General features: G+C 68.2%; 44 protein-coding genes. 16 read left to right on the top strand and 28 right to left on the bottom strand.

Features of this window, described 5'->3' with window-relative positions:
- Nucleotides 1–33: 33 nt before the first annotated feature.
- From TW83_RS12185 to TW83_RS12170, 4 genes are read right to left on the bottom strand one after another with little or no spacing between them, the layout of a single operon-like run.
- Nucleotides 34–468 carry an NUDIX hydrolase gene (locus tag TW83_RS12185; protein WP_045983050.1) on the bottom strand — a complete coding sequence of 145 codons (435 nt, stop codon included), beginning with the start codon at nt 466–468 and terminating at the stop codon, nt 34–36.
- Nucleotides 465–1,499, bottom strand: coding sequence for a 5-(carboxyamino)imidazole ribonucleotide synthase (locus TW83_RS12180; protein WP_045983049.1), 1,035 nt, complete (start codon nt 1,497–1,499; stop codon nt 465–467). The genes TW83_RS12185 and TW83_RS12180 overlap by 4 nt, the downstream gene beginning before the upstream one ends.
- Nucleotides 1,492–1,977, bottom strand: a complete 486-nt coding sequence (gene purE, locus TW83_RS12175; protein WP_045983048.1) for a 5-(carboxyamino)imidazole ribonucleotide mutase — start codon at nt 1,975–1,977, stop codon at nt 1,492–1,494. Before purE ends, TW83_RS12180 begins: the two co-directional genes overlap by 8 nt.
- A gap of 60 nt (nt 1,978–2,037) precedes the next feature.
- Nucleotides 2,038–2,253: a DUF465 domain-containing protein gene (locus tag TW83_RS12170; RefSeq protein ID WP_045983047.1), complete on the bottom strand. Its 216-nt coding sequence runs from the start codon at nt 2,251–2,253 to the stop codon at nt 2,038–2,040.
- 122 nt (nt 2,254–2,375) lie between these two features.
- Here TW83_RS12170 and TW83_RS12165 point away from each other — a divergent pair, with 122 nt between their 5' ends.
- The 3 genes from TW83_RS12165 (at nt 2,376) to TW83_RS12155 (ending at nt 3,563) form a co-directional block, all read left to right on the top strand.
- Entirely contained in the window at nt 2,376–2,807 is a 432-nt protein-coding gene (locus TW83_RS12165; RefSeq protein WP_045983046.1) for a hypothetical protein, read from the top strand.
- 107 nt (nt 2,808–2,914) lie between these two features.
- On the top strand, nt 2,915–3,343 hold the full coding sequence (locus tag TW83_RS12160; protein ID WP_045983045.1) for an Hsp20 family protein: 429 nt from the start codon (nt 2,915–2,917) through the stop codon (nt 3,341–3,343).
- On the top strand, nt 3,336–3,563 hold the full coding sequence (locus tag TW83_RS12155; RefSeq protein WP_045983044.1) for a DUF1150 family protein: 228 nt from the start codon (nt 3,336–3,338) through the stop codon (nt 3,561–3,563). Before TW83_RS12160 ends, TW83_RS12155 begins: the two co-directional genes overlap by 8 nt.
- Here TW83_RS12155 and TW83_RS12150 read toward each other — a convergent pair.
- The 3 genes from TW83_RS12150 to TW83_RS12140 all read right to left on the bottom strand — a co-directional run bounded on the left by TW83_RS12150 (nt 3,560) and on the right by TW83_RS12140 (nt 7,604).
- Nucleotides 3,560–4,360: a hypothetical protein gene (locus tag TW83_RS12150; RefSeq protein WP_045983043.1), complete on the bottom strand. Its 801-nt coding sequence runs from the start codon at nt 4,358–4,360 to the stop codon at nt 3,560–3,562. The two genes, TW83_RS12155 and TW83_RS12150, sit on opposite strands and share 4 nt — an antisense overlap.
- Nucleotides 4,357–5,784: an MFS transporter gene (locus TW83_RS12145; RefSeq protein WP_045983042.1), complete on the bottom strand. Its 1,428-nt coding sequence runs from the start codon at nt 5,782–5,784 to the stop codon at nt 4,357–4,359. Before TW83_RS12145 ends, TW83_RS12150 begins: the two co-directional genes overlap by 4 nt.
- Nucleotides 5,785–5,894: 110 nt before the next feature.
- Entirely contained in the window at nt 5,895–7,604 is a 1,710-nt protein-coding gene (locus tag TW83_RS12140; protein ID WP_045983041.1) for a bifunctional sulfate adenylyltransferase/adenylylsulfate kinase, read from the bottom strand.
- Between the two features lie 194 nt (nt 7,605–7,798).
- Between TW83_RS12140 and TW83_RS12135 the strand changes: the two genes are divergently transcribed.
- Nucleotides 7,799–8,338 carry a hypothetical protein gene (locus TW83_RS12135; protein ID WP_045983040.1) on the top strand — a complete coding sequence of 180 codons (540 nt, stop codon included), beginning with the start codon at nt 7,799–7,801 and terminating at the stop codon, nt 8,336–8,338.
- A gap of 4 nt (nt 8,339–8,342) precedes the next feature.
- Here TW83_RS12135 and trxB read toward each other — a convergent pair whose 3' ends face one another.
- Nucleotides 8,343–9,326, bottom strand: coding sequence for a thioredoxin-disulfide reductase (gene trxB / locus TW83_RS12130; protein ID WP_084693651.1), 984 nt, complete (start codon nt 9,324–9,326; stop codon nt 8,343–8,345).
- Nucleotides 9,327–9,482: 156 nt separating this feature from the next.
- Between trxB and TW83_RS12125 the strand changes: the two genes are divergently transcribed.
- Both TW83_RS12125 and TW83_RS12120 read left to right on the top strand, forming a co-directional pair.
- The gene (locus TW83_RS12125) at nt 9,483–9,983 is read left to right on the top strand and encodes an Lrp/AsnC family transcriptional regulator (protein WP_045983038.1); all 501 of its coding nucleotides are present in this window, start codon (nt 9,483–9,485) and stop codon (nt 9,981–9,983) included.
- A 3-nt stretch (nt 9,984–9,986) separates the two neighbouring features.
- A complete protein-coding gene (locus tag TW83_RS12120; protein WP_045983037.1) occupies nt 9,987–11,012 on the top strand; it encodes a hypothetical protein in 1,026 nt (341 codons plus the stop codon).
- On the opposite strand, the gene pgeF is transcribed toward TW83_RS12120, so the two are convergent.
- The 3 genes from pgeF to lgt are packed head-to-tail and all read right to left on the bottom strand — an operon-like array spanning nt 11,009 to nt 13,684.
- Nucleotides 11,009–11,764: a peptidoglycan editing factor PgeF gene (gene pgeF, locus TW83_RS12115; RefSeq protein ID WP_045983036.1), complete on the bottom strand. Its 756-nt coding sequence runs from the start codon at nt 11,762–11,764 to the stop codon at nt 11,009–11,011. The genes TW83_RS12120 and pgeF overlap by 4 nt on opposite strands.
- Nucleotides 11,748–12,806 (bottom strand): SAM-dependent methyltransferase, encoded by a 1,059-nt coding sequence (locus TW83_RS12110; RefSeq protein WP_045983035.1) that lies wholly within the window; start codon nt 12,804–12,806, stop codon nt 11,748–11,750. The genes pgeF and TW83_RS12110 overlap by 17 nt, the downstream gene beginning before the upstream one ends.
- Entirely contained in the window at nt 12,803–13,684 is an 882-nt protein-coding gene (gene lgt / locus TW83_RS12105) for a prolipoprotein diacylglyceryl transferase (protein WP_045983034.1), read from the bottom strand. The genes TW83_RS12110 and lgt overlap by 4 nt, the downstream gene beginning before the upstream one ends.
- Before the next feature lie 119 nt (nt 13,685–13,803).
- Between lgt and TW83_RS12100 the strand changes: the two genes are divergently transcribed.
- Entirely contained in the window at nt 13,804–14,061 is a 258-nt protein-coding gene (locus tag TW83_RS12100; protein WP_045983033.1) for an accessory factor UbiK family protein, read from the top strand.
- Here TW83_RS12100 and TW83_RS12095 read toward each other — a convergent pair.
- Complete coding sequence (locus tag TW83_RS12095; RefSeq protein ID WP_045983032.1) at nt 14,052–14,363, bottom strand: DUF6476 family protein; 312 nt, start codon at nt 14,361–14,363, stop codon at nt 14,052–14,054. The two genes, TW83_RS12100 and TW83_RS12095, sit on opposite strands and share 10 nt — an antisense overlap.
- On the opposite strand from TW83_RS12095, the gene TW83_RS12090 reads away from it, so the two are divergent.
- From TW83_RS12090 to TW83_RS12080, 3 genes are all read left to right on the top strand, one after another.
- Nucleotides 14,362–15,384 (top strand): RluA family pseudouridine synthase, encoded by a 1,023-nt coding sequence (locus tag TW83_RS12090; protein WP_045983031.1) that lies wholly within the window; start codon nt 14,362–14,364, stop codon nt 15,382–15,384. The genes TW83_RS12095 and TW83_RS12090 overlap by 2 nt on opposite strands.
- Nucleotides 15,385–15,494: 110 nt before the next feature.
- Nucleotides 15,495–16,403, top strand: a complete 909-nt coding sequence (rpoH, locus tag TW83_RS12085; RefSeq protein ID WP_045983030.1) for an RNA polymerase sigma factor RpoH — start codon at nt 15,495–15,497, stop codon at nt 16,401–16,403.
- Nucleotides 16,404–16,483: 80 nt separating this feature from the next.
- Nucleotides 16,484–17,506, top strand: a complete 1,023-nt coding sequence (locus TW83_RS12080; RefSeq protein ID WP_045983051.1) for a hypothetical protein — start codon at nt 16,484–16,486, stop codon at nt 17,504–17,506.
- Between the two features lie 7 nt (nt 17,507–17,513).
- On the opposite strand, the gene TW83_RS12075 is transcribed toward TW83_RS12080, so the two are convergent.
- Nucleotides 17,514–18,338, bottom strand: coding sequence for an NAD kinase (locus TW83_RS12075; protein ID WP_084697431.1), 825 nt, complete (start codon nt 18,336–18,338; stop codon nt 17,514–17,516).
- 116 nt (nt 18,339–18,454) lie between these two features.
- Between TW83_RS12075 and glyA the strand changes: the two genes are divergently transcribed.
- Nucleotides 18,455–19,750, top strand: coding sequence for a serine hydroxymethyltransferase (glyA, locus tag TW83_RS12070; protein WP_045983028.1), 1,296 nt, complete (start codon nt 18,455–18,457; stop codon nt 19,748–19,750).
- A gap of 125 nt (nt 19,751–19,875) precedes the next feature.
- On the top strand, nt 19,876–21,132 hold the full coding sequence (locus TW83_RS12065) for an Nramp family divalent metal transporter (RefSeq protein WP_045983027.1): 1,257 nt from the start codon (nt 19,876–19,878) through the stop codon (nt 21,130–21,132).
- On the opposite strand, the gene TW83_RS12060 is transcribed toward TW83_RS12065, so the two are convergent.
- The 7 genes from TW83_RS12060 to TW83_RS12030 are packed head-to-tail and all read right to left on the bottom strand — an operon-like array spanning nt 21,129 to nt 29,494.
- Nucleotides 21,129–21,911 (bottom strand): crotonase/enoyl-CoA hydratase family protein, encoded by a 783-nt coding sequence (locus TW83_RS12060; RefSeq protein ID WP_045983026.1) that lies wholly within the window; start codon nt 21,909–21,911, stop codon nt 21,129–21,131. The two genes, TW83_RS12065 and TW83_RS12060, sit on opposite strands and share 4 nt — an antisense overlap.
- A complete protein-coding gene (locus TW83_RS12055; protein WP_045983025.1) occupies nt 21,904–22,767 on the bottom strand; it encodes a hydroxymethylglutaryl-CoA lyase in 864 nt (287 codons plus the stop codon). Before TW83_RS12055 ends, TW83_RS12060 begins: the two co-directional genes overlap by 8 nt.
- Nucleotides 22,760–24,685, bottom strand: coding sequence for a biotin carboxylase N-terminal domain-containing protein (locus TW83_RS12050; RefSeq protein WP_045983024.1), 1,926 nt, complete (start codon nt 24,683–24,685; stop codon nt 22,760–22,762). The genes TW83_RS12055 and TW83_RS12050 overlap by 8 nt, the downstream gene beginning before the upstream one ends.
- Nucleotides 24,686–24,695: 10 nt before the next feature.
- Nucleotides 24,696–26,300 carry a carboxyl transferase domain-containing protein gene (locus tag TW83_RS12045; protein WP_045983023.1) on the bottom strand — a complete coding sequence of 535 codons (1,605 nt, stop codon included), beginning with the start codon at nt 26,298–26,300 and terminating at the stop codon, nt 24,696–24,698.
- Nucleotides 26,297–27,844 carry an AMP-binding protein gene (locus TW83_RS12040; protein WP_045983022.1) on the bottom strand — a complete coding sequence of 516 codons (1,548 nt, stop codon included), beginning with the start codon at nt 27,842–27,844 and terminating at the stop codon, nt 26,297–26,299. Before TW83_RS12040 ends, TW83_RS12045 begins: the two co-directional genes overlap by 4 nt.
- A gap of 1 nt (nt 27,845) precedes the next feature.
- A complete protein-coding gene (locus TW83_RS12035; protein WP_045983021.1) occupies nt 27,846–28,334 on the bottom strand; it encodes a lysozyme inhibitor LprI family protein in 489 nt (162 codons plus the stop codon).
- Nucleotides 28,334–29,494, bottom strand: a complete 1,161-nt coding sequence (locus TW83_RS12030) for an isovaleryl-CoA dehydrogenase (RefSeq protein ID WP_045983020.1) — start codon at nt 29,492–29,494, stop codon at nt 28,334–28,336. Before TW83_RS12030 ends, TW83_RS12035 begins: the two co-directional genes overlap by 1 nt.
- A gap of 144 nt (nt 29,495–29,638) precedes the next feature.
- Between TW83_RS12030 and TW83_RS12025 the strand changes: the two genes are divergently transcribed.
- Together TW83_RS12025 and cbiB are read left to right on the top strand one after the other, a co-directional pair.
- Nucleotides 29,639–30,178, top strand: a complete 540-nt coding sequence (locus tag TW83_RS12025; RefSeq protein ID WP_045983019.1) for a histidine phosphatase family protein — start codon at nt 29,639–29,641, stop codon at nt 30,176–30,178.
- A gap of 1 nt (nt 30,179) precedes the next feature.
- Entirely contained in the window at nt 30,180–31,091 is a 912-nt protein-coding gene (cbiB, locus tag TW83_RS12020; RefSeq protein WP_045983018.1) for an adenosylcobinamide-phosphate synthase CbiB, read from the top strand.
- A gap of 4 nt (nt 31,092–31,095) precedes the next feature.
- Here the strand turns inward: cbiB and TW83_RS12015 are convergent, their stop codons facing one another.
- The 5 genes from TW83_RS12015 to TW83_RS11995 form a co-directional block, all read right to left on the bottom strand.
- The gene (locus tag TW83_RS12015) at nt 31,096–31,872 is read right to left on the bottom strand and encodes a transglutaminase family protein (protein ID WP_045983017.1); all 777 of its coding nucleotides are present in this window, start codon (nt 31,870–31,872) and stop codon (nt 31,096–31,098) included.
- Between the two features lie 102 nt (nt 31,873–31,974).
- Nucleotides 31,975–33,048, bottom strand: coding sequence for a PAS domain-containing protein (locus tag TW83_RS12010; protein WP_045983016.1), 1,074 nt, complete (start codon nt 33,046–33,048; stop codon nt 31,975–31,977).
- 106 nt (nt 33,049–33,154) lie between these two features.
- On the bottom strand, nt 33,155–34,378 hold the full coding sequence (locus TW83_RS12005) for an AGE family epimerase/isomerase (RefSeq protein WP_343251967.1): 1,224 nt from the start codon (nt 34,376–34,378) through the stop codon (nt 33,155–33,157).
- A 10-nt stretch (nt 34,379–34,388) separates the two neighbouring features.
- Nucleotides 34,389–36,680 (bottom strand): Tex family protein, encoded by a 2,292-nt coding sequence (locus TW83_RS12000; protein WP_045983014.1) that lies wholly within the window; start codon nt 36,678–36,680, stop codon nt 34,389–34,391.
- A 40-nt stretch (nt 36,681–36,720) separates the two neighbouring features.
- Nucleotides 36,721–39,270 carry a cation:proton antiporter gene (locus tag TW83_RS11995; protein WP_045983013.1) on the bottom strand — a complete coding sequence of 850 codons (2,550 nt, stop codon included), beginning with the start codon at nt 39,268–39,270 and terminating at the stop codon, nt 36,721–36,723.
- A 217-nt stretch (nt 39,271–39,487) separates the two neighbouring features.
- On the opposite strand from TW83_RS11995, the gene TW83_RS11990 reads away from it, so the two are divergent.
- A complete protein-coding gene (locus TW83_RS11990) occupies nt 39,488–40,555 on the top strand; it encodes an alkene reductase (RefSeq protein WP_045983012.1) in 1,068 nt (355 codons plus the stop codon).
- Nucleotides 40,556–40,622: 67 nt separating this feature from the next.
- Here TW83_RS11990 and TW83_RS11985 read toward each other — a convergent pair whose 3' ends face one another.
- The 3 genes from TW83_RS11985 to TW83_RS11975 all read right to left on the bottom strand — a co-directional run bounded on the left by TW83_RS11985 (nt 40,623) and on the right by TW83_RS11975 (nt 42,890).
- On the bottom strand, nt 40,623–40,892 hold the full coding sequence (locus TW83_RS11985; protein ID WP_045983011.1) for a hypothetical protein: 270 nt from the start codon (nt 40,890–40,892) through the stop codon (nt 40,623–40,625).
- A gap of 177 nt (nt 40,893–41,069) precedes the next feature.
- On the bottom strand, nt 41,070–42,476 hold the full coding sequence (glnA, locus tag TW83_RS11980; protein ID WP_045983010.1) for a type I glutamate--ammonia ligase: 1,407 nt from the start codon (nt 42,474–42,476) through the stop codon (nt 41,070–41,072).
- A 75-nt stretch (nt 42,477–42,551) separates the two neighbouring features.
- A complete protein-coding gene (locus tag TW83_RS11975) occupies nt 42,552–42,890 on the bottom strand; it encodes a P-II family nitrogen regulator (RefSeq protein WP_042248864.1) in 339 nt (112 codons plus the stop codon).
- Between the two features lie 155 nt (nt 42,891–43,045).
- On the opposite strand from TW83_RS11975, the gene TW83_RS11970 reads away from it, so the two are divergent.
- Nucleotides 43,046–43,889, top strand: an 844-nt coding sequence (locus TW83_RS11970) for an NAD(P)H-hydrate epimerase (protein WP_045983009.1), incomplete at its 3' end; no start/stop codon positions are given.

The following is a 43,889-nucleotide window of genomic DNA, read 5'->3' as shown; positions in this document are numbered from 1 at the left end:
CCAGCCCCCCGGCCCCCCCGCCGTGGTTCCGCATCAGCCGACGATCCGCTCCAGCGGGTCGTATCGTGCCGTGCCATCTCCCCAGATCGCATCCCCCAGCATATCGGGCTTGTGCCTAAGCGTGGTCAGTTCGGCACGGGTGACCCATCGCGCACGGTTCACGACGCCTTCGGGATCGGTCAGCGTCAACACGTCGGGCCCTGTCAGCGTGGCGCGGAAATGCACCTCGACCTGGTGAAACCGCCGGGAGGGGTCGTGGAATTCGTTCACCAGGAAGGGATCCCCGACGGCGATGCTCAGGCCCGTCTCCTCCAAAACCTCGCGCGCCAGATTGTCGGGCAGCGAGGCTTGCGGTTCGACCCCGCCGCCCGGCAGGCACCACAGGTCGGACTGCTGCCCCGGATAGGCATTCACCACAAGCACGCGATCGCGATGCAGGATCGCGGCACGCACCGCCAGTCGGATCATCCGGCGATCCGGTTCACATGGCCCATCTTGCGGCCCGGCCGCGCCTGCCCCTTGCCATAGAGGTGAACCTGCGTCCGCGGCTGTGCCAGCAGCGCGGGCACACGGTCCATGTCGTCGCCGATCAGGTTCTCCATCACCACGTCCACATGACGCTTGCCGTCGCCCAAGGGCAGTCCTGCCACGGCGCGGATATGCTGTTCGAACTGGTCGACCGCGCAGCCGGTCTGCGTCCAGTGGCCGGAATTGTGCACGCGGGGCGCGATCTCGTTCACGATCAGACCCTCCGGGGTCACGAACAGTTCGACCCCCAGCACGCCGACATAATCCAGCGCGTTGGCGATGCGCGCGGCGATCAGCACCGCGTCGGTGGTCACCCGCCCGGGCAGGCCGCAGGGCACCGTGGTGGTGCGCAAGATGCCGCCCTCATGGACGTTCAGGCCCGGATCGAAGGCCGCCACCTGGCCATCGGTGCCGCGTGCGATGATCACGCTGATCTCGGCAGTGAAGTTCACGAACCCCTCCAGGACCGACGGTGCGCCGGTCCAGTCGGCCGGACCCTCTCCGATGCGCACCTGCCCCTTGCCGTCATAGCCCATGCGGCGGGTCTTGAGGATCGACGGGCGACCGATCCGCGCGATGGCGTCGTCCAGCGCGCCCTGATCCGCCACGTCGGCAAAGGGCGCGACGGTCAGGCCGATGTCGGTCAGGAAGGTCTTTTCGGTCAGCCGGTCCTGCGACACGGCCAGCGCGCGCCGCCCCGGGCGGATGGGGCGCAGGCTTTCCAGCAGATCCAGTGCGCTGGTCGGCACATTCTCGAATTCATAGGTGATTACGTCGACGCTTTCCGCAAAGGAGCGCAGTGCGGCCTCGTCCTCATAGGGGGCGGTCGTCACGCGCCAGGCGACGTCACCCGCAGGAGCGGCGCCTGGTTCGAAGATGTGACAGCGCAGGCCAAGGCGACTTGCGGCCGCCGACAGCATCCGGCCCAGCTGGCCGCCGCCCAGGATCCCGATGGTGCGGACCTCAGTCATCCGCGGGCTCCTCGGGGATCGAGGCCGACAGCGCCATGCGCCAGTCGTCCAGCCGCTGCGCCAGCGCCGGGTCGTTCAGCGCCAGGATGCCTGCGGCCATAAGCCCCGCATTGGCGGCACCCGCCGCCCCGATCGCCATCGTGGCGACCGGATAGCCCTTGGGCATCTGCACAATCGAATACAGCGAATCGACACCGGACAGCGCCTTGGTCTGGATCGGCACCCCGATCACCGGAACGCGGGTCTTGGACGCCATCATGCCGGGCAGATGGGCCGCGCCCCCTGCCCCCGCAATGATCACGCGCAGACCACGCCCGACCGCCGACTTGCCATAGTCCCACAGCCGATCCGGGGTGCGGTGCGCGCTGACGATGCGGGTGTGATAGGGCACGCCCAGTTCGTCCAGGATCTGTGCCGCCTCGCGCATGGTCGGCCAGTCGGACTGGCTGCCCATGATGATTCCCACCGCTTCGGTCATCTGTCGTCCCCGTATTGTGCGCCGCGTGCCTGTCCTAGCGCGGGTCCGCGCGGGTCGCAATCAGGCGATGATGTCGGGGGTCAACTCATCCTCCAGTCGGGCGATGCGATCCTTCAGCGACAGTTTCTGCTTCTTCAGCCGCTGCAGGGCGACGGAGGCGGTCAGCTGGCCCTGAAGGGCGGCGATGGCCTCGTCCAGGTCGCGATGCTCGCAGCGCAGGGCCGCAAGACGGGCGCGGCTGATTTCGTCGTGGTTCATCGAATGCTGCATGTTCATCGGGCGGGCTCTTGGGAAATGCCGTGGTTCCGACTTATAGCGTGTCGCGCGGCATCTGTTAAGCTGGCATGGACAAACCACACGGCTCACGCCATCGTGAGGGTGTGTCCCGGAGGGTTGCCATGTCGCGGCTTGCCACCATCCTTGCGCTGATGATCGCCGGCCCCGCCGCGGGCCAGTCCGATGGCGATGTCACCTGGAACACGGGGCGCCTGCCCGACGGGCCCGGCCACGCTGCCGAGATCGCCTATGAGGGACGCAGGCTCAGCTATGTCTGCCGGCCCGGCGATGCGGGACGTCTGGTGATCGACGGGATGGGACAGACCGACGATCCGATTGTCGTCCTGGTCGACGGACAGCGGATCGCCGTGCCGTCTGACATGACGAACGGCGTCCATTCGATCGCCGCCGATCCCGGATCGCAGCTGTTGTCGGCGCTGACCGGAGGGCGGCAGGTCACCCTGCTGGCCGGGCCCGTGACGCTCAGCCTGCCGTTGGAGGGGTCTCGGCGCGCGATCGGACAGGCGATGGAGGCCTGCGACCTTCGGCCCTGACAGCGCGGATCTTGCAAAACGATGCCGGCCTTTCCATATCTTGCGCAGGACGGGGGCCGCCGCAACGGGGCCCCGGACCTGCAGTCGCTGCAACGCAAAGGGCTGAGATGACGAAGATTTCCTTAGGGGCACATCCCTATCTGCTGGGGTTCGACCAGCTTGAACGCCTGGTGGAACGGGCCTCCAAGGGGGCCGAGGGCTATCCGCCCTATAACATCGAACACCTGCCGCCCGATGCCTTCCGCATCACCCTGGCCGTCGCCGGCTTTGCCGAGGACGACCTGGCCATCACGACCGAGGACCGCCAGCTGGTGATCCGCGGCCGGCAACCCGAACCGGACGACGCCCGCGTTTATCTGCATCGCGGCATTGCCGCCCGCGCCTTCCAACGCAGCTTCGTGCTGGCCGACGGGGTCGAGGTGACGTCAGCCGCAATGGAAAACGGGCTTCTGCACATCGACCTGCGCCGGGTGAATCCGCAGCAGGTCGTCAAGACCATTCCGATCAGCCGCAAGCAAGGGGATCATCATGGATAGCAAATTTGATTTCGGAGGCGGTACGTCCGCCCAGACCGTCTACATTCGGCAGGTCGTCGCCGCGACCCTGCCCCGCGACGTCCAAGACCAACTGCCTGGCGTTCAGACCCTGTACGCCGTCCACGACACCGATGGTGAACGGCTCGCCCTGGTCCAGGACCGCGCCCTGGCCTTCACCTTGGCGCGTGAGAACGAGCTGCGGCCCGTCAGCGTCCATTAGGCATAGCGCATAAACGCGAAAGCCCGCCCATCGGGCGACCAGCAGGGCACGTTCAGCGTGCCCTGCCCACCGAACAGGTCGCACAGCTTGCGCCGTTCCGTCCCGTCCGGCGCCATGATCCACAGGGATACGTCCCGGTCGCGCGGATGTTCCAGCGTTTCGGGCGCATAGGCCAGATAGACGACATGGCGCCCGCAGGGCGACGGATGCGGGAACCAGTTCACCGAATCGTCGCGAAAGACCGGCGCGGCGTCCAATCCATCGACGCGCATCTTCCAGATCTGCGCATGACCGGTCGCGTCGCTGTTGAACCAGATCCAGTTGCCACACGCACTGAAATCGGGACCGTCGTGATGGGCGACGTCCGGGGTCAGCACCCGTTCGCCGCTGCCATCCACGGCGCAGGTGGCGATCCGTACCACGCGGTCGCCCCGCGCGCAGGCATAGACCAGCCGGTCGCCGTGCGCGCCGTGCCACCAGCTTGGGCGCTGCGTGCCCACCGGTTGGGTGGCCGCGCCGTCCCAGACATGCATCCCGGCCCCGGTCCCGTCATGCGCGGAAAAGATCACCCGCCCGTCGGGCAGAAAGCCGTGGTCGTTGTTGCACCGTTCGGCGCAGCCGGTCTGCAGCAGCTGCAGGCCGTCGGCATCGGCGCGCCACAGGCGCCCCTCTCCGTTCACAAGAAACCAGCCGTCAGGGTGCCAGTTCGGCGCCTCGATCAGCATCGGGGTGCGCAGGATCACGCGGGACTGCCCGGTGGCGACATCCCAGACCTCCAGGGACGACCGCCAGCTCATGGCGTCACCGCCCGGCGGTCACCGCGCCATTGGCGCAGCGCCAGTACCGTCAGGATCGCCGCAAAGACGCAGATCTGATAGGACAGCGCGTGGCCGGTGGCCGCGGCATGGTCCTGATCAACGCGCAGGCGGACAAAGAACAGGCTGCTGACGATGGCGATGCCGATGGCCGCGCCGATCTGCTGGAACGCCTGCATCCCCCCCGTCGCGGCCCCCGCGATGCGCCCCGGCACGTCACGCAGCACCAGTTGGAACAGCGGAGAGATCGCCAGACCCATCCCCAGGCCGTTCATCGCCAAAGGCCCGACCAGCGTACCGGGGCCAAGATCGGCAGGCGGGTGGGCCGCCGCGTGGCGCAACCAGATCATCCCGGCCAGCATGACCGCCGCGCCCAGGGCGACCCGCCCCACCAGCGCCCGCGTCCCGAACCGCCCCGTGACATAGCTGCCCAGCATGATGCCCAATGGGAACGGCGCCGTGGCGATGCCCGACTCCAGCGGCGTCAGGCCAAAGCCGGTCTGGAAATAGATGGCCAGGACCAGAAACATTCCCGGAATGGCCGAGAAATGCAGCATCACCACCGTCACCCCGGACAGAAAGCCCCGATCCCGCAGCAGCACCATCGGCAGCAGCTGTTCCCGGCCCTCCGCCTCCAGTGCGTGCTGGCGTCGCAGGAACAGCGCCCCGACGGGGATCGCCGCAACCAGCGTGACCAGCGTCCACCACGGCCAGCCCAGCAGCGGTCCCTCGATCATCGGCAGGACGACCAGTGTGATGGCCAGACCGAACAGGCCCACGCCCCACCAGTCGATCGCCATGTCGCGCGACGATTCCAGCCGCGGGATCAGCCAGAACCCCGCCAATACGACCAACAGCCCCACCGGCAGGTTGACCAGGAAGATGGGCCGCCATTCAAGCCCATAGAGGTTCCCGCTGATCAGCACGCCGCCCAGCAGCGGCCCCGTGACCGCGCCCAGGCTGATGACCACGCCCGCCAGCGCGAATGCCTTGGCCTTCTGTTCGGGGGGAAAGATCACGTGCATGATCGCCATGACCTGCGGCACCATCATCGCCCCGCCGATGCCCTGCAGCGCACGCGCGCCGATCAGGACGTTGATGTCGGGCGCAAGCCCGCACAGGACGGATGCCAGCGTGAACAGCCCCACGCCCGACAGGAACAGCCGCTTGCGCCCCAGCTTGTCCCCGAAGCGCCCGCAGGGCAGCAGACCCACCGCAAAGGCCAGCACATAGGCCGCCGAGATCCATTCGATCTGCGTCTCGCTGGCGCCAAGATCGGTGCGGATCGAGGGCAACGCGACGTTGACGATGCTGACATCGATCAGGTTCATGAAATTGCCCATCAGCAACAGCACGGTTGCGGCCCAGGGGTTGACGCCCTTGGGCGGGCTGGCGGGATGGGGCATCGGACAACTCCGTTGACGGTCAGCGCGGAACCATCCGCAGGCGCGCGAGGTTCCGGACGCCAAACGGCCCCGGTGTCGCACCGGGGCCGTTCGTATCACTGCGGCAGGGATCAGGACAGGCCGATCAGGCCCATGCTCTCCAGCTTCAGCAGCACCTGATGCGCGGCGCTGTCCACGTCGATGTCGGTCGTGTCGACGCGCAGTTCGGGGTTGGCCGGTTCTTCATAGGGATCGGAAATCCCGGTGAACTCCTTGATCTTGCCTTCCCGCGCCAGCTTGTAGAGACCCTTGCGGTCGCGGCGTTCGCACTCCTCCAGGGGCGTGGCGACATGGACCTCGACGAAGGCGCCGCCGGCCTCGACCATCTCGCGCACGGCGCGGCGGGTCGCGGTATAGGGCGCGATCGGCGCGCAGATCGCGATGCCGCCGTTCTTGGTGATCTCGGACGCGACATAGCCGATGCGCTTGATGTTGATGTCGCGATGCTCCTTGCTGAACCCCAGCTCCGACGACAGGTGCTTGCGGACCACGTCACCGTCCAGCAGCGACACGGGACGACCGCCCATCTCCATCAGCTTGACCATCAGCGCGTTGGCGACCGTCGACTTGCCCGACCCCGACAGGCCGGTGAAGAACACGGTGAAGCCCTGGTTGGCGCGCGGGGGCGAGGTGCGGCGCAGCTGCTGGACGACCTCGGGGAAGCTGAACCATTCCGGGATGTCCAGCCCCTCGCGCAGGCGGCGGCGTAGTTCGGTGCCGCTGATGTCCAGGACGGTGCTGCCCTCGGGGATCTCGTTCGCGGGGAAATACTGCGCCTTTTCCTGCACATAGACCATGTGCTTGAAGTCGACCATCTCGACGCCGATTTCCGACTGGTGGGCCTTGAACAGCTCCTGCGCATCATAGGGGCCATAGAAGTCCTGGCCCTGGCTGTTCTTGCCGGGTCCGGCATGGTCACGGCCGACGATGAAGTGGGTCACGCCGTGGTTGGCCCGGATCAGGCCGTGCCATACAGCCTCGCGCGGGCCGGCCATGCGCATCGCCAGGTTCAGCAGCGACAGGCTGGTGGTGGCCGCCGGATACTTGTCCAGCACCGCCTCGTAGCAGCGGACGCGGGTGAAGTGGTCGACATCGCCCGGCTTGGTCATGCCGACGACCGGATGGATCAGCAGGTTCGCCTGAGCCTCGCGGGCGGCGCGGAAGGTCAGCTCCTGGTGCGCGCGGTGCAGCGGGTTGCGGGTCTGGAACGCGACGACGCGGCTCCAGCCGAGCTTCTTGAACATGGTGCGCAGTTCGTTGGGCGTGTTGCGGCGGGCGCGGAAATCGTAATGCGTCGGCGCCTGCAGGCCCTTGACCGGGCCGCCCAGATAGACCGAGCCCGCGACGTTGTGCAGATAGTTCACCGCCGGATGCGCCAGGTCGTCGGCGCCGAACACCTTCTCGGCCTCCAGCGCCTTGTTCGGCACCCATTTGTCGGTCAGCGACATGATCGCCAGGATCACGCCCTCCTGGTCGCGCAGCGCGATGTCGGTGCCCGGCTCCAGCCCTTCGGCGAACGTTTCGGACACGTCCAGCGTGATGGGCATCGGCCACAGCGCGCCCGAGGTCAGGCGCATGTCGCTGACGACGCCGTCATAGTCGGCTTGGGTCAGAAAGCCCTTCAGCGGGTTGAAGCCGCCGTTCATCAGCAGCTCCAGATCACAGATCTGGCGTGGCGTCAGGTCCCAGCTGGGCATCCGCCCGGCATCGTCTTTCAGCGCGGCGGCCGACGCCTCGGAGACATAGAGTTCGGGAATGGGGGCATGCTTGGGTAGGGTCATGGTCACGACTCGTGGGTTGCGCAGAAACGGATCAACACGCGACCCTGCGGGGATCGCGCGACTCGACGCGACGCATAGCCCCCATGAAAGCGATATTCAAGTCTGGGAAAACGCTTTTCGCTTCGGGCGTGCCGCCGGGAACCCGACCACACGCGTCACGTTGGGTTCGCGAACCGCAACGACAGGAGCGCATGATGACCGACCAGACCACCGCAAGCCAGGAAGAGCAGCGCGCCTTGTCCCAGGATGAACTGGAGCTGGCGAACCAGACCCGACAACCGGCCTTGGGCCGTTTGTCCGACAAGGAACTGTCCGATCTGGTGGGGCTGCTGCGTGTTCGTCGCAACCGCGCGCGCGACATTGCGGCCCGCCAAGGGCGCGAGGCGCGGGGAAAGGCCGGGCCCAAGGGCACAAACCCTGCGGCCGGCAACGCGGGCACGCGAAGCAAGGCCGAGTTTCTGACCGCCGCCCTGGACCGGGCGACGGCCGAACGCGAACGGCGCGAAGGCGATGCCGATCCCAGCCAGAAGGATCTGGCCCAGAAAGCTGCCGCACTGAAGGACGACGCCACCAACGCAATGATGGAGACCGGCGGACCGCTGCACCCGAACGACCCCGATGCCGATCCCGGCAAGGCCGGCCTGGCAGAGACGCAGCGTGACGCCGCACCGTCGGGTGCCTTGGATCACGCAGGTGAGCTGCCGGCCCGCGAACGCTCGCGCGAGCGCGGCTGAGCCGTCAGTAGATGACGGCAACCCGCTGCTCAGGCTCCAGCTCGACCTCGCCCTGAGCCTCGAGGAAATGCGCGGCATCCAGCGCGGCCATGCATCCCATGCCCGCGCTGGTCACAGCCTGACGATAGATGTGATCGGTCAGGTCGCCCGCCGCGAACACGCCCGGGATCGAAGTGCGCGTGCTGCCCGCCTCGACCTTGACGTAACCGCCGTTGTGCAGTTCCAGCTGATCCTTGACCAGTTCGCTGGCCGGCGCATGGCCGATTGCCACGAACACGCCGTCAGCCTTGATCGTCTGCGTCGTTCCGTCAACAAGGTTGCGCAGCGTGGCACCGCTGACGCCGACCGGGGTTTCGGTGCCGGTGACCTCTGCCAGTTCGCTGTTCCAGATCACCTCGACCTTGGGATGGGCGAACAGGCGGTTCTGCAGGATCTTCTCGGCCCGCAGGCTGTCGCGGCGGTGCACCAGCGTCACCTTGCTGGCGAACTTGGTCAGGAACAGCGCCTCCTCGACCGCGGTGTTCCCGCCGCCGATCACCACGACCTCGCGATTGCGATAGAAGAACCCGTCACAAGTGGCGCAGGCACTGACGCCGAAACCCTTGAACTTCTCCTCGGACGGCAGGCCAAGCCAGCGCGCCTGCGCCCCCGTGGCAAGGATCACCGCGTCTGCGGTGACCACCCGACCGCTGTCGCACGTCGCCGTGAAGGGACGCTTCTGCAGGTCCAGCGCGGTCACGAGATCGGTAACGATCTCGGCACCCATCGCACGAGCGTGGGTCTCCATCTTGACCATCAGGTCGGGGCCTTGGATCTCGGTGTCGCCGGGCCAGTTCTCGACCTCGGTCGTGATGGTCAGCTGCCCGCCGGGCTGCATCCCCTGGATCAGCATCGGCTCCAGCATGGCGCGGGAGGCGTAGACGGCGGCGGTGTATCCCGCCGGGCCAGATCCCACGATCAAAAGTTTCACATGGCTGCGTTCGGTCATCTTGCGCCCCTTTCGCGGTTTGTGCATGAGGTAGTCCCTCATGCGCCGGACTGCAACGCATCCCCGCCACGGACCGACGTCGATAAGATTGTTGCGCCGGACGGGGCGGCATTGTAGTTTCCGGCAACGCCAAGACCTGACAGAAGAAAGACAACCATGGCCGGCGCCAAACTGGACGACATCGACCGCAAGATCCTGGCCGAACTTCAGGCCGACGGGCGCATGACCAATGTCGAACTGGCCCGCCGGGTGGGCATCTCAGCGCCGCCCTGCCTACGCCGCGTCCGCACGCTGGAGGAGCTGGGATATATCCGCGGATACCATGCTGACATCGACGCCCGCGAACTGGGGTTCGAGGTGCAGGTGTTTGCTATGGTCCGCCTGGCGTCGCAATCCGAACGCGACCTGTCAGCCTTCGAGGCATTGGTTCAGGAATGGCCGCTGGTCCGCGAATGCCACATGCTGAACGGAGAGATCGATTTCATCCTGAAATGCATCTCTCCGGACCTGTCGACCTTCCAGCGCTTCCTGACCAACAGCCTGACCGCCGCGCCGAACGTGGCATCGGTCAAAACGTCGCTGGTGATCCGGGGCGCCAAGAACGAACCCGCCGTCCCCTTCGAGATCGTCGAGGAACGCGTCCGCGAAGCAGGCTGATCCTTGCGCAGGCTGGCCCGCCTGACGCTGCTGATCTGGTCGCTGGCGACGGTCGCGGTGACGGGCTGGATGCTGTCGCAGAACCCCTTTGCCACTCCGCTGGTCGATCGCGGCCTGGATCAGGCCCGTGCGGCCCTGATGCGCGCCGTGGCCGACCGCGCGACCCCGGACTGGCTGATCCCTCGCCTGACCGCCGCGCTGGATGCAGGCGACCGCCAGCAGGTGCAGATACTGATGGATCTGGCCCGCGATCAGGGCACGCCGCTGCCACCCGACCTGCGCGCCCGTGCCGACGCCGCGCTGGCGGTCGGCATGCTGGACACGCTGTCCGATTGCGGCACCTGCATGCGCGACGTGACCGCCTGTCCCAGCCTGTCCCTGGTCGCCGCCTGCACCCTGCCGTTCGAACTGTCGCCCGCAGGTGATGCCGCCGCGCTGATCCGGCAGGGCGGCACCTGGGCTACCGGAGGCGACCCCGACGGCATCGAGGCTGCGCTGGCGACCCTGGGCCTTGCCGCGACTGCCGGCACCTTGGTCACGGCGGGCAGCAGCCTGTCGATCAAGGGCGCGGCCACCACGCTGCGCGTCGCGCGTCGCGCCGATGCGTTGTCACCCGGCATGACACGCGCCCTGTCCGCCGCGGCGCGCAGCCCCGCGCCCGCCCGGGCCCTGTCCGGCATCGCCGGTGATCTGCGCACGATCGGGCGACAGGCCTCGGTTCCCGAACTGCTGCCGATCCTTCGGCTGGCCGAGGATCCGGACGACCTGCGCCGCCTGGCGCGTCTGTCAGAAGCCGCGGGGCCGGACACGACCCGTGTGCTGACAGTGCTGGGCAAATCCGACAGCCTGCGCCTGATGCGGCGCCTGGCCGATGCCGCCATGGCCGCCGCCGCCCTGATCGCGCTGGTCCTGGGACAGATGGCGGCGTTGCTGGGCGCCGGGGTTCAGATGGCCCTGCGCCGCGGCCTGCGCCCGAACCCTGCGCGGCGGATACCGCCGCCACTGCGTTCAGTTGCGTTCGGGGGCTAGAGCGAGATGGCGCTGATCAGCCGACCGTAATCGGCCTGTCCCTCATGCGTGGACCGGCGATAGCTGAAGAAGCGGTCGGGGTCGGAATAGGTGCAGTGCCGCGACCATTCCGCCTGCACGCCAGCTGCGCGCAGGCGTGACAGCCCGAACGCGGGAAGGTCGAACATCGGCCGACCATTCGGACCGCCGGAAAAGAACCGGTCATTGGCCATATCGTCAGCCAGAAACTCATCCATGAATTCGGGACTGACCTCATAGGCGCGCTGGCTGATCGTGGGGCCGATCACCGCGCGGATGTCGGTCGCACCCAGATCGCGCATGGCGGCCACCGTCGCCTCGATCACGCCGGCTATGGCGCCGCGCCACCCGGCGTGACAGGCGCCGACGACGCCAGCCGCGGCATCGGCCAGCAGCACGGGCTGGCAATCGGCGGTCAGCACGCCCAAGGCCACGTCGCGCCGGGCGGTGACCAGCCCGTCAGCCTTGATGTCCTTGACCACATCGACGTCATGATCGTCCGTCAAGGTGATCACATCTGCGGAATGGATCTGCTTGACGGTGGCCAGCGGCAGGCCCATCGCGCCCGCAACGCGGGCACGGTTGACCAGCACCATCTCACTTTGGTCCGAAGAGCGGCGCCCACAGTTCAGACCTGCGAACAGCCCGGAGGATGCCCCACCCTTTCGCGTGAAGAAACCGTGCCTTACGTCGGAAAGCAACGGGTGGGTCAGGATCTCAAGCGTGGTCTGCATGGGCCTCCAGCGCGACAAATCCGGGCACGGGCGGCGCGCCCTTGGGCCAGATCGCGATTACCTTGAACAAGTGACCCATTTCGTCGGGGTGGGTCAAGCGCCGAAGCGCGGCCATCGCGCCCCCGTCACCCGCAGCGGCAAGCCGGGCGGCCCGTGCCTCGGCCCCCAGGGCGCGCAGCCAATCGCCCTGTCGCACGGGACGCGACGCCACCGCCCCGCCCCGGATGGCCGCGGCGGCCAAGGGTGCGAAATCAACATGCGCCGTCAGGTCGGCCTGCCCCGGATGCGCCAGCGGATCTTCGCGAGCATGGTTGCGCAGGGCCTGAAACGTGTCGCCGAACCCGTTCCACCCGCCATAATCGATCAGGATCGCGCAGCCGCCATTGGTCGCGATGTGGCGGGCCGCGGCCTCGACAAAGGCCGCGCCTTCGGCACATTCCTCGACGATGTCGCCCACAGACCCCGTCCGGGCCAGCGGCAGGACGGGGCCAAGCCCCATGCGCAGACCATCATCCGACAGCCCGACCAGACGCTCACTCCAGCCATCGTCGGTTCGCTGGTACTGACGGATCGGGAGGGCGTCGATGAACTCGTTCCCGATCAAGAACAGTGGTTTGGATCCTATATCCTCGATCCGGTCGAGATGCGTGACGGGTCCAAGACGATCGCGCTGAACGCCGCGCAGATGCGGCGAGGCCTCGATCAGGGCGACGTCGGCGGCCGGGTGCAGGCCGGGCACCTGCCGCATCGCGCGCAGCATGTCGGCCATCAGCGTCCCGCGTCCCGGTCCCGGCTCGACCAAGGCGAACGGGGCCGGGGCACCCTGGTCCAGCCAGGTCTGCGCCAGCGCAAGGCCGCACAGTTCGCCGAACATCTGGTGGATCTCCGGCGCGGTCGTGAAATCACCCGCGGTGCCGAAGGGATCGCGCGTCGCGTAATAGCCGTGACGACTGTCCATCAGGCAGACCTGCATGTACTCGGCCAGGCTGATCGGCCCCGTCGCGCGGATGCGCGCCGCGATGATCGCGGCCAGGGGCGTCATGCGGCGACGGGCGGGCGGCGCCGCGCATAAGCCACCAGTGCCAGCCCGATCAGGACCATCGGCAGCGACAGCGTCTGCCCCATCGTCAGGCCGATCACAGGGCCGCCCAGGACGTGGCCAAGCGGGTTGTCCGGCGTGATGAACTGGGCGTCGGCGACGCGGAACAATTCGACGAACATGCGCGCAAGCCCATAGCCGGCAAGGAAAACCCCAAAGGCCAGGCCCGGACGGCGCAGCCCTCCGGCGCGAACCAGGACCAGCAGGATCAGCCCCAACAGCAGGCCCTCAAGTCCCGCCTCGTACAGCTGGCTGGGGTGGCGAGCGCAGGGTCCGACGATGCCGGGACAGGTCTGCGCCGCCTCGCCGGGAAAGACCACGCCCCAAGGCAGGTCGGTGGGGCGGCCCCACAGTTCGGCGTTGATGAAGTTGGCGATGCGCCCGAAGAAGATGCCGATCGGTGCCACGACGGCCATTGCGTCGGCCAGCCGCAGGACGGGTACACCCTGGCTGCGCGACCAGGCCCAGGTCGCCACGATCACGCCGGCAAAGCCGCCGTGAAAGCTCATCCCGCCCTGCCAGACCTGCAGGATCTGCCCGGGGTTCGACAGATAGTAGGCGGGCTCGTAGAACAGCACGAACCCCAGACGCCCGCCCAGGATCACCCCCAGGATGACCCAGGTCAGCAGGTCGTCGACCCGGTCGGGCGCGGTGGGCGGCGTGCCGCCCCACAGCGCGGGACGGCGCATCATCGCGACGATCAGCCGCCAACCCAGGATCAGGCCGGCCAGATAGGCCAGCGCATACCAGCGCAGCGAGAACGAGAACCCGCCCAGGGTGATCGTGAAGATTTCGGGGGCGATGTCGGGAAACGGGATCATGGGGCCTCGGGTCTGCGATTTGCCGCGCACGTTAGTCGCCAAAGCCGCACTGTCAACATTGAACCCTGGACCGCACCGGACCATATAGGACGCAACGCAAGACAGAAGGGCACCGCCAGATGACCACCCAGAACCGTTTCTTCGACGACATGTCCAAGCTGATGACCAACGCGATGGGCGTGGCCCAGGGCGCCCGCAGCGAGGCCGAGACGGCCATGAAGGGCTGGATCGACCGCTGGCTGGCCGACCGCGACTTTGTCACCCGCGAGGAGTTCGAGGCCGTGCGCGAGATGGCGATCAAGGCCCGCACCGAGAATGCCGAACTGAAGGCGCGGCTGGACGCCCTGTCCGCGGGTGCCGACAAGCCTCAGGGCTGAAGCGCCGTCTGCCCCATCAGCGTTCCCGCGCGGTCATAGACCAGCACCCGGTCGTCCGTCGTCAGCACGACGATCCGATCGGTCGCAAAGGTCACCGCGCGGGTTTGCGCATCCTGAGGCAGCGTGATCGCATCGGGCAGTTCGGGCAGCACGGGCTGGTTCAGCCGCACCCACAGCAGCGCCACGACCGCGATCATCCCCACCCCCATGACCAGCGTCAGCCCCGTCACCAGCGTCTTCAGAAAGCGCAGTTCCGGGACGGCTTTCGCCGCCACCTTCCAATCGGTATCATCCTGCGCCATGTCGATCCTTTCCGTGACCATTCCGGCCAACCCGCCCGACCGACTTGATAAGGCGCTTGCCATGGCGGTGCCAGAGGATGCGGCCCTGTCGCGGTCGCGCTTGGCGCGGCTGATCGCTGACGGTGCGGTAAGCGGTCCGGACGGCCCCGCACGCGACGTCAAGGCGCGCGTCTCCGAGGGTCAGGAATACCGCATCGCCCTGGCCCCGCCCGAGCCTGTCGAGACGCGGGCCGAGGCCATTCCGCTGGTCATCGCGCATGAGGATGATGACCTGATCGTGATCGACAAGCCCGCCGGGATGGTCGTCCATCCCGCGCCGGGCAGCCCCACCGGCACGCTGGTCAATGCGCTGCTGGCGCATTGCGGCGATTCGCTGTCGGGCATCGGGGGCGAAAAGCGCCCCGGCATCGTGCACCGCATCGACAAGGACACGTCGGGCCTGCTGGTCGTCGCCAAGTCGGACCGCGCGCATCACGGCCTTGCCGCCCAGTTCGAGGCGCATACAGCCAACCGGCGCTATCTTGCGCTGGCGCACGGGGCGATCGACGCGGCCGATCCGCGTCTGCGTGGCACGCCCGGCGTCTCGTTCGAGGAAGGGCTGGTGCTGCGGATCGCCACGCACCTGTCGCGCCACCCGACCGACCGCCAACGTCAGGCGGTCTTTGCCGACAAGGGCCGTCACGCCGTGACCCGCGCGCGGCTGCTGGAACGGTTCGGCACGCCGCCTTCGGCCATGCTTGTGGAGTGCCGGCTGGAAACGGGGCGCACCCACCAGATCCGGGTGCACATGGCCCATTGCGGCCTGGGGCTGATCGGCGATCCGGTCTATGGCGGGTCACGACGCGCCTCTGCCAAGGCGCTTGGCACCGCGGCGGCAGCGGTCCAGGCGTTTTCCCGACAGGCGTTGCACGCCGCGCATCTGGGGTTCGTCCATCCGGTCACCGGGGTCGAGATGGGGTTCGACAGTCCCCTGCCCGACGACATGCAGGCCCTTCTGGACGCCCTTCGCACCGCCCCTTGACGAAAGCGTGAGCCGACCACACATGACACTGCCCGCGCGGATGCGGCATTCTGTCCCGGAACCGGGCTGTTCGACGCTGCGTTAACCGGTCTCTGCGAAAGGCGAACATCATGGCGACTTATGGAAATCTTCCCGCCCCAAGCCCGGAACAGGGTCTGAACCGATATCTGCAGGAGATCCGCAAGTTTCCGCTGCTGGAACCCGAACAGGAATACATGCTGGCCAAGGCATGGGCCGATCACGAAGACAGCGACGCCGCGCATCAATTGGTGACAAGCCACCTGCGTCTGGCCGCAAAGATCGCGATGGGTTATCGCGGCTATGGCCTGCCACAGGCAGAGGTCATCAGCGAAGCGAATGTCGGCCTGATGCAGGCGGTCAAGCGGTTTGACCCGGAACGTGGCTTCCGCCTTGCCACCTATGCAATGTGGTGGATCCGCGCCTCGATCCAGGAATACATCCTGCGGTCCTGGTCCCTGGTCAAGATGGGCACCACAAGCGCGCAGAAGAAGCTGTTCTTCAACCTCCGCAAGGCGAAATCCAAGATCGGCGCCCTGGAGGAAGGCGATCTTCGTCCCGAGAACGTCGCCCAGATTGCCACCGAATTGAACGTCACCGAGAAAGAGGTCGTCGACATGAACCGCCGGCTTTCCGGTGGTGACGCCTCGCTCAACGCGCAGGTCGGGTCGGGCGATGGCGAATCGTCGGCGCAGTGGCAGGACTGGTTGGAGGACACGAACGCCAATCAAGCCGAGGCTTATGCGGAGTCGGAGGAGTTGGACACGCGTCGCCAGATGCTGATCGACGCGATGGATGCACTCAACGAGCGTGAGAAGGACATCCTGATAGAGCGTCGTCTGCGCGACGATCCGATGACGCTGGAGGATCTGTCCAGCCGCTACAGCGTGTCGCGCGAACGCATCCGCCAGATCGAGGTGCGCGCGTTCGAGAAGCTGCAGGAACGGATGCGCACCCTGGCCCGCGACAAGGGCATGCGGATCGCCGATACGGTCGAGTGACCCGCGCTGCATTGACGCAACGCGGCGCGGCGCTATGGTCTGGGCACCCTGCAGGACGACCCTAGACCATGCCCGCCCCCGTGACTGCCCTGACTGAATTCCAGCGCCTTGAGGCGCAGGGCTCGTGGCGCGAGACGCCCGAATCACGGCTGCGCGAGGTCATCGTCTCGGTGGGCGCCGCGACTCTGACGATGATGGACCCGAAATCGGACCGTCCTCTGTCGCACTGGTCGCTGCCTGCGGTGACGCGGATCAATCCGGGTCAACTGCCCGCGATCTATACCCCAAACGGTCAGGCACCCGACGAGACCGTCGAGATCGATGATCCGCTGATGATCGAGGGGATCGAACGCGTCCAACGAGCCATCGCCGTTCACCGTGCCGTGCCGGGCCGCCTGCGGGGCGTCGTCACGGTGCTGGGCGCTGTCACCATGCTGGCTGCCCTGACGTTCTGGCTGCCCGACGCGCTGATCCGCCATGCGGCCCGGATCGCTCCCCCCGCGCAGGCGCGAACAATCGGCTTGGCCGTGCTGGCCGATCTGGAGCACAGCGCCGGTGCCGTCTGCCGTCGGCGGTCGGGCCAGCAGGTGCTGGACTGGATCGCACCCCAGCTGATCGGCGACCAGGCCTTGGTGCAGGTCGTGCCCGCGCCGCTGAACGGGGCGCGTCGCCTGCCGGGTGATCTTTATGTGCTGGGCAACGACCTGCTGGCCACCACCCCCGGGCCCGAAGCCTCTGCCGGTCACCTGATCGCCGCCCGTCTGGCGGTCGAGGATAAGCAGGCGACGCTGGATGCGCTGCGGCATGCGGGGCTGATGAACGCACTGCGCCTGATGACGCTTGGGACTCTGTCGCGCGACGCGATGCAGGGCTATGGAGAGACGCTGCTGTCGCAATCTTTGCCCCGGCCTGACCTCGCCGCCCTGCCCCCTGCCTTCGCGGAACGCGGGCTGTCGACCGAACCCTATGCGCGCAGCATCGATCCGACCGGCGCCGCCGTCCTGCCACTGATCGAGGCCGACCCCATCCGTCAGGGAACCACGCCTGCCCGCCTGCTGACCGACGAACAGTGGCTTGCGCTGCAGCAGATCTGCGCGGGCTGACGCCCCCTTAGACGAACTGTTCGCGCAGCAGGCGTTCATCCAGCCCGTGGCCCGGATCGAACAGCAGGCGGTGACGGATGTCGTCGGCGCTGCGGATTTCGACCTGCGTCACGTGGCGAACAGAACGGCTGTCGGCATCGGCCATGACGGGGCGGCGGTCAGCATTCAGCACCTCGATCACCACGGATGCGCCCTTGGGCAGCAGCGCCCCCCGCCAACGGCGCGGACGGAAAGGCGCAATGGCGGTCAGGGCCAGCACCTCCGACCCGATCGGCAGGATCGGCCCGTGCGCGGAGTAGTTATAGGCCGTGGATCCCGCCGGAGTGGAGACCAGCGCACCGTCGCAGACCAGTTCCTCCATCCGCAACCGCCCGTCGACATTGATGCGCAGCTTAGCGGCCTGCGGCCCCTCGCGCAGCAGGCTGACCTCATTGATCGCCAAGGCCTCGGTGCAGGTGCCGTCGGCACAGGTGGCGCGCATGCGCAGCGGGTTGATGACGGTCTCCTCGGCCAGGGCAAGGCGGTCGGTCAGGTCCTCCTGGGCATAAGCGTTCATCAGGAACCCCACCGTGCCACGGTTCATGCCATAGACCGGCAGCCCCCGACCCTGCGTCGCGTGCAGGGTCTGCAGCATGAACCCGTCCCCGCCCAGGGCCACCACGACGTCGGCCTCCGCCAGCGGGGCCTGGCCATAGCGCGCCGTCAGCACGGACAGGGCCGCCCGGGCGGTCTCGGCGTGGCTTGCGGTGAAATGCACGTTGCGCGTCATCGGCCGTCCTGTCCCCTGATGGACCTGCACCATCACGCGCGACAGACATGATGACAAGCGCATTCCGCAGCGCGTCGCAACGGGCGGGATGCGGGTCGTTTTGTCACTTTCGGCATGCGCGACGTTGCGTTAAAAGACGCAAACTCAAGCCGCCCCAGCCCAAAAAGGACGAAAGACCGATGAACGCACCGACCCGCGACAACGGCTTCTTCACCGAAACCCTGGCCAGCCGTGACCCCGACATTGCCAAGGCGATCACCCAGGAACTGGGCCGCCAGCGCGACGAGATCGAGCTGATCGCTTCCGAGAACATCGTCAGCCGAGCCGTGATGGAGGCTCAGGGGTCTGTCCTGACCAACAAGTATGCCGAGGGCTATCCGGGCAAGCGCTATTACGGCGGCTGCCAGTATGTCGACATCGCCGAGAACCTGGCGATCGAGCGTGCCAAGCAGCTGTTCGGCTGCGAATACGCCAATGTCCAGCCCAACAGCGGCAGCCAGATGAACCAGGCCGTGTTCCTGGCGCTGCTGCAGCCGGGCGACACGTTCATGGGCCTAGACCTGAATTCGGGCGGTCACCTGACGCACGGATCGCCGGTCAACATGTCGGGCAAGTGGTTCAACGTCGTCAGCTATGGCGTGCGTGCGCAGGACCATCAGCTGGACATGGACGCGATCGCCGAAAGCGCCCGCCAGCACAAACCCAAGCTGATCATCGCGGGCGGCACCGCCTACAGCCGCAGCTGGGACTGGGCCGCCTTCCGCGCCATCGCGGATGAGGTCGGCGCCTATCTGATGGTGGACATGGCCCATATCGCGGGCTTGGTCGCGGGCGGCGCACATGCCTCGCCCGTCCCGCATGCCCATGTCGTCACCTCGACCACGCACAAGTCGCTGCGCGGTCCCCGGGGCGGCCTGATCCTGACCAACGACGCGGACATCGCCAAGAAGATCAACAGCGCCGTGTTCCCCGGCCTGCAGGGCGGCCCGCTGATGCACGTGATCGCCGCCAAGGCGGTGGCCTTTGGCGAAGCGCTGCGCCCCGAGTTCAAGACCTATGCCCAGCAGGTCGTCAAGAACGCCGCCGCCATGGCGGACGAGCTGATGAAGGGCGGCATCGACATCGTGTCGGGCGGCACCGACAACCACCTGTGCCTGGCCGACTTGCGCCCCAAGGGCGTGACCGGCAAGGCGACCGAGGCCGCCTTGGGCCGTGCGCACATCACCTGCAACAAGAACGGCGTGCCGTTCGACCCTGAAAAACCGTTCGTGACCTCGGGCATCCGTCTTGGCGCGCCCGCAGGCACCACCCGCGGCTTCGCCGAGCCCGAGTTCCGCCAGATCGCCCGCTGGATCGTCGAGGTCGTCGACGGCCTGGCCGCCAATGGCGAGGAGGGCAATGCCGCGGTCGAGGAAAAGGTCCGCGCCGAGGTCAGCCAGCTCTGCACCCGCTTCCCGCTGTACCAGGGCATGTGATCGCCCGACATCGGTGACCTGTACGCCCCGCCGCGCCCCCGCGCGGCGGGGTTTTCCGTTTGTGCCATTTGCGCATCCTGCAGTTTCGCGTCATGGTTTGCGCGGACATTTAGGGATGAGGACAGATGACACCACCCAATCGCCCCCAAGCCGAACCGCGCTGGAGCCTGGTCGGCCCAGGCTTGGTCGTGGCCGCAACCGGCGTCGGCGCGGCCGACCTGATCGCCACGACTGTCGCGGGCAGCAAATACGGCTATGCCCTGCTGTGGGCCGTCGTTGCGGGCTGCATCATGAAGATCGTGCTGGTCGAGGGTGCCGGCCGCTACAGCCTGGCCACCGGCAACACCATCTTCGAGGGATGGAGCACGCTTGGCAAATGGACCAGCTGGTATTTCGGCCCCTACATCGTGATCTGGGGCTTTGTCTATGGCGCGGCGGCAATGGCCGGGACGGGACTGGCGCTGACCTCGCTGATGCCGTTCCTAGGCGTTCCGGCCTGGGGCATCCTGTCGGGCCTGCTGGGCCTGGCGCTGGTCTGGTCGGGCCGCTACGACCTGTTCGAACGGGTGCTGACCGCGATGGTCATCCTGATGTTCATCGCCGTGGTCCTGGCGGCCGCAGCCACCCTGCCCAACCTTGGCGAGGTCCTGACCGGCCTTGCCCCGATGATCCCGGATGGCGCGATGATCAACGTCCTGTCCGTCGCGGGCGGCGTCGGTGGCACGATCACGCTGGCGGCCTATGGCTACTGGCTGCGCGAGAAGGGCTGGGACAGCCCGCGCTTCATGTCGGTCATGCGCATCGACAACGCGGTCGCCTATCTGGTGACCGGCCTGTTCGTCGTGGCGACGCTGATCGTTGGGGCGGAACTGCTCTACTCAGCGGGCATCGCCATCGGCGGCGGTGATCAGGGCATGGTCGACCTGTCCCGCGTCCTGGGTGAACGCTATGGCCCTTGGCTCAGCAAGCTGTTCCTGATCGGGTTTTTCGCGGCATCATTCAGCTCGCTGATCGGGGTGTGGAACGGGGTCAGCCTGATGTTTGCGGATTTCATGGGCCATGTGCAGGGCAAGCCGCACGCCCATCCCGACCGCCTGGCGGGCGGGCGCTACTATCGCGCCTACATCGTCTGGCTGACCATCCCGCCCATGGCGATGCTGTTCCTGGGCCAGCCGGTGCTGCTGATCCTGGCCTATGGCGTGCTGGGCGCGCTGTTCATGCCGTTCATGTCGGTCACGCTGCTGTGGATCCTGAACACCGACCGCGTACCCGCCGAATGGCGCAACAAGCCGCTGACCAACATCCTGCTGGTGCTGTGCACGCTGGCCTTTGCCGCACTGGCGGTCGATCAGCTGCGCAGCTCCATCATGCGGCTGTTCTAGGACTGCCAGGCGGGCTTGCGCCTGTCGAAGAAGGCCGAGATCCCCTCGGGGGCTTCGGCGCCTTGCCAGACAGCGACCAGGCGGTCGATGCTGTCCTCGATGACGGCGGCGTCGATGCGCGGACCAAGCGCGCGGCACTGCGCCTTGGCCGCCGCGACCGCCCCCGGTGCCGCCTGCAGGAAGGGGGCCACCTCGGCCTCCACCGCCGCATCCAGATCCGCCGCTGCGACCCGGCGCGACACCAGGTTCAGGTCCACGGCCTCCCCGGCATCGAACAGACGGGCCGAAAAGAACACCCGCCGCGCCGCGGGCTCGCCCATGCGGGCCAGCACATAGGGGCCGATGGTCGCGGGTATCAGGCCCAGCCTGACCTCGGTCAGCCCGAACCGCGCCGTGTCGGCGGCCACGACGATGTCGCTGACCGCCATCATGCCCACGCCCCCGCCAAAGGCATTGCCCTGAACCCGTGCGATCAGCGGCTTGGGCAGCAGGTTCAGCGCAGAGAGCATCCCGGCCAGCGCTTGCGCCCCCTCGCGCCGCGTGGCGTCATCCGCGGCCATCTGCTCGCGCATCCAGCCCAGATCACCGCCCGCGCAGAAACTGCCGCCTTCGGCCGCCAGCACCACCACGCGCACGGACGCATCCGCGCCCAGATCGGCTGCAGCCTGGGTCAGCTCGTCCATCATCGGGCGGGACAGGGCGTTGTGCTTTTCCGCACGCGTCAGCCACAAAGTCGCCACGCCACGGTCGTCGCGGTCGATGCGGATGGTGTCAGGCATCGGGGGCCTCCCTCAGGGCGCAGGCCATGGCGGCGGCGCGGGTGATGATTTCCATGTCCAGTCCATGCGCAAAGCCGCGCGCGTCCAGGTGCCGGGCCAGCGCCTCGGTCGCGACATTGCCCGCTGCACCCGGCGCATAGGGGCAACCGCCCAGGCCGCCGACCGCGGCGTCGAACACCCGCAACCCGCGCTCCAGGCTGACATCCACATTCTGCAGCGCCCGCCCGGCGGTATCGTGGTAATGCCCTGCTAAGCGGTTGGCGGGCAGTTCCTCCAGCACGGCGGCCAGCATGGCGTCGATGGTTTCGGGGCGGCCCTGCCCGATCGTGTCGCCCAGGCTGATCTGCTGACAGCCCATGTCGCGCAGGGCTGCCGCCACGCGGGCCACGGCGGCTGGGGCCACCGGCCCGTCGAACGGGCAGTCGGTCACCACGCTGACATAGCCGCGCAGGGTGACGCCATCGGCACGCGCCTGTGCCGCGACCGGTGCCATGCGTGCCAAGCTGTTGGCGATGCTGGCGTTCAGGTTTGCCCGGCTGAACCCCTCCGAGGCGCTGGCAAAGACCGCAACCGTGTCGGCCCGTGCCGCCCGTGCCGCCTGATAGCCGCGCAGGTTCGGCGTCAGCACCGCATAGCGCGTGCCGGGGCGGCGGGTGATGCCCGCCATCACCTCGGCCCCGTCCGCCATCTGGGGCACCCAGGCCGCGGGGACGAAACTGGTGACCTCGATGTCGTCAAAGCCCGCCTGGCTCAGCAGGTCGACCAGGGCGATCTTTTCGGCGGTGGGGATCAGCCGCTTCTCGTTCTGCAGGCCGTCGCGGGGGCCCATCTCGAAGATCTGGACGCGCTCAGCCATCGACTGGCTCCAGCCGGATGAGGGGGGCGCCGGCCTCGACCTGATCGCCGGCCTGGGCCAGAACCTCGGCCACCACGCCATCGGCGGCGGCGGTCAGGCTGTGCTCCATCTTCATGGCCTCCAGCACGGCCAGCCGGTCGCCCGCCGAAACGGCCTGGCCCGCCGTCACATGGACCGCCTTGACAAGTCCCGGCATCGGCGACCGGGTCACCCCGTCCCCCGTTCCGTCGGCCGCCTTGCGCGCCAGCGGGTCCAGCGGGGTCAGGTGCACCCCGCGGCCGCCAAAGACACCGACGCCCGCCGGGTGGGTCACGACGCGGTGGCGGCAGGGCTGCCCGTCAACCCACCAGCGCCCTGACTGCCAGCGGACCTCATGCGCGCGGTCCAGCGTGACGCGCGCCGCACCCGGCCCGGTCACCTCAAGAACCGCCTGACCGCCCTCCCACGCGATGGTGCGGCGCAGCGGTTGCCACAGGGTCGCGCCGCCGCGAATGTCGGGATTGGCCAGACCGGCCAGCCCGATGACGCCCAGAACCAAGGCGGCGCGGTCCTCGGCCCCGCCATCCAGCAGAGACGGCAGGTCACGGGCGATCAGCCCGGTGTCGACCTCGCCGCGCCTGAAGCCCTCATGCCGGGACAGGGCGATCAGGAAGTCCAGGTTGGTGACCGACCCCGCGACCTCGGTATCGACCAGCGCCTGTTCCAGCGCGCGCAGCGCGATGGCGCGGGTCGCACCCCACGTGACCACCTTTGCGATCATCGGGTCGTACCACGGGCTGATCGTATCGCCCGGACGTACACCCGTCTCGATCCGGGCACCGTCGGGAAAGCGCAGATGGGACAGCCGGCCGGTAGCAGGCAGAAAGCCTGCGGGCACATCTTCGGCATACAGTCGTGCCTCAAAAGCGTGGCCGGCAGTTACGATCAAACGCTGTTCACGGGGAAGCGGCTCTCCGCTGGCCACGCGCAGCTGCCATTCGACCAGGTCGATGCCGGTCACGGCCTCGGTCACGGGGTGTTCGACCTGCAGGCGGGTGTTCATCTCCATGAACCAAAACCCGTCGGGCCGCAGCCCATCCGCGCCGTCCACGATGAACTCGATCGTGCCCGCCCCGGCATAGCCGATGGCCTCGGCCGCGCGCACCGCCGCACCGCCCATCGCGGCCCGCATCTCGGGCGTCATGCCGGGGGCCGGGGCCTCCTCGATGACCTTCTGGTGGCGGCGCTGCAGACTGCAGTCGCGTTCATAAAGATGCACGGCGCGGGTGCCGTCGCCGAAGACCTGTACCTCGATATGGCGCGGCTGCAGGATGTATTTCTCGATCAGCACGGCGGGGTTGCCGAAAGCGCCCTGCGCCTCGGACCGCGCGCTTTCCAGCGCATCGGCAAAGGCCGAGGGGTCGTCCACGCGCCGCATGCCCTTGCCGCCGCCCCCCGCCACCGCCTTGATCAGCACCGGATAGCCGATCCGCGCGGCCTCGGCGGCCAGATGGTCCGGGTCCTGATCCGCGCCGTGATAGCCGGGCACGACCGGCACGCCCGCCTTCTCCATCAGCGCCTTGGCCGCGTCCTTGAGGCCCATCGCCCGGATCGCCGCCGCCGATGGCCCGATGAAGACCAGCCCCGCGGCCACCACCGCATCGACGAAGTCGGGGTTCTCGGACAGGAAGCCATAGCCCGGATGGATGGCCTGCGCACCCGTGGCCTTGGCCGCCGCGATGACCCTGTCGCCCCGCAGATAGCTTTCGGCGGGGGCCGGGCCGCCCAGATGCACGGCCTGATCGGCCATCTGCACATGGCGCGCATCACGGTCGGCGTCGGAATAGACCGCGACCGTCGCCACGCCCAAGCGGCGGCAGGTGTCGATGACGCGGCAGGCGATCTCGCCCCGGTTGGCGATCAGGATCTTGTCGAACATGTCGTGCCCCTCACATGCGGAACAGGCCGAACCGCGTCGGCTGGATGGGTGCGTTCAGGCTGGCGCGCAGCGACAGGGCCAGGATGTCGCGCGATTGGCGCGGATCGATGATCCCGTCGTCCCACAGCCTTGCGGAAGCATAGAGGGGATGGGACTGGCGCTCGAACATCTCGACTGTGGGGCGCTTGAACTCGGCCTCGTCCTCGGGCGACCACTGGCCGCCGGCACGTTCGATGCCGTCGCGGCGGACGGTGGCCAGGACGCCCGCGGCCTGTTCGCCGCCCATCACGCTGATGCGGCTGTTGGGCCAGGTCCACAGGAAGCGCGGGGAATAGGCCCGCCCTGCCATGCCGTAATTGCCCGCGCCAAAGCTGCCCCCGACCAGCATGGTGATCTTGGGCACATTGGTGGTGGCGACCGCTGTAACCATCTTGGCGCCGTGGCGGGCGATGCCCTCGTTCTCGTATTTGCGGCCGACCATGAAGCCGGTGATGTTCTGCAGGAACACCAGCGGAATGTTGCGGGTGCTGCACAGTTCGATGAAATGCGCGCCCTTCTGTGCGGCCTCTGAAAACAGCACGCCGTTGTTGGCGATGATGCCCACCGGGCAGCCGTCGACATGGGCAAAGCCCGTGACCAACGTCTCGCCGAAGCGGGCCTTGAACTCGTCAAAGCGGCTTCCGTCGACGATGCGGGCGATGACCTCGCGGATGTCATAGGGGGTGCGCAGGTCGGCCGGCACCACGCCCAGGATCTCCTCGGGGTCATAGGCGGGCGGTTCCGGCGACTGCCAGACGACGGTGTCGGGACGGCGGCGGTTCAGGTTGGCGATGGCGCGGCGGGCCTGGGCCAGCGCGTGGGCGTCGTCCTCGGCCAGGTAATCGGCCACGCCGGACAGGCGGGTGTGCACGTCACCGCCGCCCAGATCCTCGGACGTGACCACCTCGCCGGTGGCGGCCTTGACCAGCGGCGGACCGGCCAGAAAGATCGTCCCCTGGCCGCGCACGATGATCGTCACGTCGGACATGGCGGGAACATAGGCGCCGCCCGCGGTGCAGGACCCCATGACGACGGCGATCTGCGGGATGCCCTTGGCGCTCATCCGGGCCTGGTTGAAGAAGATGCGGCCGAAATGGTCGCGGTCGGGAAACACCTCGTCCTGGTTGGGCAGATTCGCGCCGCCGCTGTCGACCAGATAGACGCAGGGCAGGCCGCATTCCTCGGCGATCTCCTGGGCGCGCAGGTGCTTCTTGACCGTCATCGGGTAATAGGTGCCGCCCTTGACCGTCGCGTCATTGGCGACGACCATCACGTCCTGGCCATGCACCCGCCCGACCCCGGCGATGACCCCCGCACAGGGCGCGGCCCCGTCGTACAGGCCATGCGCGGCCAGCGCGCCGATCTCCAGGAACGGGCTGCCGGGGTCCAGAAGGTTCGCCACCCGTTCCCGCGGGGGCATCTTGCCGCGGCTGACATGGCGCTCCAGCGCCTTGGGGCCACCGCCGGCGATGGCAGCCTCCGCGGCCTCGCGGGCGGTCTCCAGCAGGGCCAGATGCGCGGTGCGGTTGGCGCGGAACCCCTCGGACGAAGGCAGCGCGGTCGAGGTCAGTTTCATCGTGTGGTCTCCTCGGCCAGGTCCAGATCGCGCAGCGCGCGACGCATGACCTTGCCGGTCACGGTCATGGGCAGGGCATCCAGAAAGGCGATCTCTCGGGGATAGGAATGGACGGCCGACCGGCTGCGGGCATGGGCCTGCAGGTCGGCCGCAAGGTCGGGCGACGGTACATGGCCAGGCCGCAGCACGACGTAAGCCTTGACGATTTCGGTACGCAGCGCGCAGGGCTTGCCGACCACGGCGACCTGCGCCACGGCAGGATGGCGCAGCAGGCAGTCCTCGACCTCGGATGGCCCGATGCGGTACCCGGCCGAGGTAATGACGTCGTCGTCGCGTCCGACGAACTGGACATGGCCGTCCCGGATGACGCCCCGGTCGCCGGTCACCAGCCAGTCGCCGCGGAACTTGGCTGCCGTGGCCTGCGGGTTCCGCCAGTATTCCAGCATCATGCTGCCGGCGCCGCGGCGGATGGCGATGTCGGCCTCGGCATCGGTGCGCCGGCCCTGCGCGTCGATCACCGCCAGTTCGAACCCGGGCACCGCGCGCCCGATGGCGCCGGGACGGGCCGGAAACATCGCGCCGCTGCCCGATGCGACCATGTTGCATTCGGTCTGACCATAGAATTCGTTGATCTGCAGGCCGAATGCCTCCCGGCCCCAGTCCAGCATGGGGGCGCCAAGCGTCTCTCCGCCCGATGCGACGCTGCGCAGGCCGGGCAGGCGCACCCCCGCGACCTTGAGCATCCTCAGCGCGGTGGGCGGCAGGAACACGTTGCGGATGCCACAGTCGCGGATCAGGCCCGCGACGGCATGCGGATCGAACTTGGCCATCGGGGTGGCGACCACTGGCACGCCAAGCGCAAGCCCCGGCATCGCCACGTCGAACAGACCGCCGATCCAGGCCCAGTCCGCGGGCGTCCAGATGACGTCGCCCGGCTGGCCCAGCAGGTCGTGGCTCATCTCGACCCCCGGCAGGTGACCGGTCAGCATGCGATGCCCGTGCAACGCGCCCTTGGGCGTGCCTGTCGTCCCCGAAGTATAGATGATCACCGCCGGGTCTTCCGGCCCGGTGTCGCGCGTGGCGAAGGGCCCGGCATCGGGCAGGCCGTCCTCGGGGACGATCACCCGCAGATGGGGGAACGGGGCCAGCATCCGGCGCCCTTGGGCGTCGGTGATGACGGTCGAGATACCCGCATCGCGCAAACGCAGGTCCAGCGCATCCGGGCCGAACAGCTTGAACAGCGGGACAGAGATCGCGGCCGATTTCCACACCGCCAGATGCGCGGCCGCCGTCCAGGACGATTGCGTGCGCAGGATGCCGATCCGGTCGCCGCGATCGGCCCCAAGCGCATGGGCCAGCGCATCGGTCATTGCCGCCAGCGTGGCGAAGGTCACCGGGTGCGGGGCGCCGTCATGGTCGATGATCGCCACCCGGTCCGGTGCATGGGCCAGGCACTGGTCGGCCATGTTCAGCCGCGCGGGGTACTGCCAGCGGAAATCCCGGCACAGCCGCGCGTGGTCCGCGTGATGCAGCAGGCGTGCCATCTCAGGGGCCTTCGCGCAGATAGCCGTCCAGCTGGTTCGCCTGACGCGCGGTCAGGGTCAGCGCGCATTGCGCGGCTGCGGGCCCCGCGCCGGTGCCGCCGCCCCATCGCGTCGCCTCGTATTCGCAGGCGGCGTCGCGGAAGGCGATCCAGGCGCGCTGCATGTCACGCAGGGCGCCCGCCTGACGCGGACCCGCGGCGTCCATGCTGTCCAGTTCCGCATCGCCTGCCTCGGCCCGCGTCATCACCTCGCCATAGGCGGTGTTCAGGCGATCGTCCCACCAGTCGCGTTCGGCGCCCAGGCAGAACCCCATGCCGACCGTGCTGGACCCGCCCTCGCCCTCCATGCAGGCATTCGCGGCCAGGCCCGCGCAGCTGTCGGGCGCCGCATCGCTGTCAAGGCAGGCCAGCACCGGCGCGGGATCAAAGGACGGCGCGTCCTGCGCCATCGCCGGGGCGGCCATCAGCGCCAACACGACCAGGATGCGCATCAGACCAGCCCCATCAGTTCGCGCCCGATCAGCATGCGGCGGATCTCGCTGGTGCCGGCCCCGATCTCCATCAGCTTGGCGTCGCGGAACAGGCGGCTGACGACGCTGTCGGACAGGAACCCGGCCCCGCCAAGCGCCTGCACGGCCTGATGCGCCTGCACCATCGCCTGTTCGCTGGCATACAGAACCGCACCCGCCGCGTCCTGCCGCGTGACCTTGCCCGCGTCGCAGGCCCGCGCGACCTCGTAGACATAGGCGCGGGCGGTGTTCAGCGCGACATACATGTCGGCAATCTTGCCCTGCATCAGCTGGAACGACCCCACCGGCTGGCCGAACTGCTTGCGTTCCGCCACATAGGGCAGGACCTGATCCAGGCAGGCCGCCATGATACCGGTGCCGATGCCGGCCAGAACCACCCTCTCGTAGTCCAGGCCCGACATCAGCACCCGAACGCCCCGGCCCTCCTCGCCCAGGACGTTCTCGAACGGGATCTCGACATTGTCGAAGATCAACTCGCCCGTGTTCGATCCGCGCATCCCCAGCTTGTCGAAATGCGGGCTGGTGGTGAAACCGGCCATGTCGCGTTCGACGATGAATGCCGTGATGCCCTTCGACCCGGCCTCGGGGTCGGTCTTGGCATAGACCACCAGCGTCTGCGCGTCGGGCGCGTTGGTGATCCAGTACTTGCTGCCGTTCAGCACATAGCGGTCGTTCTTCTTCTCGGCGCGCAGGCGCATTGCGACGACGTCGCTGCCTGCGCTTTCCTCGGACATGGCCAGGGCACCAACGGCCTTGCCACTGCACAGGTCGGGCAGGTATTTCGCACGCTGCGCATCGGTGCCGTTCAGCTTGATCTGGTTCACGCACAGGTTCGAATGCGCGCCATAGGACAGGCTGATCGACGCGCTGGCCCGCGCGATCTCCTCGACCGCGATCACATGCGCCAGATAGCCCATGCCCGACCCGCCGTACTGTTCATCCACCGTGATGCCCAGCAGGCCCAGATCGCCCATCTCGGTCCACAGCTGGTTGGGAAAGGCGTTGGTGCGGTCGGTTTCGGCCGCCAGGGGCGCGACGCGATCGGTGGCCCATCCGTGGACCATCTCGCGCAGCGCGTTCACATCCTCGCCCAGATCGAATTCCATGCCCCGCGTGAACATCGCGATCCCCCCTCCCCGGTTATTGAACGCTTGTTCATTTCCATAGCGCAGGCCGCGCCCGCCCGTCAAGCAGGCTGCGCCGGTTGGGCCGATGCGTCAAGCGCGGGGCTTGTCCCTGCCCGCCCGACGCGCCAAAGGAGGGCGATGCGACTGATGATTCTGCGCCATGCCCCCAGTCTTGCCGACGGCCTGCTGGCCGGCCGGCGCGACGTGCCTGCCGATTGCGGCGATGCTGCCGCATTCGCGCGCCAGGCGGCCCGCCTGCGTCCCGCCCAGGTCATCGCCAGCCCGGCGCTGCGCTGTCGTCAGACGGCCACCGCCCTGGGGCTTGTGCCCGACAGGCTGGAGCCCGCGCTGTGGGAACAGGACCTGGGCGCGTGGGAGGGGATGGACCCCTTGCACCTGCCCGACCTTGGTTGCCTGCCCCTCGATGCCCTGGCCCGCCACCGCCCCGACGGCGGTGAAAGCTTCGATGACATGGCCGCGCGGGTGATCCCGGTCCTGCAGGCACTGCAGCGGGACACGGTGATCGTGGCGCATGCGGGCACTGTGCGCGCGGCACTGTCCATGGTGGTCGGGCCCGCCGCCCTGTCCTTCGCGGTGGCGCCCCTGTCGCTGACCGTGCTGCAGCGCGCCGGTGCCGATTGGGCGGTGCAGACCGTCAACCTCTGCGCAGGAGACTAGGATGACCGTGATCGCCCTGCTGGCGCTGGTGCTGGATGTGCTGATCGGTTGGCCCGATGCGGTCTATCGCCGGGTCGGGCATCCGGTGACCTGGGCCGGGCGTCTGATTGCGGCGCTGGATCGCACGCTGAACAAGGGCCGTGCGCGGCGCGCCAAGGGTGCGCTGACCGTGGTCGTCGTCCTGTTGGCGGCCATGATGCCCGCGGTTCTGATCCAGGCATGGCTGGGCCCGTGGGTCGCGGCCGTGCTGGCGTGGCCGCTGGTCGCGGCGCGGTCGCTGGATCAGCACCTGCGCGCGGTGGCCGTTCCCCTGGCGGCAGGCGACCTGGCCGCCGCTCGCGGTGCGACCGCGATGATCGTGGGGCGCGACGTCACCCAAGCCGATACGCCCGCCCTGTCCCGCGCCAGCCTTGAAAGCCTGGCCGAGAATTTCAGCGACGGCGTCATCGCGCCGCTGTTCTGGGCGGCGGTTGGCGGGCTGCCGGGCATCGCGGCCTACAAGGCGATCAACACGATGGATTCGATGATTGGCCACCGAACCCCCCGGCACGAGGCGTTCGGAATGATCGCCGCGCGCCTGGACGACGTGGCGAACGTGATTCCCGCGCGGCTGTCGGCGGGGCTGATCGCGATCGCGTCCGGTCCGCGCGCGGGTGCGGCGCTGCGGGTGACGCTGCGCGACGCGTCTGCCCACCGGTCGCCCAACGCCGGCTGGCCCGAGGGCGCGATGGCCGGGGCCCTAGACTGCCGGTTGTCGGGTCCGCGCGTCTATGCCGACCGGGTCGCGGACGAGCCGTGGCTGAATGCCGCCGCGCCCGACCCGGATGCGGCGGACCTGCGCCGGGGCATCGCGCTGATCCGTCGCGCCACGGTGGTCGCGGCGCTGCTGCTGGCCGCGGTGGCGCTGCTCTGACGGATCAGAACAGCATGACCTCGACGCTTTGCGTGCGCAGTTCCGCGACCGAGTTCGTGGTCAGGAACGCCACGTCCGCCGCGTCGCGCCCGACCGCGACCAAGGCCATCTGGTCCGCATGGGCCATGCCGGTCGGATCGACCAGGTGCCAGTCGCCGCCCAGATAGACCTGCACGACCGCGTGGAAATCCTGCGGCTGGACATGGGGGGCATAGACGCTGGCGATGCGCGCGGGGATCTGCTGCGCGCGGCATAGCGCGATCAGCAGATGCGCATAGTCCCGGCAGACGCCGCGCCGGTCCAGGAAGGTGTCCGCCGCCGTTGTGTCCCCGTCGCTGGTTCCGGCGACATAGTCCAGGTTGCGTTCCACCCAATCGCGCATCGCGGCGACCAGCGGGCCGCCCGTCAGCCCCTCGAACCGAGAGCCGGTGAAATGACCGAACCGTTCCGACTGGCAATAGCGCGACGGCAGAAGATAGCGCAGCGCGTCGCCGGGCATGTCCTCGACCTCGACGGCCTGCAGGCTGGCCAGATCGGGACGCGGGCGGGTCACCTGGACCTCGGCCGAATAACGGCAGGTCAGCCGATCCTGCAGGCGCATGACGATGCGTTCGCCGATGCCCTCCTCGGCCGGAACGCGGGCCAGCTTCAGGGGCTGGCCCAGGTCGATGTTGGTGCGGTTCAGGATCTGTTCGTGAACGCCCGCCGCCTCGATCAGCAGCAGCGCGGGCCCGGGCGATTCCAGCGCATAGTCAAGCGTCACGTCGATCTTCATCCGCATCGGCGGCTCCTGTCAGGTTGGGGTGGGTCGGGAAAGGGGCAGAGCCGTGCCCGCTTGCGGGGCCATTGTCAATCTTCAAGCGGCGGCTTGGTTCCGCGGGCGTCAGGATGACGCAGCCGCATCCAGCATCACGGTGACGCGGAACCGGGCACCGCCCCGGTCAGAGGCACCGTGATCCAGCCCACCGCCCATCTGGCGGGCATAGATCAGGCAGATCTGCATGCCCAGCCCGCGCGCCGCATCCGGGTCGAACCCAGCAGGCAGGCCCGGCCCGTCATCCGACAGCGTGACGCTCAACGCGCCCGCGTTCTGCGCCAGGTCCAGCCACAGCCCCGGCCGCCGGCCCGGATGCGCGTGCTTGACGGCATTGCCGATCAGTTCGGCCAGGATCTGGCCGATCGCCGCCGCCTGCCCCGCCGTCACCCGCAGATCGCCCGCCAGCGCGTCGTCCACGGTGATCGCCGCCTCCAGCGCCTGCGCCAGGTCGGTCGCCAGCGCCTCGACATAGTCGCGCAGGCTGACATCGCGGCTGCCCGGGTCCAGGTGCAACTGGTCGTGCACCCGCGCCAAGGTCGAGATGCGGTTCGCCGCATCGGACAGTTGCGCGCCCGCCGGGCCGCCGGCCTGCTGGCGCGCCTGCATCCGCAGAAGGGCGATGACCGCGGCAAAGCTGTTCTTCACCCGGTGGTCGATCTCTCCCATCAGGATGTGCTGACGGGCGATGGCCTCGTCCTTGCGGGCGACCTCCTGCTGCAGCTGCTGTCGGATTGTCACGCTGTCGGTCACGTCGCGCGACGACGCCAGGATGCGCACCACGCGGCCCGCCGCGTCCCGGACCCCCGACACGGTGACGTGCCACCAGCGCGGCGTGCCGCGCGCGGTCGGGCAGAAGGCCTCGAACCGGGTCACGGCGCCGGTCAGCGCCGCCTGCATCGCGTCGTTCAGCATTCGGTCCGCCTCGGGCGGCCACATCGACGGCCAGGGCCGCTGATCGACGCTGGCGAAATCGTCTATCTCCATCGCGCACAACCCGTTGCCGTTCATGAAGATCAGCCGCCCCTCGGGGTCCAGCAGCTTGATGCAATCCGGCGAGGCATCCAGAACCGACAGCGCGAATCCCGCTTCGGACCCAGCCAGCAGGTCGATCGCGCGCAAATTCGGATCGGTTGGAACCATGGATAAACCCGACAGTAACGCGGGCCTGTCCCGGCCCGCCGCTTGACGTCCCGCTTGGCCCTCCGGCCCGGTCACGTCAAGGACCAATCCGGACGGTACAGAAAGGTTAGCCAAGGCCCGCCGCGCCGCGCAAGGGACATCTGCGGGCCAGATCGCGCGCCTGATGCGACACGCCCCGCGCCAGCGGCAGCAGGTCGGCCTGCAGCGCGTGATAGATGTCGGGCTTGCCCCGGAACTGCGTCGCGGCCGGGCGGTCGTCATCGCCCAGTTCGGGGAACCACCCGCCGCGGGCATGGTCGATCAGATGCCCGTCCGCGAAGGCCCACAGGCGGCGGTACCAGTCGCCGTCGCCGGGTCGGGGGTCCAGCTTGATCAGGGCCGCCAGCGCGCCGATCGCCTCGGTCACCGGCCACCAATAGCGCGCCGGATTGTCCACGCGACCGTCGCGCAGCGTATAGGCCAGCCCGCCCCGGTCGGCCCAGGCATCCGCCAGCGCCGTATCGACCAGCGCACGCGCCTGCGCGACCGCGCCTGTGTCGGGGCGCCCGGCCAGATCCCACCAGTGCAGCAGCAGGCGCGCCATCTCGAAGCTGTGGCCCGGCGTGGTGCCGGCAGGGCGGAACATCGGGTTACCGGCATAGGCATGGTCGGGCCGCCAGCGGTCGTCGTAATGTTCCGGGATGCGCCAGCCATGCACCGCCGCCTGCCCCGCGATGAAGAAATTTAGGAATTGCCCGGCACGGTCCAGATGGACGGGCGCGCCGGTCGCCTCGAATGCGGCTAGCAGCGCCTCGACCCCGTGCATGTTGGCGTTCATGCCGCGATAGGTCGAGAACGCCTGCCAGTCGCGCGTGAACTCGTCGCGGAACAGTCCCGCGTCGTCGTCCCAATAGTGGCGGTCCAGTACCTGCGTGATGTCGGCCAGCAGGCGATCCGCATCGGGGTGCCCGATCATCTTGGCGCTGGACGCGGCCAGCAGCACGAAGACATGGCCATAGGCCAGCTTGGGCCCCTCGACCGGCGCGGTGCCGTCCACGGCCCACAGATAGCCGCCGTGATCGGTGTCGCGATGCGCGCGCCACAGCCAGTCCATGCCCTGATCCACGATCCCCGCGCGATCCGGCCGCCCGGCCATCTGCGCCAGCGCATAGGAATGGACCAGCCGCGTGGTCGTGTGCAACTCCTGCACCGTCCCCGGCAGAGGCGTGCCGTCCAGGTCCAGCACGTGAAAGCCGCCCTCGGGCCGGATGCTGGCATCGAAGAAGTCCAGCGCCCGGTGCGCGTCGCGCGCCAGAAAGGCGCGGTGATCGGTGTCGTCAAGCACGCTCATGGCCATCCTCTCAGCGTTTGCGCAGCGCGTCGGCCAGGGCCGAACCGAATGCGCCCGCCCCCTTGGGCGCGGCCTGCGCCGCACGGGGCGCGGGCTTCGCGGTCTCGCGCGCCGGGCGGTCGGTGGGGGCGTTGTCCTTGCGCATGGTCAGGCCGATGCGCTTGCGGGCCACGTCCACCTCGGTCACGCGGACGCGGACCACGTCGCCGGCCTTGACCACTTCGTGGGGGTCCTTCACGAAGCGGTCGGCCAGTTGGCTGACATGGACCAGCCCGTCCTGATGCACCCCGATATCGACGAAGGCGCCAAAGGCGGCGACATTCGTCACCGTCCCCTCCAGCGACATGCCGGGGCGCAGGTCGCCGATCGCCTCGACACCGTCGGCAAAGGTCGCGGTGACGAAACCGGGGCGCGGGTCGCGGCCGGGCTTTTCCAGCTCCGACAGGATGTCGCGCACGGTGGGCAGGCCGAAATCCTCGGTGACGAAATCCTGCGCCCGCACCGACTTCAGCGTCGTGCTGTCGCCCATCAGCGACCTCAGATCACGCCCGCAGGCAGCCACGATCTTGCGCGCGACGCCGTAAGCTTCGGGATGGACGGCCGATGCGTCCAGCGGTTCGGACCCTTGGACGCGCAGGAACCCTGCGCATTGCTGGAACGCCTTGGGGCCCAGACCCGCGACCTTCTTCAGCGCGGCGCGGGACGGGAAGGCGCCGGTGGCATCCCGATGCGCGACGATGGCCTGCGCCAGCGACGGCCCCAGCCCCGCGACATGGGTGAGCAGCGCCGCAGAGGCCGTGTTCAGATCGACGCCTACCGCGTTCACGGCATCCTCGACCACGGCCTCCAGCGATTTTGCCAGCTGCCGTTGGTCCACGTCATGCTGGTATTGCCCCACACCGATGGACTGCGGCGGCACCTTGACCAGTTCGGCCAGCGGGTCCTGCAACCGGCGCGCGATGCTGACCGCGCCGCGCAGGGAGACGTCCAGGCCGGGAAACTCCTTCGCGGCCAGTTCGGACGCGGAATAGACCGAGGCCCCGGCCTCGGACACGATGACCTTGGTGGGCGCCTTGACGCCCTTGGGCAGGCGCTTCAGCACATCGGCGACCAGACGCTCGCTCTCGCGGCTGGCGGTGCCGTTGCCGATGGCGATCAGGTCGACGCCATGCCTGGCGATCAGCGCCGCCAGAGTGGCCTCGGCCCCGCGCAGGTCGTTCTTGGGCTGGAACGGATAGATGGTCGCGGTGTCCAACAGCTTGCCGGTGCCGTCCACGACCGCGATCTTGCAGCCAGTGCGGATGCCGGGGTCCAGCCCCAAGGTCGCGCGCGGCCCGGCGGGTGCCGCCAGCAGCAGGTCGCGCAGGTTGCGGGCAAAGACCTGGATCGCCTCGGCATGGGCGCGGGCGCGCAATTCGGTCAGCAGGTCGATATACATCGTGTTCGACAGCCGTACCCGCCACGCCCAGCCCGCGACGCCGCGCAGCCAGTCGGCGCCCGGCCCCTGCCCGACTGCGCCCAGACCCCGCGCCACGATCCCCTCGGCCCGCGCCGTGCCGGTGTCCGGTTCGGGGGCGATGTCGATGGTCACGACCTCCTCCTTGGCGGCGCGCAGGATGGCCAGCGCGCGGTGGCCCGGAATGCCCGACCAGGTTTCCGAATGCGAGAAATAGTCGCTGAACTTGGCGCCCGCCTCCTCCTTGCCGGCCACCACGCGGGCGGCGATCACCGCATTGCCGCGCATGAATTCGCGCAACGGGCCCAGAACCTCGGCATTTTCCGACAGTTCCTCGACCAGGATGTCGCGGGCGCCGTCCAGCGCGGCCTTGGGCGTCTCGACCGCGCCCGTCACATAGGTGGGCGCAAGGGTCGCCGGATCGCGTGACGGATCGGCCTGGATCGCGCGCAGCAGCGGCTCCAGACCGTTCTCGCGCGCGATCATCGCCTTGGTCCGGCGCTTGGGCTTGAAGGGCAGATAGATGTCCTCCAGCGCGGCCTTGGTCTCGGCTGCACCGATGGCACGGGACAGATCGTCGGTCAGCTTGCCCTGGTCGCGGATCGATCCCAGGATCGCCGCACGCCGCGCCTCCATCTCTCGCAGATAGGACAGGCGGTCGGCCAGGGTCCGCAGCTGCGTGTCGTCCAGGCCCCCCGTCACCTCCTTGCGGTAACGTGCGACAAAGGGAACCGTCGCGCCCCCGTCCAGCAGGTCGGAGGCGGCCGTGACCTGCGCGGGGCTGGCGCCGATCTCGGTCGCGATCTGGCGGGCGATGCGGGTGGCGGTCTGGGCAGAGATGTCCATGCGTGGGGGGCCTTGTCGTCCGTGGGTCTTGCGCCCCGGTCTAGCCGCTTGCAGCGGTCTCGCCAAGCGGGGCGTCCTGGGCCAGTTCGGGCATGCGCAGGACCTCTCCGGCGACGGTCTTGCCGACGACACTGTCGCGCACCGCCTTGCGCAGCGCGGCGGACCGTTTCAGCAGGCGGCGGAACCCCACCTCGTCCAGCACCAACAGCGTGCTGGGGGTGATCGCGCGGACCTCCGCCTTGCGGATGCGGCGGGTCAGCACGCCCATCTGGCCGAACATCTCTCCGCGGCCAAGGCGCGCGGTCTGGCCCGCGACCTCCTGTTCGACCGCGCCCGAAGCCACGAAGAAGACCGACCGCGCGGGCGTGTCCTTGCGGGTGATCACATGGCCCGCATTGACGTAACGCGTGCGGATCTCTCGGCTCAGGCGCTTCAGTTCCGCGTCGTCCAGATCGGCGAACAGCGGGAATTGCCGCACGACCTGGTTCTTGCGCAGGGCCAGGTCCAGCTTGGGGCGGCCTTCGGACTGCTGGCGCCGCTGGCGGACATCGTCCATCAGCTGGATGTGCACCTCGGCGCCGATCAGGCCGTCGTCGCGCAGGGCGTTGTACTCGCGCTCCTCCAGCCGCAGGGCGGTGCGGCGGATGAAGCGGCGCTCCAGCTCCTCGGCATAGCCGGGAAACTGCAGGCGCAGACCCTCCAGGGCGGTCTCCACCGCCTCGATCCGCCGCTGCAGCAATTCGTGCAGCAGTTCGGCCACGCGCCGGCCGTGAATCCGCCGGATGCGGCGATCGATGAACCCGTGAAGATCCCGCAGGATCAGACGCTTGCCCAGCAACATCTCGAACCGGTCCGCGGTCATGCGGGCCAGCGGGCCGGCCACGCCGATGCGGTTGCGCAGGAAGGCCGCGAACCGGAACGCCGGGCCATAGCGCAGATTGCGCCGTGCCGCGCGCTGATAGCCTGTGCGCCCGCCCGAGCGCGCGCCCTCGATCACCCGGTCGGCGTCGAACAGCGCCTGCTCCGACAGTCGCGCCGAGATCGCCCGCTCGCGGAACCGCTGGACGATCATCTCGCGCTCGTGCGCGGCCAAGGCGATCAGGCCCAGGGTGATGCGGTCGCGGTCCAGGATCTCGGCATTGTCCTCGGCCTCGGCGGCCTCGACGGCATTGTCCAGCCGGGCGGCAAAGCGCTTGGCCTCGGAGCGCACCGTCTCTCGGGTCAGGTCATAGTTCTCGGTGACCGAGGCGACGCCCTCGCGCACCGACTGCAGCGCCACGGCGACGACCTGGTTCGACAGCGCCCGGTCCAGCGGCGACAGCTTGTCCAGCCCCAGAAGGGCGATGACACCGCGCAGCGTGGTGCCTTGCACGATCAGCGTGAACAGGGTGAAGCCGGTGGCCAGGATGCCGACGATGCGCTTCGTCTCGACCGGCACGCGCAGGTTCTCGGTCACCGCCAGGGCCAGCGCCAGGGTCACCGCGCCGCGCAGCCCGCCCCACATGATCGCCACGCGATAGGGGCGCTGGATCTTGGGCGACAGGCGCAGCGTGGTCAGCATCGGCAGCAGTACGAACAGGATCAGCGCCCGTGCGACGAAGGCCGCGATCACCACCACGCCGACTAGGAACAGATCGTTCAGCCGCACCTCGCCCAGCAGGCGCGGGATCAGCAGCGCCGCCAGGATGAAGATCAGCGCCCCGGCCCAATGCGCCAGCAGGCCCCAGACCTCCTTGAGGTTGACCCAGAATGCAGGCGCCAGGCGGCCCGGACCCATCAGGTTCAGCGTCAGGCCGGACACCACGACCGCGATCACGCCCGACGCGCCCAGCAGCTGTTCCGCGCCGATATAGGCCAGGTAAGGGACCGCGACCGAAACGGATATCTGCGCCGTCTCGAACCGCCCGAACAGGCTCATCAACGCCAGCGCGATCCGCGCGACCAGCCACCCGGCCAGCACGCCGCCGACGATCAGGCCGGGGAACTGGCCCAGGGCCTCGCCCAGCTGCGGGTTCGGGACGCCCAGCATGACATAGGTCAGGAACAGGCCGAACAGCGCGATGGCGGCGGCGTCGTTCAACAGCGACTCGCCCTCGACGATGCGGGACAGGCGCTTGGGCGCGGACAGGCTGCGGAAGATGCTGACGACCGCCGAGGGGTCGGTGGTCGACACGATCGCCCCGATCAGCAGGCCCACCATCAGCGGCAGCCCCCCGATCCAGTGCAGCGCGAAACCGATGGTCAGGGTCGCCGCCACCACGGCCACCACGGCCAGCGTCAGGATCGGCACCCAGTCATCCATCATCCGCCGGATGTTCATCTCCAGCGTCGCCTGAAAGATCAGCGTCGGCAGGAAGACGTACATGAACACGCTGGACCGGATCGGCAGCGACAGAATGCCGACCGCCACCGGATTCAGCGTCTCTGTCACGTTGGTGCGTAGCAGGAACAGGGCGCCGCCGCCGATCAGGATACCCACCGCCGCGAGCATCACGCTGAACGGCAGGCGCAGGCGTGCGGCCAGGGGTTCCGCCGCTGCGATCAGCAGGAACAGCACCGCGGTAAAGGCAGTCAGCAACATGATATCCATGGCTTTCTGGATAGTCGGGGTCTGAGCGACATGGAAGGCCAAGCCCGCCTGCCGCGCACGTTTTTCGGCAACGGTGACGGCGATGTGACGACGCGGCAGGCGGTCTTGAAATCGGGTAGCGTCACGCACAGCTGAAGGCCCGTGGGGCGCAGGGCGCCCCGCACTGACATTCCGGGCCGGATGGCCCCACAAGCAAGATCAAGAAAGGAGGACCCGCATGTCCTCGATGTTTGAACCCGTGACCCTGGGGGCGGTGACGCTGCGCAACCGGATCGTGATGGCCCCGCTGACCCGGTCGCGGGCGGGCGATGCCCGCGTGCCCAACGACCTGATGGTCGAATACTATCGCCAGCGCGCCGGCGCCGGCCTGATCCTGTCCGAAGCGACCAGCATCATGCCGATGGGCGTGGGATACGAGGCGACGCCCGGCATCTGGAACGACGACCAGATCGCCGGCTGGTCGAAGGTGACCCAGGCCGTGCACGAACGCGACGGCCTGATCTACCTGCAGCTGTGGCATGTGGGCCGCATTTCCGACCCGCAGCTGCTGGGCGGGCAGCTGCCAGTGGCGCCGTCGTCGATCCAGCCGGGCGGGCATGTCAGCCTGCTGCGTCCCAAGCGTGCCTATGTCACGCCCCGCGCCCTGACCACCGAGGAGATCCCCGGCATCGTCGAGGCCTATCGCCAGGCGGCCGAGAACGCGCGCCACGCGGGCTTTGACGGGGTCGAGATCCACGCCGCGAACGGCTATCTGATCGACCAGTTCCTGCAGGACCGCAGCAACACCCGCACCGACCAGTATGGCGGCGACATCCAGAACCGCGTCCGCTTCCTGAACGAGATCACCGATGCGGTGGTCGGCGTCTGGGGCGGCGACCGGGTCGGTGTCCACCTGGCGCCCCGCGGCGACAGCCATGACATGGGCGACAGCGATGCCCGCGCTCTGTTCACACAGGTCGCCCGCGACATGCGCGCGCGCGGCGTGGCCTTCCTGTGCCTGCGCGAACGCGTGGCCGAGGACAGCCTGCTGGACGCCATCCGCGACGCCTTCGGCGGCCCGGTCATCGCGAACGAGGGCCTGACCCGCGAAAGCGCCGAGGCCCTGCTGGCCGAGGGTCGCGCCGATGCCGTGGCGTTCGGGCGCGATTTCATCGCGACGCCGGACCTGCCCGAACGGTTCCGCCGCGGCCTGCCGCTGAACGACCAGGACCCTGCGACCTTCTATGCAGGCGGCGCTGAGGGATACACCGACTATCCCACCGCCACCGACATCGCCGCGGAATGATCCGGCGTCACGCATGACAAAGGGGGCGGTCCATCGGACCGCCCCCTTTCTGCAACGCTGACGACGATCAGCTGTCGTCGCGGCTGGACCGCATGGCCGCGTCACCGGCCGACGGCAGCAGCGTGACGGACACGACATCGTCGGCCATCAGGTTGCGCTGGCCCAGTTCGCGGGCGGTGAACAGATCACCGGCGCGACGTTCGACCTTGACCTGCGCCATGGGCGCGGGCGCGAAATCGGGGCGTTCGCTCATGCCCGCCAGGCCGGCAGCGGCCGGCAGTGCGGACAGCGCCATCAGGGCGGCGGTGGTGGCGGCGGCGGCAACAAGACGTTTCATCATGTTTCTCCTGGGTGTCATGTGGGTGGACCGTGTCGATCCATGCTTACAGACACGCCGGAAACCGACTTTCGTGACACCCACTCACCAAACCGTGTCGTTCCGTGTGGACGTCGTGATCGCATGAGAAAGGGGCGGCCCCGCAGGACCGCCCCCCGATCTGATCCGCGGACGGGATCAGCAGCTGTAATACATCGCGTATTCGATGGGATGGGGGGTATGCTCGTAGGCATAGACCTCTTCCCATTTCAGCGCGATGTAGCCTTCCAGCTGGTCGCGGGTGAACACGTCGCCCTGCAGCAGGAAGTCCATGTCCTTCTCCAGCTCCTCCAGCGCCTCGCGCAGGGACCCGCAGACGGTCGGGATCTCGGCCAGCTCCTCGGGCGGCAGGTCGTAGAGATCCTTGTCCGAGGCCGGGCCCGGATCGATCTTGTTCTTGATGCCGTCCAGGCCCGCCATCAGCAGCGCCGCAAAGCACAGATAGGGGTTGGCCGAGGGGTCGGGGAACCGCGCTTCGACGCGCTTGGCCTTGGGGCTCTCCGTCCACGGGATGCGGACGCAGCCCGAGCGGTTGCGGGCCGAGAACGCGCGCAGCACGGGGGCCTCGAAGCCCGGGATCAGACGCTTGTAGCTGTTGGTCGAGGGGTTGGTCAGCGCGTTCAGCGCCTTGGCATGCTTCAGGATGCCGCCGATGAAATACAGCGCCTCCTGCGACAGGTCGGCATATTTGTCGCCCGAGAACAGCGGCTTTCCGTCCTTCCAGATCGACATGTTGACGTGCATCCCCGACCCGTTGTCGCCCTTCATGGGCTTGGGCATGAAGGTGACCGACTTGCCATAGGCATGGGCCACGTTGTGGATGACGTACTTGTACTTCTGGATGTTGTCGGCCTGCTCGACCAGACCACCGAAGATCAGGCCCAGCTCGTGCTGGCAGGTCGCGACCTCGTGGTGGTGCTTGTCGACGCGCATGCCCATGCGCTTCATGGTGGACAGCATCTCGCCGCGGATGTCCTGGGCGGTGTCGACGGGGTTGACCGGGAAATAGCCGCCCTTGTGGGCCGCGCGGTGACCGGTGTTGCCCATCTCGTATTCGGTGTCGGTGTTCCAGGCGGCGTCGGCCGCGTCGATCTGGAACGACACCTTCTGCGGCGTCACCGAATAGCGCACGTCGTCGAAGATGAAGAATTCGGCCTCGGGTCCGAAATAGGCCGCATCACCGATGCCCGACGCCTTCAGATAGGCCTCGGCCTTGGCGGCGGTGCCGCGCGGGTCGCGCGAATAGGGCTCGTTCGTGTCGGGCTCGACCACGTTGCAATGCACGCACAGCGTCTTTTCGGCATAGAACGGATCGATATAGACCGAGGCGGGGTCCAGGATCAGCTTCATGTCCGACTGGTCGATCGACTTCCAGCCCGCGATCGAGCTGCCGTCGAACATGAAGCCTTCCTCGAAGAAGTCCTCGTCGACCAGGTCGCGGTCCAGCGTCACGTGCTGCAGCTTGCCTTTGGGGTCGGTGAAGCGAACGTCGACATAGGCGACATCCTCGTCCTCGATCAGCTTCAAGACATCCTTGATTTGCATCTCTTCCCTTTCTTCGTAGATGCGGCCCGGCGGCCTGGGCCTGCCGGGCGCGAAGGCCTGTGTAACTTCGGTCGATCAGACGGCGTCGTCGCCCGTCTCTCCGGTCCGGATGCGGATCGCCTGTTCGACGGGCAAGACGAAGATCTTGCCGTCGCCGATCTTCTCGGTGCGCGCGGCGGCGACGATCGCCTCGATGGCGGCATCGACCTGATCGTCGGGCAGCACCATTTCGATCTTCACCTTGGGCAGGAAGTCGACGACATATTCAGCGCCGCGATACAGTTCGGTATGGCCCTTCTGACGACCGAAACCCTTGACCTCGGTCACGGAAAGACCCTGCACGCCGACTTCCTGCAGCGCCTCTTTGACATCGTCCAGCTTGAACGGCTTGATGATCGCCTCGATCTTCTTCATCGCAATAGACCCTTCCTCGCGGCTTGCCTGAAGACTGATTGGCGCGTTTGGTGAACCGCGTAAATGCAGCAGCATGATCTTGGAAGCCCCCAAGCCGTTTGTCCGGCTCGTATGCCTAATATTTCACCATTCAGCCCAAGGATTAATCATCGACCATGATCGAAGGCAGTGAAATCGTCACCGTCGCTCAAATGCGCGCCATCGAATCCGCGGCGATAGGCAGCGGCGTGACGTCCGGGCTGAACCTGATGACCCGCGCGGGACGCGCCGTCGCGGGCCAGATCCGCCTGCGCTGGCCCAAGCCCGGACGCGCCACGGTCCTGTGCGGACCCGGCGCGAACGGCGGCGACGGCTATGTCGTGGCACAGGCGCTGTCACAGGCAGGCTGGTCGGTGCGCGTCTTGGGCATGCCCCTGCGTGTGGGCAGCGACGCGGCCGCGGCGCGGGCCCGCTGGCCGGGGCCCGTCCTTCCGCTGGAGGCGGCGCAGCTGGATCGGCCCGACCTTTATGTCGACGCGATGCTGGGCACCGGCCTGACGCGCCCGCCGGACGGGCAGATCGCGGCGATCCTGCGCAGGCTTGCGGATGCGGGCCGCCCCATCGTCGCCGTCGATGCGCCAAGCGGGCTGTGTCTGGACAGCGGCGTCATGCTGGGCATGGGCCGGGGTGCCCTGCCCGCAGCGGCACCCCGAGCCACCTTGACCGTGGCGTTTGACAGCCCCAAGCCGGGGCACCTGCTGGAACATGGATCCACGGTCTGCGGCACGTTGGCCATCGCCGATATCGGGCTGGGCGCGTTTCGTGCGGGCGGCTTGGCACGGTTGACCGCAGTGTGGCCGCGGTTCGATATCGCGGACCTCCGGCGCAGGGCCGACGATGGGCGGGGCGCATGGCTGCGCAAGCAGGGGTCGGGTGGCCACAAATACGACCACGGCGCTGTACTGGTGGTGGCCGGCGGTCCCGGCGCGGGGGGTGCGGCCCGTCTGGCGGCGCGGGCGG

The sequence above is a fragment of the Paracoccus sp. S4493 genome (assembly GCF_000967735.1).
Classification (GTDB): Bacteria; Pseudomonadota; Alphaproteobacteria; order Rhodobacterales; family Rhodobacteraceae; genus Paracoccus; species Paracoccus marcusii.
This window is presented reverse-complemented; position numbering and strand designations above follow the sequence as displayed.

Excerpts from the sequence above, each read along its gene's own strand:
- TW83_RS12040 (WP_045983022.1), bottom strand. The coding sequence starts at position 27,844 with ATGGCACGCCTGCTGCATCACGCGGACCACGCGCGGCTGTGCCGGGAT.
- trxB (WP_084693651.1), bottom strand. The coding sequence starts at position 9,326 with ATGACCGAACGCAGCCATGTGAAACTTTTGATCGTGGGATCTGGCCCG.
- TW83_RS12075 (WP_084697431.1), bottom strand. The coding sequence starts at position 18,338 with ATGCGCTTGTCATCATGTCTGTCGCGCGTGATGGTGCAGGTCCATCAG.
- TW83_RS12015 (WP_045983017.1), bottom strand. The coding sequence starts at position 31,872 with ATGCGGATGAAGATCGACGTGACGCTTGACTATGCGCTGGAATCGCCC.
- TW83_RS12045 (WP_045983023.1), bottom strand. The coding sequence starts at position 26,300 with ATGAAACTGACCTCGACCGCGCTGCCTTCGTCCGAGGGGTTCCGCGCC.
- TW83_RS12125 (WP_045983038.1), top strand. The coding sequence starts at position 9,483 with ATGGCCGGCGCCAAACTGGACGACATCGACCGCAAGATCCTGGCCGAA.
- TW83_RS12160 (WP_045983045.1), top strand. The coding sequence starts at position 2,915 with ATGACGAAGATTTCCTTAGGGGCACATCCCTATCTGCTGGGGTTCGAC.
- TW83_RS11985 (WP_045983011.1), bottom strand. The coding sequence starts at position 40,892 with ATGAAACGTCTTGTTGCCGCCGCCGCCACCACCGCCGCCCTGATGGCG.
- TW83_RS11990 (WP_045983012.1), top strand. The coding sequence starts at position 39,488 with ATGTCCTCGATGTTTGAACCCGTGACCCTGGGGGCGGTGACGCTGCGC.
- TW83_RS12165 (WP_045983046.1), top strand. The coding sequence starts at position 2,376 with ATGTCGCGGCTTGCCACCATCCTTGCGCTGATGATCGCCGGCCCCGCC.
- pgeF (WP_045983036.1), bottom strand. The coding sequence starts at position 11,764 with ATGCAGACCACGCTTGAGATCCTGACCCACCCGTTGCTTTCCGACGTA.
- TW83_RS12140 (WP_045983041.1), bottom strand. The coding sequence starts at position 7,604 with ATGACCCTACCCAAGCATGCCCCCATTCCCGAACTCTATGTCTCCGAG.
- TW83_RS11975 (WP_042248864.1), bottom strand. The coding sequence starts at position 42,890 with ATGAAGAAGATCGAGGCGATCATCAAGCCGTTCAAGCTGGACGATGTC.
- TW83_RS12090 (WP_045983031.1), top strand. The coding sequence starts at position 14,362 with ATGTCGATCCTTTCCGTGACCATTCCGGCCAACCCGCCCGACCGACTT.
- TW83_RS12005 (WP_343251967.1), bottom strand. The coding sequence starts at position 34,378 with ATGAGCGTGCTTGACGACACCGATCACCGCGCCTTTCTGGCGCGCGAC.
- TW83_RS12155 (WP_045983044.1), top strand. The coding sequence starts at position 3,336 with ATGGATAGCAAATTTGATTTCGGAGGCGGTACGTCCGCCCAGACCGTC.
- TW83_RS12060 (WP_045983026.1), bottom strand. The coding sequence starts at position 21,911 with ATGCCTGACACCATCCGCATCGACCGCGACGACCGTGGCGTGGCGACT.
- TW83_RS12050 (WP_045983024.1), bottom strand. The coding sequence starts at position 24,685 with ATGTTCGACAAGATCCTGATCGCCAACCGGGGCGAGATCGCCTGCCGC.
- rpoH (WP_045983030.1), top strand. The coding sequence starts at position 15,495 with ATGGCGACTTATGGAAATCTTCCCGCCCCAAGCCCGGAACAGGGTCTG.
- TW83_RS12010 (WP_045983016.1), bottom strand. The coding sequence starts at position 33,048 with ATGGTTCCAACCGATCCGAATTTGCGCGCGATCGACCTGCTGGCTGGG.
- cbiB (WP_045983018.1), top strand. The coding sequence starts at position 30,180 with ATGACCGTGATCGCCCTGCTGGCGCTGGTGCTGGATGTGCTGATCGGT.
- TW83_RS12055 (WP_045983025.1), bottom strand. The coding sequence starts at position 22,767 with ATGGCTGAGCGCGTCCAGATCTTCGAGATGGGCCCCCGCGACGGCCTG.
- TW83_RS12185 (WP_045983050.1), bottom strand. The coding sequence starts at position 468 with ATGATCCGACTGGCGGTGCGTGCCGCGATCCTGCATCGCGATCGCGTG.
- TW83_RS12035 (WP_045983021.1), bottom strand. The coding sequence starts at position 28,334 with ATGCGCATCCTGGTCGTGTTGGCGCTGATGGCCGCCCCGGCGATGGCG.
- TW83_RS12000 (WP_045983014.1), bottom strand. The coding sequence starts at position 36,680 with ATGGACATCTCTGCCCAGACCGCCACCCGCATCGCCCGCCAGATCGCG.
- TW83_RS12150 (WP_045983043.1), bottom strand. The coding sequence starts at position 4,360 with ATGAGCTGGCGGTCGTCCCTGGAGGTCTGGGATGTCGCCACCGGGCAG.
- TW83_RS12100 (WP_045983033.1), top strand. The coding sequence starts at position 13,804 with ATGACCACCCAGAACCGTTTCTTCGACGACATGTCCAAGCTGATGACC.
- TW83_RS12145 (WP_045983042.1), bottom strand. The coding sequence starts at position 5,784 with ATGCCCCATCCCGCCAGCCCGCCCAAGGGCGTCAACCCCTGGGCCGCA.
- TW83_RS12025 (WP_045983019.1), top strand. The coding sequence starts at position 29,639 with ATGCGACTGATGATTCTGCGCCATGCCCCCAGTCTTGCCGACGGCCTG.
- TW83_RS12095 (WP_045983032.1), bottom strand. The coding sequence starts at position 14,363 with ATGGCGCAGGATGATACCGATTGGAAGGTGGCGGCGAAAGCCGTCCCG.
- purE (WP_045983048.1), bottom strand. The coding sequence starts at position 1,977 with ATGACCGAAGCGGTGGGAATCATCATGGGCAGCCAGTCCGACTGGCCG.
- TW83_RS12180 (WP_045983049.1), bottom strand. The coding sequence starts at position 1,499 with ATGACTGAGGTCCGCACCATCGGGATCCTGGGCGGCGGCCAGCTGGGC.
- TW83_RS12030 (WP_045983020.1), bottom strand. The coding sequence starts at position 29,494 with ATGTTCACGCGGGGCATGGAATTCGATCTGGGCGAGGATGTGAACGCG.
- TW83_RS11995 (WP_045983013.1), bottom strand. The coding sequence starts at position 39,270 with ATGGATATCATGTTGCTGACTGCCTTTACCGCGGTGCTGTTCCTGCTG.
- TW83_RS12170 (WP_045983047.1), bottom strand. The coding sequence starts at position 2,253 with ATGAACATGCAGCATTCGATGAACCACGACGAAATCAGCCGCGCCCGT.
- glyA (WP_045983028.1), top strand. The coding sequence starts at position 18,455 with ATGAACGCACCGACCCGCGACAACGGCTTCTTCACCGAAACCCTGGCC.
- TW83_RS12135 (WP_045983040.1), top strand. The coding sequence starts at position 7,799 with ATGACCGACCAGACCACCGCAAGCCAGGAAGAGCAGCGCGCCTTGTCC.
- lgt (WP_045983034.1), bottom strand. The coding sequence starts at position 13,684 with ATGATCCCGTTTCCCGACATCGCCCCCGAAATCTTCACGATCACCCTG.
- TW83_RS12110 (WP_045983035.1), bottom strand. The coding sequence starts at position 12,806 with ATGACGCCCCTGGCCGCGATCATCGCGGCGCGCATCCGCGCGACGGGG.
- glnA (WP_045983010.1), bottom strand. The coding sequence starts at position 42,476 with ATGCAAATCAAGGATGTCTTGAAGCTGATCGAGGACGAGGATGTCGCC.
- TW83_RS12065 (WP_045983027.1), top strand. The coding sequence starts at position 19,876 with ATGACACCACCCAATCGCCCCCAAGCCGAACCGCGCTGGAGCCTGGTC.